The sequence below is a fragment of the Paracoccus benzoatiresistens genome (assembly GCF_026913015.1).
Classification (GTDB): Bacteria; Pseudomonadota; Alphaproteobacteria; order Rhodobacterales; family Rhodobacteraceae; genus Paracoccus; species Paracoccus benzoatiresistens.
The window spans coordinates 1-54,113 of record NZ_JAPTYD010000002.1 but is presented as its reverse complement, the minus strand read 5'-3'; the positions used below and the strand labels follow the sequence as shown (position 1 = coordinate 54,113).

The 54,113-nt window shown below is 68.4% G+C and carries 59 protein-coding genes (1 of these 59 running past the window's edge); 35 read left to right on the top strand and 24 right to left on the bottom strand.

All coding sequences use genetic code 11. The annotated features are described in order from the left end of the window. The 13 genes from OU682_RS02280 to OU682_RS02220 all read left to right on the top strand — a co-directional run. A protein-coding gene (locus tag OU682_RS02280) for a hypothetical protein (RefSeq protein WP_268940445.1) crosses the window boundary here: on the top strand, window positions 1-214 show its 3' portion. 401 nt of this gene lie to the left of the window's left edge; 214 of the gene's 615 nt are visible here — the last part of the coding sequence; its start codon lies off the left edge, out of view; the stop codon is at window positions 212-214. Further along, window positions 208-1,368, top strand: a complete 1,161-nt coding sequence (locus OU682_RS02275; protein WP_268940444.1) for a hypothetical protein — start codon at window positions 208-210, stop codon at window positions 1,366-1,368. The genes OU682_RS02280 and OU682_RS02275 overlap by 7 nt, the downstream gene beginning before the upstream one ends. Window positions 1,369-1,458: 90 nt before the next feature. Further along, window positions 1,459-3,057, top strand: a complete 1,599-nt coding sequence (locus tag OU682_RS02270; protein ID WP_268940443.1) for an ABC transporter substrate-binding protein — start codon at window positions 1,459-1,461, stop codon at window positions 3,055-3,057. A 41-nt stretch (window positions 3,058-3,098) separates the two neighbouring features. Beyond that, window positions 3,099-4,145, top strand: coding sequence for an ABC transporter permease (locus OU682_RS02265; protein ID WP_268940661.1), 1,047 nt, complete (start codon window positions 3,099-3,101; stop codon window positions 4,143-4,145). Further along, on the top strand, window positions 4,142-5,059 hold the full coding sequence (nikC, locus tag OU682_RS02260; protein WP_268940442.1) for a nickel transporter permease: 918 nt from the start codon (window positions 4,142-4,144) through the stop codon (window positions 5,057-5,059). Before OU682_RS02265 ends, nikC begins: the two co-directional genes overlap by 4 nt. Continuing rightward, window positions 5,056-5,934, top strand: coding sequence for an ABC transporter ATP-binding protein (locus OU682_RS02255; RefSeq protein ID WP_268940441.1), 879 nt, complete (start codon window positions 5,056-5,058; stop codon window positions 5,932-5,934). The genes nikC and OU682_RS02255 overlap by 4 nt, the downstream gene beginning before the upstream one ends. A 70-nt stretch (window positions 5,935-6,004) precedes the next feature. Continuing rightward, entirely contained in the window at window positions 6,005-6,757 is a 753-nt protein-coding gene (locus tag OU682_RS02250; protein WP_268940440.1) for an ABC transporter ATP-binding protein, read from the top strand. Window positions 6,758-6,817: 60 nt separating this feature from the next. Further along, entirely contained in the window at window positions 6,818-7,876 is a 1,059-nt protein-coding gene (locus tag OU682_RS02245; protein WP_268940439.1) for an aldo/keto reductase, read from the top strand. Between the two features lie 56 nt (window positions 7,877-7,932). Continuing rightward, the gene (locus OU682_RS02240; protein ID WP_268940438.1) at window positions 7,933-8,865 is read left to right on the top strand and encodes a DnaJ C-terminal domain-containing protein; all 933 of its coding nucleotides are present in this window, start codon (window positions 7,933-7,935) and stop codon (window positions 8,863-8,865) included. A gap of 3 nt (window positions 8,866-8,868) precedes the next feature. After that, window positions 8,869-9,222 (top strand): hypothetical protein, encoded by a 354-nt coding sequence (locus OU682_RS02235; protein WP_268940437.1) that lies wholly within the window; start codon window positions 8,869-8,871, stop codon window positions 9,220-9,222. Window positions 9,223-9,336: 114 nt separating this feature from the next. Continuing rightward, window positions 9,337-10,707, top strand: a complete 1,371-nt coding sequence (locus OU682_RS02230) for an MATE family efflux transporter (protein ID WP_268940660.1) — start codon at window positions 9,337-9,339, stop codon at window positions 10,705-10,707. 30 nt (window positions 10,708-10,737) lie between these two features. Continuing rightward, a complete protein-coding gene (locus OU682_RS02225) occupies window positions 10,738-10,974 on the top strand; it encodes an Lrp/AsnC ligand binding domain-containing protein (RefSeq protein WP_268940436.1) in 237 nt (78 codons plus the stop codon). Continuing rightward, window positions 10,974-12,068, top strand: coding sequence for a pyridoxal phosphate-dependent aminotransferase (locus OU682_RS02220; protein WP_268940435.1), 1,095 nt, complete (start codon window positions 10,974-10,976; stop codon window positions 12,066-12,068). Before OU682_RS02225 ends, OU682_RS02220 begins: the two co-directional genes overlap by 1 nt. Before the next feature lie 72 nt (window positions 12,069-12,140). Here the strand turns inward: OU682_RS02220 and OU682_RS02215 are convergent, their stop codons facing one another. From OU682_RS02215 to OU682_RS02200, 4 genes are all read right to left on the bottom strand, one after another. Beyond that, window positions 12,141-15,230, bottom strand: coding sequence for a valine--tRNA ligase (locus OU682_RS02215; RefSeq protein ID WP_268940434.1), 3,090 nt, complete (start codon window positions 15,228-15,230; stop codon window positions 12,141-12,143). 74 nt (window positions 15,231-15,304) lie between these two features. Continuing rightward, window positions 15,305-15,946, bottom strand: coding sequence for a glutathione S-transferase family protein (locus OU682_RS02210; protein WP_268940433.1), 642 nt, complete (start codon window positions 15,944-15,946; stop codon window positions 15,305-15,307). Next, window positions 15,943-16,731, bottom strand: coding sequence for a VOC family protein (locus OU682_RS02205; RefSeq protein WP_268940432.1), 789 nt, complete (start codon window positions 16,729-16,731; stop codon window positions 15,943-15,945). Before OU682_RS02205 ends, OU682_RS02210 begins: the two co-directional genes overlap by 4 nt. A 9-nt stretch (window positions 16,732-16,740) precedes the next feature. Further along, window positions 16,741-17,463, bottom strand: coding sequence for a DUF1428 domain-containing protein (locus OU682_RS02200; RefSeq protein ID WP_268940431.1), 723 nt, complete (start codon window positions 17,461-17,463; stop codon window positions 16,741-16,743). Between the two features lie 88 nt (window positions 17,464-17,551). Between OU682_RS02200 and OU682_RS02195 the strand changes: the two genes are divergently transcribed. Next, window positions 17,552-18,193, top strand: coding sequence for a winged helix-turn-helix transcriptional regulator (locus tag OU682_RS02195; RefSeq protein WP_268940430.1), 642 nt, complete (start codon window positions 17,552-17,554; stop codon window positions 18,191-18,193). Here the strand turns inward: OU682_RS02195 and OU682_RS02190 are convergent. After that, window positions 18,190-18,621, bottom strand: coding sequence for an Lrp/AsnC family transcriptional regulator (locus OU682_RS02190; RefSeq protein ID WP_268940429.1), 432 nt, complete (start codon window positions 18,619-18,621; stop codon window positions 18,190-18,192). The genes OU682_RS02195 and OU682_RS02190 overlap by 4 nt on opposite strands. A 173-nt stretch (window positions 18,622-18,794) precedes the next feature. Between OU682_RS02190 and OU682_RS02185 the strand changes: the two genes are divergently transcribed. Then, the gene (locus OU682_RS02185) at window positions 18,795-19,949 is read left to right on the top strand and encodes a type III PLP-dependent enzyme (RefSeq protein ID WP_268940428.1); all 1,155 of its coding nucleotides are present in this window, start codon (window positions 18,795-18,797) and stop codon (window positions 19,947-19,949) included. Window positions 19,950-19,970: 21 nt separating this feature from the next. Here OU682_RS02185 and metF read toward each other — a convergent pair whose 3' ends face one another. Next, complete coding sequence (metF, locus tag OU682_RS02180) at window positions 19,971-20,843, bottom strand: methylenetetrahydrofolate reductase [NAD(P)H] (protein ID WP_268940427.1); 873 nt, start codon at window positions 20,841-20,843, stop codon at window positions 19,971-19,973. Between the two features lie 90 nt (window positions 20,844-20,933). Between metF and OU682_RS02175 the strand changes: the two genes are divergently transcribed. The 3 genes from OU682_RS02175 (at window position 20,934) to OU682_RS02165 (ending at window position 23,729) form a co-directional block, all read left to right on the top strand. Then, a complete protein-coding gene (locus OU682_RS02175; RefSeq protein WP_268940426.1) occupies window positions 20,934-21,848 on the top strand; it encodes a LysR family transcriptional regulator in 915 nt (304 codons plus the stop codon). A 71-nt stretch (window positions 21,849-21,919) separates the two neighbouring features. Then, the gene (locus tag OU682_RS02170) at window positions 21,920-22,708 is read left to right on the top strand and encodes an inositol monophosphatase family protein (protein ID WP_268940425.1); all 789 of its coding nucleotides are present in this window, start codon (window positions 21,920-21,922) and stop codon (window positions 22,706-22,708) included. Window positions 22,709-22,787: 79 nt separating this feature from the next. Then, window positions 22,788-23,729: a DMT family transporter gene (locus OU682_RS02165; RefSeq protein WP_268940424.1), complete on the top strand. Its 942-nt coding sequence runs from the start codon at window positions 22,788-22,790 to the stop codon at window positions 23,727-23,729. Between the two features lie 57 nt (window positions 23,730-23,786). Here the strand turns inward: OU682_RS02165 and OU682_RS02160 are convergent, their stop codons facing one another. Beyond that, the gene (locus tag OU682_RS02160; protein ID WP_268940423.1) at window positions 23,787-25,841 is read right to left on the bottom strand and encodes a transglycosylase SLT domain-containing protein; all 2,055 of its coding nucleotides are present in this window, start codon (window positions 25,839-25,841) and stop codon (window positions 23,787-23,789) included. 111 nt (window positions 25,842-25,952) lie between these two features. Here OU682_RS02160 and dapA point away from each other — a divergent pair, with 111 nt between their 5' ends. Beyond that, on the top strand, window positions 25,953-26,828 hold the full coding sequence (gene dapA, locus OU682_RS02155; RefSeq protein ID WP_268940422.1) for a 4-hydroxy-tetrahydrodipicolinate synthase: 876 nt from the start codon (window positions 25,953-25,955) through the stop codon (window positions 26,826-26,828). A gap of 112 nt (window positions 26,829-26,940) precedes the next feature. After that, window positions 26,941-27,114 (top strand): hypothetical protein, encoded by a 174-nt coding sequence (locus tag OU682_RS02150; protein ID WP_268940421.1) that lies wholly within the window; start codon window positions 26,941-26,943, stop codon window positions 27,112-27,114. A 20-nt stretch (window positions 27,115-27,134) separates the two neighbouring features. Here OU682_RS02150 and OU682_RS02145 read toward each other — a convergent pair whose 3' ends face one another. Further along, entirely contained in the window at window positions 27,135-27,734 is a 600-nt protein-coding gene (locus tag OU682_RS02145) for an HNH endonuclease (protein WP_268940420.1), read from the bottom strand. 181 nt (window positions 27,735-27,915) lie between these two features. Between OU682_RS02145 and OU682_RS02140 the strand changes: the two genes are divergently transcribed. Continuing rightward, on the top strand, window positions 27,916-28,341 hold the full coding sequence (locus OU682_RS02140; protein WP_268940419.1) for a VOC family protein: 426 nt from the start codon (window positions 27,916-27,918) through the stop codon (window positions 28,339-28,341). On the opposite strand, the gene OU682_RS02135 is transcribed toward OU682_RS02140, so the two are convergent. The 3 genes from OU682_RS02135 to OU682_RS02125 are packed head-to-tail and all read right to left on the bottom strand — an operon-like array spanning window position 28,342 to window position 30,258. Further along, complete coding sequence (locus OU682_RS02135) at window positions 28,342-28,995, bottom strand: alpha/beta hydrolase (protein ID WP_268940418.1); 654 nt, start codon at window positions 28,993-28,995, stop codon at window positions 28,342-28,344. Then, on the bottom strand, window positions 28,992-29,576 hold the full coding sequence (locus OU682_RS02130; RefSeq protein ID WP_268940659.1) for a DNA-3-methyladenine glycosylase family protein: 585 nt from the start codon (window positions 29,574-29,576) through the stop codon (window positions 28,992-28,994). Before OU682_RS02130 ends, OU682_RS02135 begins: the two co-directional genes overlap by 4 nt. Window positions 29,577-29,631: 55 nt before the next feature. After that, complete coding sequence (locus OU682_RS02125) at window positions 29,632-30,258, bottom strand: GntR family transcriptional regulator (protein WP_268940417.1); 627 nt, start codon at window positions 30,256-30,258, stop codon at window positions 29,632-29,634. 66 nt (window positions 30,259-30,324) lie between these two features. Here OU682_RS02125 and OU682_RS02120 point away from each other — a divergent pair, with 66 nt between their 5' ends. The 6 genes from OU682_RS02120 (at window position 30,325) to ilvD (ending at window position 35,354) form a co-directional block, all read left to right on the top strand. Further along, window positions 30,325-31,017 carry a pyrimidine 5'-nucleotidase gene (locus tag OU682_RS02120; RefSeq protein ID WP_268940416.1) on the top strand — a complete coding sequence of 231 codons (693 nt, stop codon included), beginning with the start codon at window positions 30,325-30,327 and terminating at the stop codon, window positions 31,015-31,017. A gap of 46 nt (window positions 31,018-31,063) precedes the next feature. Next, on the top strand, window positions 31,064-31,249 hold the full coding sequence (locus OU682_RS02115) for a hypothetical protein (RefSeq protein ID WP_268940415.1): 186 nt from the start codon (window positions 31,064-31,066) through the stop codon (window positions 31,247-31,249). 25 nt (window positions 31,250-31,274) lie between these two features. Continuing rightward, window positions 31,275-32,459 carry a UbiH/UbiF family hydroxylase gene (locus tag OU682_RS02110; protein WP_268940658.1) on the top strand — a complete coding sequence of 395 codons (1,185 nt, stop codon included), beginning with the start codon at window positions 31,275-31,277 and terminating at the stop codon, window positions 32,457-32,459. A 58-nt stretch (window positions 32,460-32,517) separates the two neighbouring features. Beyond that, window positions 32,518-33,018, top strand: coding sequence for a pyridoxamine 5'-phosphate oxidase family protein (locus tag OU682_RS02105; protein ID WP_268940414.1), 501 nt, complete (start codon window positions 32,518-32,520; stop codon window positions 33,016-33,018). 91 nt (window positions 33,019-33,109) lie between these two features. Further along, window positions 33,110-33,424, top strand: coding sequence for a DMT family transporter (locus tag OU682_RS02100; RefSeq protein WP_268940413.1), 315 nt, complete (start codon window positions 33,110-33,112; stop codon window positions 33,422-33,424). 91 nt (window positions 33,425-33,515) lie between these two features. Then, window positions 33,516-35,354 (top strand): dihydroxy-acid dehydratase, encoded by a 1,839-nt coding sequence (ilvD, locus tag OU682_RS02095; RefSeq protein WP_268940412.1) that lies wholly within the window; start codon window positions 33,516-33,518, stop codon window positions 35,352-35,354. Here ilvD and nagA read toward each other — a convergent pair. Genes nagA through OU682_RS02075 form a run of 4 tightly spaced genes read right to left on the bottom strand, consistent with a single transcriptional unit; the run spans window position 35,341 to window position 39,757 of the window. Further along, window positions 35,341-36,471, bottom strand: coding sequence for an N-acetylglucosamine-6-phosphate deacetylase (nagA, locus tag OU682_RS02090; RefSeq protein WP_268940411.1), 1,131 nt, complete (start codon window positions 36,469-36,471; stop codon window positions 35,341-35,343). The genes ilvD and nagA overlap by 14 nt on opposite strands. Beyond that, on the bottom strand, window positions 36,468-37,304 hold the full coding sequence (locus OU682_RS02085) for a glucosamine kinase nucleotide-binding domain-containing protein (RefSeq protein WP_268940410.1): 837 nt from the start codon (window positions 37,302-37,304) through the stop codon (window positions 36,468-36,470). The genes nagA and OU682_RS02085 overlap by 4 nt, the downstream gene beginning before the upstream one ends. 27 nt (window positions 37,305-37,331) lie before the next feature. After that, window positions 37,332-38,393: a YcjF family protein gene (locus tag OU682_RS02080; protein ID WP_268940409.1), complete on the bottom strand. Its 1,062-nt coding sequence runs from the start codon at window positions 38,391-38,393 to the stop codon at window positions 37,332-37,334. Then, entirely contained in the window at window positions 38,390-39,757 is a 1,368-nt protein-coding gene (locus OU682_RS02075) for a YcjX family GTP-binding protein (RefSeq protein ID WP_268940408.1), read from the bottom strand. Before OU682_RS02075 ends, OU682_RS02080 begins: the two co-directional genes overlap by 4 nt. Window positions 39,758-39,869: 112 nt before the next feature. Between OU682_RS02075 and hrpB the strand changes: the two genes are divergently transcribed. Beyond that, window positions 39,870-42,326 (top strand): ATP-dependent helicase HrpB, encoded by a 2,457-nt coding sequence (hrpB, locus tag OU682_RS02070; RefSeq protein WP_268940407.1) that lies wholly within the window; start codon window positions 39,870-39,872, stop codon window positions 42,324-42,326. Here hrpB and OU682_RS02065 read toward each other — a convergent pair. The 4 genes from OU682_RS02065 to OU682_RS02050 all read right to left on the bottom strand — a co-directional run bounded on the left by OU682_RS02065 (window position 42,323) and on the right by OU682_RS02050 (window position 44,130). Next, complete coding sequence (locus OU682_RS02065) at window positions 42,323-42,655, bottom strand: DUF2794 domain-containing protein (RefSeq protein ID WP_268940657.1); 333 nt, start codon at window positions 42,653-42,655, stop codon at window positions 42,323-42,325. The genes hrpB and OU682_RS02065 overlap by 4 nt on opposite strands. A 69-nt stretch (window positions 42,656-42,724) precedes the next feature. After that, a complete protein-coding gene (locus OU682_RS02060) occupies window positions 42,725-43,009 on the bottom strand; it encodes an I78 family peptidase inhibitor (protein WP_268940406.1) in 285 nt (94 codons plus the stop codon). A gap of 5 nt (window positions 43,010-43,014) precedes the next feature. Next, window positions 43,015-43,377 carry a hypothetical protein gene (locus OU682_RS02055; RefSeq protein ID WP_268940405.1) on the bottom strand — a complete coding sequence of 121 codons (363 nt, stop codon included), beginning with the start codon at window positions 43,375-43,377 and terminating at the stop codon, window positions 43,015-43,017. A 105-nt stretch (window positions 43,378-43,482) separates the two neighbouring features. Next, window positions 43,483-44,130 (bottom strand): TetR/AcrR family transcriptional regulator, encoded by a 648-nt coding sequence (locus OU682_RS02050; protein WP_268940404.1) that lies wholly within the window; start codon window positions 44,128-44,130, stop codon window positions 43,483-43,485. A 218-nt stretch (window positions 44,131-44,348) separates the two neighbouring features. Between OU682_RS02050 and OU682_RS02045 the strand changes: the two genes are divergently transcribed. Continuing rightward, a complete protein-coding gene (locus OU682_RS02045) occupies window positions 44,349-45,776 on the top strand; it encodes a Glu/Leu/Phe/Val family dehydrogenase (RefSeq protein WP_268940403.1) in 1,428 nt (475 codons plus the stop codon). A gap of 77 nt (window positions 45,777-45,853) precedes the next feature. Here the strand turns inward: OU682_RS02045 and OU682_RS02040 are convergent, their stop codons facing one another. Further along, window positions 45,854-46,801, bottom strand: a complete 948-nt coding sequence (locus OU682_RS02040) for an L-threonylcarbamoyladenylate synthase (protein WP_268940402.1) — start codon at window positions 46,799-46,801, stop codon at window positions 45,854-45,856. A 116-nt stretch (window positions 46,802-46,917) separates the two neighbouring features. Here OU682_RS02040 and OU682_RS02035 point away from each other — a divergent pair, with 116 nt between their 5' ends. The 4 genes from OU682_RS02035 to OU682_RS02020 are packed head-to-tail and all read left to right on the top strand — an operon-like array spanning window position 46,918 to window position 50,486. Further along, the gene (locus OU682_RS02035) at window positions 46,918-48,615 is read left to right on the top strand and encodes an acyl-CoA dehydrogenase (protein WP_268940401.1); all 1,698 of its coding nucleotides are present in this window, start codon (window positions 46,918-46,920) and stop codon (window positions 48,613-48,615) included. Beyond that, entirely contained in the window at window positions 48,615-49,634 is a 1,020-nt protein-coding gene (locus OU682_RS02030) for an MBL fold metallo-hydrolase (RefSeq protein WP_268940656.1), read from the top strand. Before OU682_RS02035 ends, OU682_RS02030 begins: the two co-directional genes overlap by 1 nt. A 53-nt stretch (window positions 49,635-49,687) precedes the next feature. After that, the gene (locus OU682_RS02025; protein ID WP_268940400.1) at window positions 49,688-49,843 is read left to right on the top strand and encodes an aa3-type cytochrome c oxidase subunit IV; all 156 of its coding nucleotides are present in this window, start codon (window positions 49,688-49,690) and stop codon (window positions 49,841-49,843) included. A 19-nt stretch (window positions 49,844-49,862) separates the two neighbouring features. Further along, window positions 49,863-50,486: a type 1 periplasmic-binding domain-containing protein gene (locus tag OU682_RS02020; RefSeq protein ID WP_268940399.1), complete on the top strand. Its 624-nt coding sequence runs from the start codon at window positions 49,863-49,865 to the stop codon at window positions 50,484-50,486. Here OU682_RS02020 and OU682_RS02015 read toward each other — a convergent pair. Next, complete coding sequence (locus OU682_RS02015) at window positions 50,474-50,806, bottom strand: AzlD domain-containing protein (RefSeq protein ID WP_268940398.1); 333 nt, start codon at window positions 50,804-50,806, stop codon at window positions 50,474-50,476. The two genes, OU682_RS02020 and OU682_RS02015, sit on opposite strands and share 13 nt — an antisense overlap. Continuing rightward, the gene (locus OU682_RS02010) at window positions 50,803-51,561 is read right to left on the bottom strand and encodes an AzlC family ABC transporter permease (protein WP_268940397.1); all 759 of its coding nucleotides are present in this window, start codon (window positions 51,559-51,561) and stop codon (window positions 50,803-50,805) included. The genes OU682_RS02015 and OU682_RS02010 overlap by 4 nt, the downstream gene beginning before the upstream one ends. A gap of 75 nt (window positions 51,562-51,636) precedes the next feature. Between OU682_RS02010 and OU682_RS02005 the strand changes: the two genes are divergently transcribed. Beyond that, window positions 51,637-52,119, top strand: a complete 483-nt coding sequence (locus tag OU682_RS02005; protein ID WP_268940396.1) for a GNAT family N-acetyltransferase — start codon at window positions 51,637-51,639, stop codon at window positions 52,117-52,119. On the opposite strand, the gene OU682_RS02000 is transcribed toward OU682_RS02005, so the two are convergent. Together OU682_RS02000 and greA are read right to left on the bottom strand one after the other, a co-directional pair. Continuing rightward, on the bottom strand, window positions 52,120-53,052 hold the full coding sequence (locus tag OU682_RS02000) for a hypothetical protein (RefSeq protein ID WP_268940395.1): 933 nt from the start codon (window positions 53,050-53,052) through the stop codon (window positions 52,120-52,122). Between the two features lie 5 nt (window positions 53,053-53,057). Then, on the bottom strand, window positions 53,058-53,528 hold the full coding sequence (greA, locus tag OU682_RS01995; protein WP_268940394.1) for a transcription elongation factor GreA: 471 nt from the start codon (window positions 53,526-53,528) through the stop codon (window positions 53,058-53,060). Window positions 53,529-53,757: 229 nt separating this feature from the next. Here greA and OU682_RS01990 point away from each other — a divergent pair. Continuing rightward, the coding region (locus OU682_RS01990; protein ID WP_268940393.1) for an NAD(P)/FAD-dependent oxidoreductase at window positions 53,758-54,113 on the top strand (356 nt) is incomplete at its 3' end.

Sequence of the window (54,113 nt, the reverse complement as noted above, 5' to 3'; positions counted from 1 at the left end):
CGCGGACGAGGTGCCGATCGCCGATCTGCTGGCCAATCTTTCCGGTCCGGAATGGGAACGGCGGCTGGAGGCCAAGGGGCTGGCGGCAACCGACCAGTGGCTGGACACGATCAGCGACGATCCGGGCGAATTCCTGAAGCTGCGCATCCGCGCCGAATTCGACCGCCGCGCCCGGTTGGGCCTGATCCGCCCCGAGGAGGGCGACCCATGGTGATCCGCGCCCTTCTGATCTGGCTGTGGCTTGCGGGCGCGGCCCTGGCGCAGGGCGACACCCGGCTGATGGTGCTGCATGACCACGGCAACCCGGTCGTGTCGGAAATGGTCGAGCTGACGATCCGCGGCGAATACGACCTGACCGTGTCGCTGGAGGAGATGGAGTTCCCGAGCTCGGCCGACTACGACTGGATCCAGATCGCCCGCGACGACTGGCACAAGGAGCGCGTGCAGGGCCGGCTTCTGCAGATCTTCGAACGCAAGGTCGCGCTGTTTCCCCGGCGGGAGGGGGCAGTGACCGTCGGCCCGATCAGCCACAGGCTGACCCATGTGCAGGACGACGGGCAGCGCGCCGAAACCGTGGTGACCGCCGCCCCCATCACCCTGGGGGTGCGGCCCTTCCCGGCTGACGCGCCGCCGCTGTCGGCCCGCCAACTGACCCTGACGGACGAATTGTCGACCGATCCGGGCAAGCTGAAAAAGGACGAGATCCTGACCCGCCGCGTCACGGTCGAGGCGCTTGGCACCCTGGCCCACCAGCTGCCCGCCCGCCCCGACCTGTCCGAGCCCTGGCTGATCAGCTTCACGCAGCCCGAACGGCGCGAAAACCTGCTGACCGAACAGGGGCCCGTGGCGCGCGTGGTGTGGGAATGGCAGTTGCGCCCCAAGACTGGCGAACCCGCGATCCTTCATGCCGAGGCCTTCCCCTGGTTCGATACCGACAGCCGCCAGATCGAGGTCGCGCCGCTGAAGCCGATCCCCTTTGGCTTTGCAGGCTTCGGGTCGAACTTCGGCGCGTCCGAACAGGTGGCCTGGCGCAACTGGCCCCTTGCCGCCGGGGCCCTGGGCGCAGGCATGGCGGTTTCGCTGGCATTGATGCTGCGCGGGCAGGGGCTGCTGCCCGGGGCCGCGATGCGGCGGCGGATGCGCCGCCTGTGGCCCGGACCCCATGCGCGGGCCATGCGTCGCGCCGCCGACGCCGGCGACCTGGCCGCCCTGCGCGCCGCCGTTGACCTGCACCTGCGCTGGCGCGGCCAGCCCGCTCCGGCCCTGCTGGCCGATCTGGACCGCCAGCTTTACGCCCCCGCGCCCCCCGCCGGATTCGACGCGCCCCGCTGGCTGGCCGCGTTCAAGCGGACGTTGCGGCAGGCTTGATCATCAAAGGCTTGCAAGCCGTCCTGCCTTGGGCCACCTTTCCTCATCCAACCCCGCCAGGGCGCGGGGACGAAAGAACAGGGAAGCATCATGAAACATCTTCTGACCCCGCGCGCGATCCTGCTGGCATCCGCCCTTGCCATCGCGCCCGCGGCCTGGGCCGAAACCCCCGCGGACACGCTGGTGGTGGCCCATACGATCGACGACATCATCAGCCTGGACCCGGCGCAAAGCTTCGAGTTCTCGGGCAATGACGTGAACCAGAACACCTATGACCGGCTGGTCGATTTCGACCCGATGGACATGGACGCGGGCTTCAAGCCCTCGCTGGCCGAAAGCTGGGAGGTGAGCGAGGACGGCATGTCCATCACCTTCACCATCCGCGACGGCGTGACCTTCCATTCCGGCAACCCCGTCCGCGCCGAGGATGCGGCCTGGTCGCTGCAACGCGCGGTGATCCTGAACAAGACCCCGGCCTTCATCCTGACCCAGTTCGGCTTCACGCCCGAAAACGTCGAGGAAAAGATCACCTTCGACGACAAGACCCTGACCCTGCACATGGACAAGCCCTATGCGCCGACCTTTGTGCTGAACTGCCTGACGGCCAACGTGGCCAGCGTGGTGGACAAGGAAACCGTCATGGCCAATGTCCAGGGCGAGGATCTGGGCAACACCTGGTTGAACACCAACGCCGCGGGATCGGGCCCCTATACGCTGGCGGCCTGGCGCCCGAACGAGGCCGTGCAACTGGCCGCCTTCGAGAAATACTGGCAGGGCGCGCCCGCGATGAAGCGCGTCATCGTGCGCAACGTCGCGGAATCCAGCGCGCAGCGCCTGCTGCTGGAACAGGGCGACATCGACGTGGCCCGCAACCTGACGCCGACGGACGTGGATTCGATCCGCAAAGTCGACGGCATCACGGTGCAGGATGAACCGCGCGGCCGGATCCTCTACATGGGCCTGAACCAGAAGGACCCCGTGCTGTCGGACCCCAAGGTGATCGAGGCGATGAAGCATCTGGTCGATTACGACGGCATCGCGAACAGCTTCCTGAAGGGCGCGTTCGTGCCCCATCAGGCCTTCCTGCCCCAGGGCTATCTTGGCGCGCTGGAGGACAAGCCCTGGACCTATGACGTGGCCAAGGCCAAGGCCCTGATCGAAGAGGCCGGCATGTCCGGCAAGACCATCACCACCAAGGTCCGCGACCTGCGCGAATACGTGGACGTGGCGCAGGCCCTGCAGGCCTCGATGGCCGAGGCCGGGCTGACCCTGGAGATCGAGCAGATGACGGGGGCGCAGGTTCTGGACGCCTATCGCGCGCGCGAGGTGCCGATCTTCCTGGGCGAATGGGGGCCGGATTATTCCGATCCGAACACCAATGCCGCGACCTTCGCCTATAACCCCGACAACAGCGACGAGGCGCAGGCGACCGGCCTTCTGGCCTGGCGCAACGCCTATGCCGTCCCGCAGGAGATGAACGAGGCGACGCTGGCCGCGACCCTCGAGCAGGACGGCGAGAAGCGGGCCCAGATGTATATCGACCTTCAGAAGCAGTACCAGGCCGAGGCGCCGATCGTGCCGCTGTTCCAGCGGATCGAGCCGACGGGCCTGCGCAACAACGTGCAGAACTGGAACTCTGGCCGGGCGGTGACTTCGGTCATGTATCGGCAGGTGACGAAGGGCGAATAGGCGTGACCGCGACCGACAGCGGGGCAGGTGGACGGGGGGCCATGCCCCCCGCGCCGAATGGCCGCGCTGCCGCCCGACGCCGCCGCGCCCGCAGCATTGGCGGCACGGTCCTGTCGCTGGTCCTGACGCTGCTGGGCCTGCTTCTGGTGACCTTCATCATCGGCCGGGTCATGCCGATCGACCCGGTGCTGAAGGTGGTGGGCGACCGTGCCACGCAGGCGCAATACGACGCGGCTTATCAGGCAATGGGTCTGGACCAGCCGCTGTACATCCAGTTTGCCCGCTATCTGGGCGACGTGGTAACGGGCGATTTCGGCCGTTCCATTTCCACCGGGCAGCTTGTGGTCGATGACATCAAGCGCGTCTTCCCCGCCACGGTCGAGCTTGCGACCCTGGGCACCCTGATCGGCGTGCTGATCGGCGTGCCCCTGGGCGTGATCGCCGCCGCGCGCCGGGGCGGGGTGGTCGATCAGGTGGCCCGTGTCGTGGCGCTTGTGGGATATTCCATGCCGATCTTCTGGCTGGGGTTGATGGGGCTTCTGGTCTTCTACGGCATCCTGGGCTGGGTCGGCGGGCCGGGGCGGCAGGGGATCATCTATGACGGCATGATCCCGACCGTCACCGGGCTGATCCTGGTGGATTCGCTGATCGCGGGGGACTGGGGCGCGTTCAAGGACGCGTTTTCCCACATCATCCTGCCCGCATCGCTGCTGGGCTATTTCAGCCTGGCCTATATCAGCCGCATGACGCGCAGCTTCATGCTGGAACAGCTGTCGGCGGAATACATCACCACCGCCCGCGTGAAGGGCCTGTCCGAACGCGCGGTGATCTGGCGCCATGCCTTCCGCAACATCCGAATCCCGCTGATCACCGTGATCGCGCTGTCCTTCGGATCGCTGCTGGAAGGATCCGTCCTGACCGAGATCATCTTCAGCTGGCCCGGCCTTGGCCAATACATCACCAAGTCGCTGCTGGCAGGCGACATGAACGCCGTTCTTGGCGGCACCGTGGTCGTCGGCACCTGCTTCGTGGCTTTGAACCTTCTCAGCGACATCCTGTATCGCGTCTTGGACCCGAGGTCGAAATGAACCAGTCCCGCCAACTGTCACGGCGCGAATGGCTGCTGTCCGACGCCCCCCAGACCCGCAGGCAGGCGCGGCTTGGCGCGTTCTACCAGGGCTGGCTGACCTTTCGGGGCAACAAGCTGGCGATGCTGGGGCTGATCGTGCTGGTCCTGCTGATCGGCATGGCGATCCTGGCACCCTGGATCGCACCGCAAAGCCCCTTCACGCAAAACCTGCCGAACCGGCTGCAGCCGCCGTCGGCCGAACACTGGCTGGGCACCGACGCGCTTGGGCGGGACATCCTGTCACGGCTGATCCATGGCTCGCGCATCACGCTGTTCATCGTCGGCACCGTGGCGCTGATCGCGCCCGTCATCGGGCTGTTCATCGGCACGGTGGCGGGCTTTGCCGGTGGCTGGGTGGACCAGGTGCTGATGCGGATCACCGACATCTTCCTGGCCTTCCCCAAGCTGATCCTGGCCCTGGCCTTCGTGGCGGCCCTTGGCGCCAGCATCACCAACGCGGTCCTGGCCCTGGCCCTGACCGCCTGGCCGCCCTATGCCCGCCTTGCCCGGGCCGAGACGCTGACCATCCGCAACGCCGACTTCATCGCCGCCGCGCGCCTGCAGGGGGCGGGGCCGCTGCGGCTGCTGATCAAGCATATCTGGCCGCTGTGCATTTCCTCGCTGATCGTGCGGGTCGCGCTGGACATGGCGGGGATCATCCTGTCGGCGGCGGGTCTGGGCTTCCTGGGGCTCGGCGCGCAGCCGCCGATGCCGGAATGGGGGGCGATGATCTCGGACGGGCGGACCTATATCCTCGATTTCTGGTGGGTCGCCGCCATGCCGGGGATCGCGATCTTCATCGTCTCGATGGCCTTCAACCTGCTGGGCGACGGCTTGCGCGACGTGCTGGATCCGAAGGGGGCCAAGGAATGACGCTGCTGTCGGTCCGGAACCTGCGTGTCAGCTTTCCCACGCGCCAGGGCACTTTCGAGGCCGTGCGCGGCATCAGCTTCGACCTGGGCCGCGAACGGCTGGGCGTGGTGGGCGAATCCGGGTCGGGCAAGTCGATGACCGGCCGCGCGATCCTGGGACTTGTCCGTCCGCCCGGCATCGTGACCGCCGACCGGATGGAGCTTGAGGGCCAGCCGATCCTGAACCTGCCCGAAGGCCGGATGCGCAGGATACGCGGCCGGCGGATCAGCATGGTCATGCAGGATCCGAAGTTCAGCCTGAACCCGGTCATGACCATCGGCGACCAGATCGTCGAGGCCTATCGCCTCCATGCCGGCGGCGCGAAGCCCGCCGCCCGCCAGAAGGCGCTGGAGATGCTGCGCGCGGTCCAGATCCGCGACCCCGAACGGGTGATGGGCGCCTATCCGCACGAGGTCTCGGGCGGGATGGGCCAGCGGATCATGATCGCCATGATGCTGGCCCCCGACCCCGAGATCCTGATCGCGGATGAACCGACCTCGGCCCTGGACGTATCCGTCCGCACCGAGGTGCTGAACATCATGGACCGCCTGGTCCGCGACCGGGGCATGGGGCTGATCTTCATCAGCCACGACCTGAACCTGGTGGCGCAATTCTGCGACCGTGTGCTGATCATGTATGCGGGCCGGATCGTGGAAACGCTGGCGGCCAAGGATCTGCACCAGGCCCGTCATCCTTACACGCAGGGGCTGCTGAACAGCCTGCCGCGCCTCGACGCGCCGGTGGACCGGCTGCCGGTCCTGCAACGCCAGGACAGCTGGCGCGAGGGCGACACGATCACCCAGAGCCTCGAAACCGAATTTCCCGGAGGCTTGTGATGCTTCTTCTTCACCCAAATATCCCACGGGGGCGCGGGGGTGTGAAACCCCCGCTGCCACGGTGCCGCCCATGCTGACGGTCGAGCATCTGAACGTCTGGTTCGGCTTCGATCCCGACCGCGTGGACGCCGTGAAGGACGCCAGCTTCACCGTCGCGCAGGGCGAAAGCTTCGGCCTTGTGGGCGAATCCGGGTCGGGCAAGTCCACCATCCTGCGCGCCATCGCCGGGCTGATCGACACATGGTCCGGCACCATCGCCGTCGCGGGCCAGCCGCTGGCTGCGCGCCGCCGCGACCGCGCCTTCTACAAGACCGTGCAGATGGTCTTCCAGGACCCTTACGCAAGCCTTCATCCGCGCCATTCGGTCGATGCGGTCCTGTCGGAAACCCTGCGCCTGCAGGGCATGGGCGATATCGATCGCCGCATCACCAGCCTGCTTTCGGACGTGGGTCTGGGCCGCGGCTTCCGCTTCCGCTATCCGCACCAGCTTTCGGGCGGGCAGCGCCAGCGGGTGGCCATCGCCCGCGCGCTTGCGGCGGAACCGCGCCTGCTGCTGCTGGACGAGCCGACCAGCGCCCTGGATGTCAGCGTGCAGGCGGAAATCCTGAACCTGCTCTCGGACCTGCGTGCCGAACATGGGCTGACCTATGTGATGGTCAGCCACGACCTGGCGGTGGTGGGCCACATGTGCGACCGGCTGGCCGTCATGCAGGGCGGCCGCATCGTCGAGGTGATGGACGTGCAGGCCCTGCGCCAGGGCAACGCACGGCAGGATTATACCCGCCAGCTCATCGCGGCCTCCGAAGGCTATGCCCGCGCCTGACCGGCTTGCGTCCCCAACGGCTATCGCTAACCTGCGCGCGACAGGACGAAAGGAAACAGCATGAAGCGCGTGACACTGGGCGGCAGCCCTGTCGAGGTCAGCGAGATCTGCCTCGGCACCATGACCTTCGGCAACCAGACAGCCGAAGCCGAGGCCCATGCCCAGATCGACCGCGCCCTGGACGCCGGCATCACCTTCATCGACACGGCCGAGATGTATCCCGTGAACCCCGTCCGGCGCGAGACGATCGGCCTGACCGAAACCCTCGTCGGCAACTGGCTGGCGCGCGCCGGCAACCGCGACCGGGTCGAGATCGCGACCAAGATCACCGGCCCCAGCCAGATGGTCCGCGACGGCGCCCCCTATGACGGCGCCATCGTCCGGGCCGCCATCGACGGATCGCTGAAGCGGTTGCAGACGGACCGGATCGATCTTTACCAGCTCCACTGGCCGGTGCGGGGCAGCTATGCCTTCCGCCAGAACTGGAACTATGACCCCTCCCGGCAGTCGAGGCAGCAGACGCTGGACCACATGGCCGATGTGCTGGACGGGCTGGCCGATGCGCAAAAGGCGGGCAAGATCCGCGCCGTCGGCCTGTCGAACGAATCCGCCTGGGGCCTGGCCCGCTGGTGCGATGTCGCGGAGCGGACCGGCGCCCCGCGCATGGCGGCGATCCAGAACGAATACTCGCTGCTGTACCGCCTTTACGATACCGACCTGGCCGAGGTCGCGGTGAACGAGGACGTGACGCTGCTCTCCTATTCCCCACTGGCGGCGGGGCTGCTGACAGGCAAATATGCAGACGACGCCATGCCCGAGGGCAGCCGCGCCGCGGTCGACAAGACGACGGGCGGACCCGGAAACCTGGGCGGGCGCAAGACCCCGGCGGGCCTTGCCGCGACCGAGGCTTATGGCCGGCTGGCGGCGGAACACGGCTGGGACAGGGTCCACATGGCCATCGCCTGGCAGCAGACCCGGCCCTTCAAGGTCATCCCAATCATCGGCGCGACGCGGCTGGACCAGCTTGACCACCTGATCGCCGGACTTGGCAAGGCGCTGCCCGACGATCTGCGCCGCGCCATCGACCGGCTGCACAAGCAGTATCCGCTGCCCTATTGATGAAACCCATGCCTTTCCTATCTTCTTGATCCGAAAGCAATGATGGGGAATCGGTCATGGCAGGCGATCCGTATGCAGCCTTGGGGCTGACAAAATCGGCAACCGATGCCGAAATCAAGAAGGCCTATCGCAGGATCGCCAAGGCCGACCATCCCGACCTGAACCCCGATCCGGCGGCCATGGCGCGCTTCAAGGCGGCTTCGGCCGCCTATGACCTGCTGAAGGATCCCGAACAGCGCCGCCGCTTCGACGCGGGCGAGATCGACGCCCAAGGCCAGGAACGCCCGCAGCGCCGCGCCTGGCGCGACCATGCCGAGGCGGCGGGCAACCCCTATGCCCGCAGCTATGGCTTCGACGGCGATCCCGACCTGTCGGATGTCTTCTCGGATCTGTTCGGGCGGCGCGGCGGCTTTGGCGGCGGCTTCGGGCGCGGCGGCCACGAGGACCAGCGCGATTTCCATGCGCGCGGGCAGGATTACCGCTTCTCGCTGCAGGTCGATTTCCTGACCGCCGCCAGGGGCGGCAAGACCCGCATCACCCTGCCCGAGGGGGGCGACCTGGAAGTCACGATCCCCAAGGGCGTGCGCGAGGGCCAGACCATCCGGCTGAAGGGCAAGGGCGGGCAGGGCCTGGGCCAGGGCGGCGCGGGCGATGCCTATCTGACCATCGGCATCACGCCCCATCCCGATTTCCGGCGCGAGGGCGACGACATCCTGCTGACCCTGCCGATCAGCCTGCCCGAGGCCGTTCTGGGCGGCAAGGTCGCGGCCCCGACCATCGACGGTCCTGTCAACCTGACGATCCCCAAGGGCGCGACCACGGGGCAAAAGCTGCGCCTGCGCGGGCGCGGCATCAACGGGGGCGACCAGCAGGTCGAACTGAAGATCGTCATGCCGCCGAAGGTGGACGACGATCTGGCCCGGTTTTTCGAGGAATGGCGCAAGGATCACGGCTATGATCCCCGCGCCGGGCTGAAAGCGGGGGGATAGGCGATGGCCCGTCATTATTCCGAAGCCGAGGTCGTGGCGATCCTGGAGGATCTGGATCCCGCGCGCCTGCACTCCTTCATCGCGGCCCATGTGGTGACGCCCGTCGTCACGCCCGGCGGCCATGCCTTTACCGAGGCCGACGTGGCGCGGCTGCAACTGCTCTGCGACCTGTCGGACTTCTACGACCTGCCCCCGGATGCGTTGCACATGGTGATGTCGCTGATCGACCAGCTGAACACGGCACGCGGCGACATGCGGGCCCTGATCAAGGCCGTGGCCAGCGAACCCGACGAGGTGCGCGGCCGCATCCAGAAATCGGTTCGCCGGTTGCGCATCGTCACCCTGGGCAAGGCCTAGGGCGGATCGACATTCCCGAAGGCCGATCCGCTCCGGACGCTTTCAACGCGGCCGAGAGACTGCCTTCCGGACTTGCAGATTGTGAAGTCCCTCGCGCCGCGCTATGGCAGCCGCATGTCCCGCTATGGTCCCCATATCGCCGCGACCCTGTCGCTTGGCCTGCCGCTGATCGGCAGCCATCTGGCGCGCATGGGCATCCATGTCAGCGATACGGTGATGCTGGGGTGGTATGGGGTCGATGCGCTGGCGGCGCTGGTCATCGCGACCTCGATGATCCAAATCCTGTATTTCCTGGGCATGGGATACGGCACCGGCGTCATGGGTCTGATCGCCACCGCCGTGACGCGGGGGGACGAGGCCCAGGTCCGCCGCGCCGCGCGCATGGCGCTGTGGCTGTCGGCGATCCACTCGGCCCTGTGCCTGCCGCTGTTCTGGTTTTCCGGCCCGATCCTGCTGGCGCTTGGCCAGACGGAGCAGGTGGCCACGCTGGCGCAGGATTTCCTGCGCATCGCCGGTTGGGGCCTTCTGCCGATGCTCTGCGCGCTGGCATTGAATTCCTATCTGGCGGCGCTGGAACGGGCGCAGGTCGTCATGTGGGTGACGCTGGCGGGATTGCCCCTGAACATCGCGCTGATCTGGGTCCTGACCTTCGGCAATCTCGGCTTTCCCGAACTGGGCGTGCGGGGTGCCGCCATCTCCAGCGTGATCGTGCAGACAGCGCAGCTTGTCGTGCTGGTGGCCTATGCCCGCTGGCTGCCGGCGACGCGCAAGTATCACCTGTTCCAGCGGTTCTGGCGGCCCGACGGTCCCGCCATGCGGCAGGTGTTCCGCCTGGGTTGGCCCATCGGCCTGACCCTGGTGGCCGAGGGCGGACTGTTCGTCGGCTCCAACATCATGATGGGCTGGATCGGCACGCAGGAACTGGCCGCGCATGGCATCGCGCTGCAGATCACCTCGATCACCTTCATGGTGCATCTGGGCCTGTCGAATGCCGCGACGGTCCGCGTGGGCCAGGCCAAGGGCCACGGCGATGCCGGATGGATGCGCGACGCCGCCGTCACGGTCATCGGCATGTCGCTGGTCTTTGCCACGCTTGCGATCAGCGTCTATCTGCTGGCGGGCGACTGGCTGGTCAGGCTCTATCTCGACCCCGCCGATCCGCGCGGGCCTGCCATCGTGGCGCTTGGCGCGGCGCTGCTGGTCTATGCCGCGCTGTTCCAGCTGACCGATGCCTTCCAGGTGATCGCGCTCGGCTTCCTGCGCGGGGTCCATGACACGCGCATGCCGATGTGGATCGCGGCCTTCAGCTATTGGGTGGTGGGGATGCCCGTCGCCTGGGGGCTGGCCTTCCCGCTGGGCTTCGGCCCCGCCGGGCTGTGGCTGGGGCTTTGCGTCGGGCTGACGGTGGCAGCATGGCTGCTGATGTCCCGCTTCTGGCGCGGCCATGCGCAGGGGGTCTGGACCCGCGCCGCGCCGGCGGTCTAACGTGGCCGCGACACGATCAACGGAGGTTTCATGCGACCTGTCTTCGTCCAGTTCCGCTGCGAGCCCGGCAAGACCTATCAGGTCGCCGAGGCCATCTATGACCGCGAGGTCGTCAGCGAGCTTTACTCCACCTCCGGCGACTTCGACCTGATTGCCAAGGTGTATATCCCCGAGGACGAGGATGTCGGCCGCTTCCTGTCCGAACGCCTGTTCGACATTCCCCATATCAGCCGCACGCTGACCACCATGACCTTCCGCGCCTTCTGATGATCCGCCTTGCCCCGATCCCGGCGGGCCTGCCCGCCACCGTCCCCTTTGTCGGACCCGAAACGCTGGAACGCCAGTCGGGCCGCCCCTTCGCCGCCCGGCTCGGCGCCAACGAAAACGGCTTCGGCCCAAGTCCGCGCGCGGTTGCCGCGATGCAGGCGGCGGTGGGCGAGGTCTGGAAATACGGCGACCCGACCAGTTTCGACCTGACGCAAGCCCTGGCCGCCCATCACGGTGTGCGGCCCGAGAACATCATCGTGGGCGAGGGCATCGATGGTCTTCTGGGCCTGCTCGTGCGGCTGACGGTCGCGCCAGGGGACGTGGTCGTGACCTCGGACGGGGCCTATCCCACGTTCAACTTCCATGTGACCGGCTTCGGCGGGGCGCTGGACAAGGTGCCCTACCACAAGGATGCCGAGGATCCGCAGGCCCTGCTGGACCGCGCAAGGAAAACCGGGGCGCGACTGGTCTATCTGGCCAATCCCGACAACCCGATGGGCAGCTGGCACGAGGGCGCGGTGATCGAGGCGATGCTGGACCGGATGCCCGCAGACTGCCTTCTGGTCCTGGACGAGGCTTATGCCGAATTCGCCCCGGCGGGCGCCATCCCGACCATCGCCCCCGATGATCCCCGCGTGATCCGGATGCGGACCTTCTCCAAGGCCTATGGCATGGCGGGCGCACGCGTGGGCTATGCCATCGGTCACCCGGACCTGATCGCGGCCTTCGACCGGGTGCGCAACCATTTCGGCATGAACCGCATCAGCCAGATCGGCGCGCTGGCCGCGCTGGCCGACCGGGACTGGCTGGCTCAGATCGTAGCCAGGGTTGCCGCCGCCCGTGACCGCATCGCCGCCCTTGGCGCGGAAAACCAGCTGACCGCCCTGCCATCGGCCACCAACTTCGTGGCCTTGGATACGCATCGCGACGGCGCCTTCGCGCGTCGCCTTGTCGATGCGCTGGCGGGACAGGGCGTCTTTGTCCGCATGCCCGGCGTGGCGCCGCTCAACCGCTGCATCCGCGTCAGCTGCGCGCCCGGTGCCGAACTCGACATCCTGGCCGAGGCGCTGCCGCGCGCGCTTTCCGCGCTCTGACGGTTCTTCTTCACTTAAATATCCCCGCCGGAGGCACCTGCTCTCGCCGCAGGCGCCCCGGGCAGCGAAGGCTTACATCGCCGCCAGCTGCGCCAGCGCCGCCTTCAGGCGTGCGATGTCGTCATCAAGGGCCGCCAGCTTCTCGCGGGTTTCCTCGATCACCTCGGCTTCGGCGTTCTCGACGAACTTCGGATTGCCAAGCCGCTTGCGCAACCCGTCCGCGTCCTTCTCGGACTTCGCGGCGGATTTCTGCAGCCGCGCCGTTTCCGCCGCCACGTCGATCACGTCGCCAATGGGCAGGGCGAAGCTGGCCCCCTGCGCCGCGACCGCGATCATGCCCTTGCCCGCGACGCCGTCCACGGGCGCATTCACGCGCGCCAACCGCTCGACAAGCGGGGCATTGGCGGCCAGCGTGGCGCGCGCGGTCCCGTCCGCCTCGGTCACGATCAGGTCCAGCTTCGCGCCCGCAGGCACACCCATCTGGGCGCGGGCCGAGCGGACCGCCTCGATCAGGGCGATCACCCAGTTCATCTGGCGATCCGCCTCGGCGTCGATCAGTTCCGCCCCATAGGTCGGCCAGTCGCCGTGGACCAGCATCTTCGGGCGGTCGCCGGTAAGCCGCCACAGCTCTTCGGTCACGAAGGGCATGATCGGGTGCAGCAGCAGATAGCACTGGTCCAGAACCCAGCCCATCGTCGCGCGGGTTTCATCCGCGAACTCGCCATCAAACAGGGGCTTGGCGAATTCGACATACCAGTCGCAGACCTTGCCCCAGACAAAGGCGTAAAGCCCATTCGCGGCATCGTTGAAGCGGTATGTCGCCAGCGCCTCGTCCGTGGCCAGCCGGATCCGCGCGACCTCGCCGATGATCCAGCGGTTCACGGTATGCCGCGGCTGCGGCAGCGTCCCGCCGCCGCGAACGCCGTTCATCTCGGCAAAGCGGGTGGCGTTCCAGATCTTGGTCACGAAGTTGCGGGCGCCCTCGACATGCTTGGGCCCCAGCTTCGGATCGCGGCCCATGGCGGCCATGCCGGTCAGCGTCATGCGCAGCGCATCGGCCCCGAAATCGTCGATCAGCGTCAGCGGGTCGATGACGTTGCCCTTCGACTTCGACATCTTGGCGCCCTTTTCGTCGCGCACGAGGCCGTGGACATAAACCGTGCGGAAGGGCACGTCGCCCGCGACCTCCAGCTGCATCATCATCATCCGGGCGACCCAGAAGAAGATGATGTCGAAGCCCGTGACCAGCACGTCGGTCGGGAAATACTTGCGCATTTCCGGCGTGTCATAGGGCCAGCCCAGTGTCCCCAGCGGCCACAGCCCGCTGCTGAACCAGGTGTCCAGCACATCGGGATCGCGCCAGACGGGATAAACCAGCCGGGTCGGATCCTCGGTCAGGTTGTAATCCGCCAAGCCTCGGGCAAAGGCGTCGATGGCGGCGTTGCGCTCCGCGACCTCGACAATGCGGGCGATCTCCAGGGGCGGGGGCAGGCCCGCGATGGAATCGCGGAACTGTTCGGCCACCTGGTCGAAATTCGCGGCGGCATGGTGGATCTCGTCGCGATGGACCAGGCCTTCCTCCAGCAGCGCGAAGATTTCCACGTCGTCCAGCGCGCCATCGCCGTCGTCATCGACCTGCCCTTCCGGCGACAGGTCGAGGCCATACCAGACCGGGATCTGGTGACCCCACCAAAGCTGGCGGGAAATCGTCCAGGGCTCGATATTCTCCAGCCAGTTGAAATAAACCTTCTTGTGCTGCTCGGGCAGGATCTCGGTGCGGCCGTCTCGCACGGCATCCAGCGCAGGGCCGACGATTTGCTGGGTGTCCACGAACCACTGGTCGGTCAGCATGGGCTCGATCACCACGCCCGAGCGGTCGCCGAAGGGCTGCATGATGGGCTTGCTGTCCACCAGCGGGCGGCGCTCCAGATGCTCGGCCCCCGTGTCGCGGTCTATTTCCTTGTGCAGATAGGTGACGGCCAGACGCTCGGCATTGATCTGGTCGATGACCCGCTTGCGCGCCTCGAGGCGGTCCAGGCCGCGCAGATCCTCGGGCACCAGGTTGACGTTGGACACGTCGCCCACATCCTCGCCCCGCGCGGCGCGGGTCGCGATGGCGGCGCTTTCGGCATAGGAAAGGCCATCCGCGCGCATCGCGCCCTTTGTGTCCATCAGCGCGTAAAGCGGGATGTCGTTGCGGATCGCCACCGCATAGTCGTTGAAGTCATGCGCCCCGGTGATCTTGACCGCGCCGGATCCGAAGTTCGGGTCGGGGTATTCATCGGTGATGATCGGGATCAGCCGGCGGTGTTCCCTGGGACCCACGGGGATCTCGCACAGCTTGCCGACGATGGGGGCATAGCGCGCGTCATCCGGATGGACCGCCACCGCGCCGTCGCCCAGCATGGTCTCGGGGCGTGTCGTGGCGATGCTGATGTAATCGCGGGTCTCGCGCAGCGTGACGTTCCCGTCGGCGTCGCGTTCGACATATTCATAGGTCTCGCCGCCGGCCAGCGGGTACTTGAAATGCCACATGTGGCCGGAAACCTCGCGGTTCTCGACCTCGAGGTCGCTGATGGCGGTCTCGAAATGCGGATCCCAGTTCACCAGCCGCTTGCCGCGATAGATGATGCCCTTGTTGTAAAGGTCCAGGAAGACCCGGATCACGGCGTCGTGGAAATTCCCTTCCTCGCCCGCAGGGGCGCCCGGCGCGCCCGACATGGTGAAGGCGTTGCGCGACCAGTCGCAGGAGGCGCCGAGCCGCTTCAGCTGGTTGATGATCGTGTCGCCGGATTCCTGCTTCCAGGCCCAGACCTTCTGCAGGAAGGCGTCCCGCCCGATGGCGCGGCGGTTCGGTTCCTGGCGTTCGGCCATGCGGCGTTCCACGACCATCTGCGTGGCGATGCCCGCGTGGTCCTGGCCGGGCTGCCACAGCGTGTCGAAGCCGCGCATCCGGTGCCAGCGGACCAGGATGTCCTGCAGGGTGTTGTTGAAGGCATGGCCGATATGCAGGCTGCCGGTGACGTTCGGGGGCGGGATCATCACGGTGAATGTTTCGGACCGCGAGGCATTGGCCCCCGCGGCAAAGGCGTTCGCCCGTTCCCATTCAGCGCTGATCCGCGCTTCGGCGGCCTTGGCGTCAAAGCTTTTGTCCATGCTCATCTCGGCAGATCCCCTTCGCTTGGAAAGGGGATTAGCGAATGCAGGGGCAAAGGCCAAGAGAGACAGCGTGCAGCCTATGCAGTGGCCTGTCTTTCATCCGCCGCGCGCCAATGCGCCATCTGGTCGGCCAGGGCCTTCCTGAAGCCCGGACGGGCCGTGGCGCGTTCCGTATAGGCCGCAAGCCCGTGCAGGTCGTCCAGAAAGCCGTTCTGCGCCGGGATCCGCAGGATGTCGGCCATCAGCAGGTCGGCCACCGTGAAGCTGTCGCCCGTCAGCCAGTCGCGGTTGCCCAAAGCGGCCTGCAACTGCGCCAGCCGCTGATGCAGCAGGGGCTCGCGGCGGGCGGCGCCCGCCTCGTCCTTGTCGAAGAACTTGTTGATGGCCCAGGCCATGATGAACGGCTCGACGCTGTTGAGCGCCGCGATCAGCCATTGCTGGACCTGGGGGCGCAGATCCTCGGGCATCAGGTCCGTGCCCTCGGCCAGATGCAGCAGGATCGCGCCCGATTCGAACAGGGTCAGGTCGCCGTCGCGGATAAAGGGCACCTGCGCGAAGGGCTGGTTCGCGATGTGGTCGGGGGATTTCTCGCGCACCGGCACCGTCTCGACCTGGTAGGGCCGGCCGAGTTCTTCCAGCAGCCAGCGGACGCGGATGTCGCGCACGAAGCCGCGCGGGAACTCGGGCACCCAGTCATAGGTGGTCAGGACCAGGGTCATGGCGTCATCTCCAGCGGGCCGACCACGGCGAAGCGGGCGCCCTGGGGATCGGCGGCGACCGCGACATGGGCGCCGCCCGGAACCTCTTGCGGGCCATGCTGGACGGTGCCGCCCGCATCCCTGATGCGGCCGACGGCGGGGTTCACGCCGTTGGTTCCGAAATAGGGCAGCCAGCAGGGGTGCGGCGCGTTGCCCAAACCCATCATGCCGCCGATATCGGCGCCGTCATGGCCGAAGATCTGGTAGCTGCCCATCTTTCCCATGTCGATGGCCGTCGATTTCCGCCAACCGAACAGGCGCGCGTAGAAATCGAAGCCCGCCGCCGGGTCCGGGGACATCAGTTCCAGCCAGTTGCCATGCGCGGCCTTCTGCTGGTCGAAGGCCCGGGTTTCGCCGCCCCCCTCCATCGGGTCGGGGCGCAGGATGCCGAAGGGGGCACCCTGCGGGTCGGTGACGATGGCGAATCGCCCGGTGCCGGGGATGTCGGCCGGTTCCCGGAACACCCGGCCGCCCTCCTGGCGGATGTCGGCGGCGGCCCTGTCGGCGTCTTGGACGCCGAAATAGACCATCCATGCGGGCGGCATCCCGGCCACGTCGCCCGGCATCTCCATCAGGCCGGCCACCATGTCGCCATCGGCAGTGGCAAGGTGATAGGCGAACCCCGCCATCCCGCTGTCGCCTATCTGCCAGCCGAGAACCTGGCGATAGAAATCGCCCGCCGCTTCCAGGTCACCCTGACCCGTCGCAAGCTCGAACCAGACGGGATGTCCGTGAATCCTGGCCATGGTCGCACCCTACGCCGTCTTGCTGTCGAAGATCGGCGTGAAGCCGCCCCAGAACATGCGCATCCCGTCGAAGGGCATCTCCGGCATGTCCTGTCCGTTCATCTCGGCCTCCATCTTCCTGCCGGCCTGATCGCAGGTGGCGCGGTCGGGCCATTCGATCCAGGCAAAAACCGGCACCTCGCCATCCCGGGCATCGGCGGCGCGGTAAAAGTCGGTCTGCTTGCCATGTGGCACGTCCTCGCCCCAGCATTCGGCCTGATAGGTGGCGCCGTAACGCTGGAACATGTCGGCCGCGCTGTTGGCCAGGTCGATATAGGCCTGCTTCTTGTCGGCGGGCGCGGCCAGCACGAAACCCTGGACGTATTTGCCAGGCCGGCTTTCGCCTTCCTCGACGATCGGCGTGAAGCCGCCCCAGAACATGCGCGTCCCGTCAAAGGGCATTTCCGGCATGTCCTGCTGGCCCGAATCGCCGTCCATGGTGGACCAGGCCGCATCGCATGTGGCCTTGTCGGGCCATTCGACCCAGGAAAACAGCGGCGTTTCATCCTCCCTGGCCTGGGTCGCACGATAGAAGTCGGTCTGCTTGCCGTGGGGCACGTCCTCGCCCCAGCATTCGACCATCCGCAGCGCGCCCCGCTTCTGGAAGAACGGCCAGCCCGCCCTCGCATGGGCGACATAGGCGTCCTTCCTGGCAGTCGGAACGGCGCAAACGAAACCCGAGATATAGGTCATGATCCTTCCTCCCGTTGGGGGCATCGTGGCCCGGACTGAGACCAGCGTGGCAGTTGCAGTATGAAAAAGCAACTGATACTGTCGGGCCATGAACGAAGCACGCCAGCCTCCGCGCATCCGCTATGACGAAGGGTGCCTCGCCGCCCATGCCTTGAACATCATGGGCGACCGCTGGGCGCTGCTGATCGTGCGAGAGCTGATGCTGGCGCCCAAGCGGTTCCAGATGATCCGGCACGGCCTGCCGGGCGTCACGGCGGCGGTGCTGACGCAGCGGCTGACGCAGTTGATCGGGGCAGGGGTCGTGACGCATTCCGAGGCGGGGCTGTATGACCTGACCCCTTCGGGACGCGGCCTGCTGCCGGTCCTTCAGGCGATGTGCCGCTGGGGGGCGCTGCATCCGGGTCACGATCCGCGCCGCTTCATCAGCCCGACCGCGCTGATCCTGTCGATGACGGCGATGATCGGTCCGGCCGAGGGGCATCGGGCAACCGCCGTCATGCAGATGGGCCGGGAGAGCTTCGTGCTGCGGCTGTCGGGCGACGGCATCCTGCGGCCCGGGGCGGGGATGGATCCGGGGGCGGATTTCGTGCTGTCGGGCAGCGGCAACAGCCTGGCGCGGGCGGTCTATGGCCCTGTGCCGCTGGCCCGGCTGGCAGGGGACGACCTGATCGGTCTGTCGGGCGATGCCCGCGCGGCGCAGGATTTCGTGGACCTGTTCCGGCTGCGCTAGACCGCCCGGTCCAGCTTGGTCGTCAGGTGGATCAGGCTTTCATGGGACCGGATGCCGTCGATGGCGCCGATGCGGTCCAGGGTTTCGTCCAGTTCGGCGGTCGATCCGCTGACGATCTGCACCAGCAGGTCGACACGCCCGCTGGTCGTGTGGATGCGTTCGACCTGCGGCATGGCCTTCAGGCGCGACAGGATGGCGGGCTGGCTGCGCGGCTCGATCGCCAGCATGACGGTGGCGCGGATGCGGCCCAGCTTTGCCGCCTCGCCCAGGCGCAGCGTATAGCCCGCGATCGCGCCCGAGCTTTCCAGCCTTTCCAGCCGCGCCTGCAGCGTGGACCGCGCCACCTTCAGCCGCCGCGCCAGAACCGCGATGGAACTGCGCGCATCCTGCGACAGCAGGGCCACGATGTTGCGATCCAGTTCGTCCATCGGCCCTGTCCTGCGGTTTCGTCAAACTGACATGAAGTTCGTCATAATAACTGGCAAGGGGCGCGAATCTACCCTTTTCATCGGTGAAACTGGAACCCAAAAGCGCCATTCTGGGTTGCGGGGCTTCATGCCCTGCGCCCGCTTGCATCAAACGCGCGAAAGGATCCCGCACAATGGGGACACAGAAGACCGTCTGGGACAATCCGGCCGAGATCATCCGCCATCTTCAGCCCGACCATCCGGTGATGGCCTTCGCGCCCACAGTGTTGCAGGACCGGGCGCGGCAGTTTCTTGACGGCTTTCCGGGCCTTGTCACCTATGCGGTGAAGTCGAACCCGGACGAGGCCGTGATCCAGAACCTGGTGACCGCCGGCATCCAGGGCTTCGACGTGGCATCTCCGTTCGAGATCGACCTGATCGGCCGACTGGCCCCCCGCGCCGCCCGCCATTACCACAACCCCGTGCGGTCGCGCCGAGAGATCGCGCATGGCGTGCGCGAAGGGATCCTTGCCTGGTCGGTGGACAGCCGCAGCGAACTGGACAAGCTGTTCGAACAGGTGCCGACCGAAGTCGCCGGCAAGGGGGTCGAGATTTCGCCACGCTTCAAGCTGCCGGTGCTGGGCGCGGTCTATGACTTCGGATCGAAATTCGGGGCGACGCCCGAACTGGCGGCCGACCTGCTGCGCCTGGTGGCGGAGCGGGGCTATGTCCCCTCGCTGACCTTCCATCCCGGGACGCAATGCACCGACCCGATTGCCTGGGAAAGCTATATCCGCGTGGCGAAGGAGATCTGCGACATGGCGGGCGTCAGGGCGCAGCGGCTGAACGTCGGCGGCGGCTTCCCCTCGCACAGGGCCGTGGGCGTCGAGCCCGACCTGCAGTCGATCTTCACCGAGATCGGCGAGACGGTGACGGAGTGCTTCGGCGCCGACGCCCCCGCGCTTGTCTGCGAGCCGGGCCGGGGCCTTTGCGCCGATGCCTATGCGCTGATCACCCGCGTCAAGGGCGTGCGCGACGGGGCCAGCGTGTTCCTGAATGACGGCGTCTATGGCGCGCTGGCCGAACTGCCGATCATCGGCAATATCGACCGGATCGAGGTTCTGACGCCGCAGGGCAAGCCCCGCACCGGCGAGCGCAATGGCCGCGTCATCTTCGGGCCGACCTGCGATTCGGTGGACCGCCTGCCGGGCGAAATGGCCCTGCCCGATGACGTGGCCGAGGATGATTACGTCGTCTTCCACGGCGCGGGCGCCTATTCGGTCGTGACCAATACCCGCTTCAACGGCTTTGGCGCCATGACCCGCGCCACGGTAATGGGCTTCGAGTAAAAAAAGGGGCAACAGCCCCTTTTATGCCACCGCGCCCAGGTCGCGCACCGGCTCGACCCCAAGCGCCGAACACACCGCCAGCGTCAGTTCGGGCCGGTTCAGCGTATAGAAATGCAGCCGGTCCGCGCCGCCGTCCAGCAGCTTGCGGCACAGGGCGACGCAGACCTCTTCGGCCAGCGCGCGTTCCGCCGCGGGGCCTTCGGCTGCGGCCTTGGAAAAGGCCTCCTCGGCCCAGGCCGGCACGCTGGTGCCGCAGGTCGCGGCAAAGCGCTTGGCCCCGGCCCAACCCTGGATCGGCAGGATGCCGGGGATGATCGGCGCGTCGATGCCGGCCACCGCGCATTTGTCGCGGAAGCGGAAGAAGGTGTCCGCATCGAAGAAGAACTGCGTCATCGCACTGGTCGCGCCCGCGTCGATCTTGCGCTTCAGCCAGTAGACATCCGCATCCGGGCTGCTGCTGTCCGGGTGCGGTTCGGGATAGGCGCCGACGCGGATGGTCATGTCGCCCCGCGCGGCGATCGCCTCGATCAGCTCAACGGAATTGGCAAAGCCCTCGGGATGGGGGGTGAAGCGGTCCTGGCCCTTGGGCGCGTCGCCGCGCAGGGCCACGATTTCCCGAATCCCTGCATCGGCATAGGACTGCACGATCTCCATCGTCTCACCGCGCGTGGCCTCGACGCAGGTCAGGTGGGCGGCGACAGGGATGCCGTAATGGCGGTTGATGGTCGTCACCGCCTCGTGCGTCAGCTTGCGGGTCGTGCCGCCCGCGCCATAGGTGACGGACACGAAGTCGGGCGCCAGCGGCGCCAGCGCCCGCGCGGTTTCCCACAGCCGGAAGGACGCATCCAGCGTCTTCGGCGGAAAGAACTCGAAGCTGATCTTGGGGCGGGACATGGCGATTCCTTTGACTTTCGGCGCTTGTGCCATAGGGTCGGCCGTGAGACAAATTCATAATCTTCAAGATCAACATGAGTCACGCTCACCATGCATCTGGAACTGCGCCACCTGCGCACCGTCCGCGCCATCCACGAACAAGGCGGCCTCGCCCGCGCGGCCGAGGTTCTGAACATCACCCAGTCGGCCCTGTCCCATCAGGTCAAGGCGCTGGAGGAGCAGGCCGGGGTGGATCTGTTCGTCCGCCGCGCCAAGCCCATGCGCCTGTCGCCCGCGGGGATGCGCCTGCTGCGGCTGGCCGAGCAGGTGCTGCCGCTGGTCGCCGCCACCGAGGCCGAGTTCAAGGGCGTCGAGGCGGGCCGCATCGGGCGGCTGCATATCGCCATGGAATGCCACGCCTGCTTCGACTGGCTTTTGCCGGTCCTCGACCTCTTCCGCCGCTCCTGGCCCGAGGTGGACCTGGACATCCGCCAGCGCCTTGCCTTCGGCGCGTTGCCTGCGCTGGCGCGGCAAGAGGTCGACCTGGTCATCTCGTCCGACCCCGAGGAGATGGCGGGCGTGACCTATCAGCCGCTGTTCGACTATTCCCCGACGCTGGTGGTGCCGGCGGATCACCCCCTGGTCGCCAAGGGCTATGCCGATCCGACCGACCTGGCGGGGGAAACACTGATCACCTATCCGATGGACCGGGCGCGGCTGGATGTCTTCAGCCAGTTCCTGACGCCTGCGGGGATCGAACCCGCCCAGCAGCGAACCGTGGAACTGACCGCCGTGTCGCTGATGCTGGTCGCATCCGGGCGGGGCGTGGCGGTGATGCCCGACTGGGTGCTGCGCCGGGAATCGGCCAATGCGGAAATCGCCATGCTTCCCCTGACGCGCGGCGGCATCATCCGGCGCCTTTACGCCGCCGTGCGGGCCGAGGATCTGAACCAGCCCTACATGGCCCATGTCCTGCGCTTGTCGCGGACCGAGCCCTTGCGGATGTTGCGGGGCGCAGCAGCGTAACGCCCCTTTCGCTTCACATTCCCCCCGCTTGCCCCTATGACGCCTCCATCCCCTGTTTCCCGGAGTATTCGATGGCAAGCGCCAACCTGAACGTCATGATCAAGGCCGCCCGCAAGGCCGGGCGCAGCCTCGTCAAGGATTTCCGCGAGGTCGAGAACCTTCAGGTCAGCGTCAAGGGCGCGGGCGATTTCGTCAGCCGCGCCGACCAGGAAGCCGAGCGGATCATCAAGGAGGAACTGCGCGGCGCGCGTCCGAACTATGGCTGGCTGGGCGAGGAAACCGGCGAGGATGCGGGCGAGGATCCGACCCGTCGCTGGATCGTCGATCCCCTGGACGGCACCACCAACTTTCTCCATGGCCTGCCGCACTGGGCGGTCAGCATCGCGCTGGAGCACAAGAAGGAAATCGTCGCCGCCGTCATCTTCGACGCCGCCAAGGACGAGCTTTTCGTGGCCGAGAAGGGGGCCGGGGCCTTCATGAACGACCAGCGGCTGCGTGTTTCGGGGCGGCGCCGGCTGGACGAATCGCTGTTTGCCACGGGCATTCCCTTCGCGGGACGCGGCCCGCTGCCTGCCGCCCTGCAGGATCTGGCGCGGCTGATGCCGCTGACGGCCGGCGTTCGCAGGCTGGGTTCGGCGGCGCTGGACCTCGCCTATGTCGCCGCAGGGCGATACGACGGCTATTGGGAGCGGGGCAACAAGCCCTGGGACGTGGCGGCGGGCATCCTGATGGTGCGCGAGGCCGGCGGCTTTGTCGAAGGCATCCGCGACGGCGACGACCCGCTGGAATCGGGGCGCCTGATCGCCGCCAATACCCAGGTGTTCGAGCCCCTGGCCAAGGTCATCCGCACGCGGGACTGATTTGCAGGCCGTGCAAGGCGGGCTTGCCTTGACCTTGCGGCAGAAACAGGCGCATGGCGGAACCATCCACGGAGCCGCCATGCCGAACGACCAGAACAGCCAGCCTTATGCCGCCCCGGCGCCGCCCGCCGCTGCGCCCAGGTCCTTCGGCGGCAGGACGGACCGGACCGGGCTTGCCATCGCGCTGATGTGCGCGACCAGCTTCATCTTCGCGATGCAGGACGCGTTTTCGCGGATGCTGGGATCGGAATACCCGCCGGTGCTGGTTGTCATGCTGCGGTACTGGTTCTTTGCGCTGTTCGTGATCGCCATGGTCTCGCGCCAGCCGGGCGGGCTGCGGCGCGCCATTCGCACCAGGCGGCCCAAGACGCAGATCCTGCGCGGCGCGATCCTGGTCCTCGAGACGACGCTGATGGTCGAGGCCTTCGTGCGCCTTGGCCTGGTCGGCACCCATGCGATCTTCACCGCCTATCCGCTGCTGATAGCGGCCCTGTCCGGCCCGATCCTGGGCGAAAGGGTCGGCTGGCGGCGCTGGACGGCGATCGGCGTGGGCTTTGTCGGCATCGTGATCATCCTGCAGCCCGGCAGCGCGGTGCTGAACCTCGGCTCGGTCCTGGCCTTTGCCTCGGCCCTGCTGTTCGCGCTTTATGGCCTGTTGACGCGGCATGTGGCGCGCGACGATCCGGCGCAGGTCAGCTTTTTCTGGACAGGCATTGCGGGCGCGGCCACCGTAACCGTGCTGGGCATCGGCCAGTGGGAATGGCTGGCCCCGGCCGACTGGATCTGGATGGGGCTGCTCTGCGTCTGCGGGCTGGTGTCGCATTACCTGCTGATCCGCGCCTATGAACTGGCCGAGGCATCCGCCCTGCAACCCTTCGCCTATACGCAACTGGTCTGGGTCAGCCTCATCGGCGTGATGGTCTTCGGCGAGGCGCTGCACATGAACGTGGTCCTCGGCACGGCCATCGTCGTGGCGGCTGGACTGTTCACGTTGTGGCGGGCTCGGGTGAAGGGCACGTAGGGTGCCTGCGGGCAGGCACCAAGGGCCGCACGCCTTCGGTGCGTGCCAGCACGCACCCTACCGGATGGCCGACGCTTCCACCGCCACCGGCTTCCAGCCTTCGGGCAGCATCGGCCCGATGAAGGGCTTTGCCAGGGGCCGGGCCGACAGCGCCAGCGTCAGCCGCGCCACGGGGGGCGGCATCAGCCCGCCTCCGGTCAGGTCCCAGGTGGGGACGATGGGGGCGGGACGGCCCAGGATGCGGGCGCGATAGACCGGCATCGCCTCGGTGACGCGCATGACATAGTTGCGGGTTTCGTCGAAGGGGATCAGCTCGACCCATTCCACCGGGTCGGCACCGCGGCGCAGGTCGCCGAAATCGCGCAGCCAGCGCGCCGGACGCCCCGGTCCCGCGTTATAGCCTGACGCCGTCAGCGCCGTGGACGCCCCGAAGCGGTTGCGCAGTCCCGCCAGATAGGCCGCGCCGAGCCGGGCGTTATAGGCCCCGTCGGTCGTCAGCCGGGCGACATCGAAAGGCTCGCGGATCTCGCGCGCCATCTGCCTGGCCGTTTCTGGCATCACCTGCATCAGCCCGCGCGCGCCCACGGGGCTGCGGGCGGCAGGGTTGAATTCGGATTCCTGCCGGGCGATCGACAGCGCCAGTTCCGGCGGCACCACAAGGTCGGCATCCTGAAGCCCGTTCAGCGGGAAATGCGCGCCGGGGTGGATGAGCCCCTTGTCGGCGGCGCGCTTGGACAGCCGCAGCGAGTGCCAAGGCATCTCCGCCTCGGCCATCAGGCGGGCCATGCGCAGCGTGTCCTGCGGGTGGGCGGTTTCCGACAGGTGCAGCAGGAACCGCTGCGCCTCGTCCGGACGGCCGGTGGCCAGAAGCCACAGGCCGGCCTGGAAGACGCTGCTTTCGCTTATGGGCGAGCGGCGCCAGTCGGGCAGGGGGGCAGGGGTGGCATAATCGGCGGGCATCGTCGCGCCGATCCGTTCGGCGGCAAGCTGGCCGTAATAGGTGCCGGGCATCAGCGCCGCCTGCGCATGGGCCGCATCCGCCGCCCGCCCGTCGCCAAGCGCCTGATGGGCGCGGCCCTGCCAGTAGAAGGCGCGCGACTTGCTGATCTGGCTGCCGACCACCGTTTCCAGATGCCGGAAATGCGCCAGTGCCCGATCCGCCGCCCCCTGCTTCAGCGCGGCAAAGCCCGCCAGCCATTCCAGGTCCGCGTAGTGGCGGTTGTCGGGCGGCAGGAAATGCGACCGGGCCAGGGCCTCGGCCCGCTGCCAGTCGCCGTTGCGCATCGCCATGCGGGCGTAGTCCACGCGCATCGAGGCCCAAGTTGCCGGATCGCGCAACGCCTTTGCGGTGGTCGAGACCTCCAGCATCAGCGCCTGCGCGCCCTCGTGCTGCTTGGCGCGGACCCGCCACAGGAAGCGGTCCATGGCCAGGCCCGGATCGTTGCGGAGGGCAGCGGGCAGGGCCAGGATCAGGTCATCCACGCCGGCCCGCCCGGCCTGCAGCGCGATGCGCGCGGCCAGCAGGGGGCGGTCGGGTTCGGGCAGCCGGGGCAGCAGGCGTTCGGCCTGTGCCCATTCCTGCCGGTCCAGCATCGCCACGGCGCGCGTGGTCATCAGGGGTGCCAGTTCGGCGCCGTGCTCTGCCAGGAAGGCCGCTTCCTCGGGCGCCGTCAGGGGCGTCTCGGTCCAGAACCGCGCGCGTTCGGCCTGCGCCGCCTTGGCATCCAGCGTCGCCAGAAAGGCGCGCTCGGCCACCAAGGTCTCGGGCAAACGGTCGCCGAACCAGTCGCGGATGTCCTGCGCGGGCAGGTCGGGGCGCAGCTTCGCGTCGCCCCGTTCGCGCAGCAGGGCCAGCCCCGGCCAGTCGCCATAGGCCCGCGCAAAGTCGATGTAATCGCCAATGGCGCCGTGACCGGCGCGCAGCGCCTGCCAGCCGACCAGGGCCTCGGCCATGGGGCCCGACCGGCGGGCGGCATCGCGCGCGGTGACCCAATCGCGCGCATCCGCCGCCGACAAGGCCAGCGCCATCGCGCCCGCATCCTCGGCCCGGGCGGGGGCAAGAGGGGCAAGCACCAGAAGCCCAACGGTCAGCATGTCGCGCAGAAGTCGCATCACCACCCTGTGTCGCCGCCATGCACCGATGACGCAATTCACAACCTTGGCAAGTTCCGCTTGCCCCGCTAATCAGGCGCGCAATCCATATCACCTGCAAGGAAGCGTGTCATGTTCAAGGGATCCCTGCCCGCACTGGTCACGCCGTTCACGTCGGACGGCGAACTGGATCTGGACACGCTGAAGAAACTGGTCGACTGGCATATCGACCAGGGCAGCCACGGGCTGGTGCCGGTGGGCACCACCGGCGAAAGCCCGACGCTCACCCATGACGAGCACCGCATGGTGATCGAGGAGGTCGTCAAGGCCGTCGCAGGCCGCATTCCGGTCATCGCGGGGGCGGGGTCGAACTCGACCCGCGAAGGGATCGGCCTGATCCGCCACGCGGCCGAGGTCGGCGCCGACGCCGCGCTGGTCGTCACGCCCTATTACAACAAGCCGACGCAGGCGGGTCTGATCGCCCATTACACGGCCCTGGCCGAGGCCTCGGACCTGCCGATCATCATCTACAACATTCCGGGCCGGTCGGTCATCGACATGACGCCGGAAACGATGGGCGAACTGGCCAAGCTGCCCACGATCATCGGCGTCAAGGACGCGACCGGCAAGCTGGAGCGCGTCAGCCAGCAGCGCATCACCTGCGGGACGGATTTCGTGCAGCTGTCGGGCGAGGACGCGACCGCCCTTGGCTTCAACGCGCATGGCGGCGTGGGCTGCATCAGCGTCACGGCCAATGTCGCGCCGAAGCTCTGCGCCGAGTTCCAGGAGGCGACGCTGGCCGGCGATTATGCCAAGGCGCTGGAATACCAGGACCGGCTGATGCCCCTGCATGTCGCGATCTTCTGCGAACCGGGCCTGGTCGGCGCCAAATACGCCATGTCGCGCCTTGGCCTGTGCGACGAACGCGTCCGCCTGCCGCTGGTGCCGCTGACCGATCCGACCCGCCGCCTGATCGACGCCGCGCTGGAACATGCGGGCCTGATCTGAGGGCTTTCCGCCGGCCGTGACGTGACCGCGCGGCAATTTCGCGCGCATTTTCCGCATTGTCTTTTCAAAGCGGCTTCTTCGTCCCATATTGAAGTCGAGGAGACGCCATGCCATGCCCCTGCCGCACTTCCTGGTCCTGATCGTCGCAGTCATCCTTGTCGCCGCCCTGACGCTGTGGGCGGCCTTTTCGGCCACTGCGCCGATGGTGATCCTGGCGATGGTCGCGCTGTCGGCCGCCGCTGCCCTGCACCTGTCCCAGGGCGACCGGCACGACCACGACACCTGACGGTCAGCCTTGTCTGACGCTCAGCTTTCCAGTTCGGCATCCCAGTAAAGGAAATCCATCCAGCTGTCGTGCAGGTGATTCGGGGGGAAGCGCCGCCCCGCCGCGTGCATTTCCTCGGGACTGGGCTGGCGCGGCTTGCGGCGCAGGCTCATGCCGGAATGGCGCAGGCTGCGGTTGGCCTTGCGCAGGTTGCAGGGCGAACAGGCGGCCACGACATTGTCCCAGCTGGTGACGCCGCCGCGCGACCGGGGCACCACATGGTCAAAGGTCAGGTCGCCCTTGGCCCCGCAATACTGGCAGCAGAATTCGTCCCGCAGAAAAAGATTGAAGCGCGTGAATGCCACGCGCTTCTGGGGTTTGACATAATCTTTCAGAACGACGACCGAGGGCAGCTTGAACGCCTGTCGCTGACTTCGGACGACCTCGTCGTATTCGGCGATGATGTCCACCCGGGCCAGGAAGGCCGCCTTTATCGCCTCTTGCCAGGGCCAGAGCGACAGCGGGTAGTAGGACAAGGGCCGGTAATCCGCGTTCAGCACCAGCGCGGGATAGTGTCGCAGGCTTGCAGGCTCGCGCACGAACTGGGTCCGAAAGTCCGTCTGATGTCGGTTGTCAAGCATGCAGCCTTCCCGTCTGCCCCCATGGGGTGGTCGGGGGCGCCCGTCAGATCCATGACTGCGACTATATATCGCGTCGGGGATCTGGCAAGCCCCCAATCTGTCCGATAACCCATGGATAACCCGTGACCGTGACTTTGGCGTGACGATTGCGCCTGGACCCTGGCGGTGGCAAGCTGGGCTGATGACCGGCCATACGCCCCCTGTGCTTGGCACGCTGGAATCCGCGCTTTACGCGGATGATCTTGACGCGGCCACGATCTTCTGGCGCGACGTGATGGGATTGCAGCCATTCCAGAGCGTGCCGGGCCGGCATGTGTTCTTTCGCGTGACGCCTTCGCAGGTGCTGCTGGTCTTCAACCCCGCCGCTACCGAACAGCCGCCCCGGCCGGATGCAAGGCTGCCCGTGCCCCCGCATGGCGCGCGCGGCCCCGGCCATTTCTGCCTGGCCGTGGCCGCCGACCGGCTGGATGCCTGGCGCGACCACCTGACCGCCCAAGGCATCGCCATCGAGGCGGATTTCCATTGGCCGAACGGCGCCCGCTCGGTCTATGTCCGCGATCCGGCGGGCAATTCGATCGAACTGGCCGACCCCGCGATTTGGGGCTGACTATTTCCCCAGGCGGTCCTTGGCAAAGCTCAGCGCGACGGACAGCCCGTCGGGCGAGATCCCGTGCCCGGTGCCCTTCATCACATGGCCATAGACGGTGAAGCCCGCGCGCTCCAGCGCCTCGCCCGCCAGGGTCATGTCCTGGAACGGCACCATCGGGTCCTGGTCGCCATGCAGAAGCAAGACCGGAGGCTTGACCCTCGCCTCGGCCGCAAGCAGGTCCGGCGCCAGCAAGCGGCCCGAAAAGCCGACGATCCCGGCGACCGGTTCATTGCGGCGGGGCAGGACATGCAGCGCCATCATCGTGCCCTGGGAAAAGCCCACGACCAGCATCCGGTCCGCCGTCAGCCCCTCGTCCGCCAGCACCTGGTCCAGCCAGGCATTCAGCAGGCCGATAGAGCGGCCCATGGCCTCCTTCGCCTGCGCCTCGGTCGAGCCGTCCAGCCAGGGGATCGGAAACCACTGGTATCCGAAGGGATTGTTGATGCTGCGTTCCGGCGCGTCGGGGGCATGGAAGGCCACGCCCGGCAGATGCGGCGCCAGGGGATCGGCCAAGCCCAGCAGGTCGGCCCCGTCCGCGCCATAGCCGTGCAGGAAGACCACGACCGCATCGGCCTTAGCGGGACCCTTGCGGGCGGATTTCAGAACGCTCATGTCACTCCCTCGCGGCCTTTGGCCAGGCGGTAATAGGCCCACAGCCCCCGCGCCGCAACCGCGCGCCAGGGCCGCCAGGGCTCGGCCATCTCGCGCAGGGCGGCGGGGCCGGGGCGGGCGTCCAGCCCATACATGATCCGCGCCGCCTCCTGCAGGGCCAGGTCGCCGGCGGCAAGGACATCCGCCCGGCCAAGCGCAAATTTCAGATAGATCTCGGCAGTCCACAGGCCGATGCCGGGCAGCGCCACCAGGGCCGCGATCACATCCGCGTCGGGCAGGGCGCGCAAACCCTGCCAGTCCAGCCCCGCCGCCGCGATCCCCTTCAGATAGCGCGCCTTGGGCCGCGACAAGCCCGCCGCGCGCAAGGCATCCTCCTCCGCCGCCGCGATGGCGGCTTCCGTCACCAGACCCGCCGCCGCCATCCGCGCCCAGATCGAATCCGCCGCCGCGACCGAAATCTGTTGCGCGACGATGGCGCTGGCGATGGCTTCGAACCCGTCCGCCCGCCGCCGCAGGGGCAGGGGGCCGATCTGCGGCGCGACGCGGGCCCAGACCGGGCAGACCGCAACCAGATGCGCCATGCCCTCGGCCAGGTCGGCCTCGGTCCGGATCAGGCGCGGCCCGGGGCGGGGATCGTCAGTCACGATCCACCGCGGCCTCCAGCTTCAGCCGCGTTTCCCAAGCCATCGAGATATGCTGCCGCAGCGCCTTGTCCGCCGCCGCCCCGTCGCCCGCGGCAATCGCGTCGACGATGCGCTTGTGTTCGGCAAGCGCCGTTTCGCCCCGCCCTTCGGCGGCAAGCGAGGTCTTGGCCATCAGCGCCATCGTCCGGTGGACCAGGTCAAGCTGCTGGACCAGGTAGCGGTTGTGGGACGCCAGGTGGATCTGGTGATGGAAGCGCCGGTTGGCGCGGGCCAGCGCCTCGGGGTCGCGCACCGCGCGCTGGTCGTCGGCGACCATCTGGGCCAGGACGCGCACCTCCTCGGGGGTGGCGTGGCGGGCGGCAAGGCGGGCGGCCAGGGCCTCAAGCTCGGCCCGGACGGTGTAAAGCTCGGCCAACTGGTTGTGGTCCAGCGAGGCCACGATCAGGCTGCGCCCGTCGCGGACCAGCATCGCCTGGGTTTCCAGCCGTTGCAGGGCCTCGCGCACGGGGGTGCGGGATACGCCGAAACGCTCGGCCAGTTCCGATTCGACCAGCCGGTCGCCGGGGCGATAGGTGCCGGATTCGATCGCGGCCAGGATCAGGGAATATGCGTCCTTCATGGCGGGCACGATTGGCCGGGCTTCGCGCGATTGCAAGCATGCTGTTGAAGGGCTAGGCAGGCGGGCATGGATTTCGCGCATGTCGATACCTGGATCTTCGATCTGGACAACACGCTCTATCCGCCGGAAATGGCGCTGTTCCCGCAGATCGAAGCGCGGATGACGGACTATGTCATGCGCATGCTGGCGGTCGAACGGGATGCCGCAGACCAGATGCGGCGCGACTGGTGGATGCGGCACGGGACCACGCTGGCGGGGCTGATGGCGGAACATGCCGTCGACCCGATCGCCTATCTCGAGGAAGTCCACAACATCGACTTCGCGCCCCTGCTGCCCGCGCCCGATCTGGCCCAGGCCATCGCCGCCCTGCCGGGGCGCAAGCTGGTCCACACGAATGCCGATGCCGGTTATGCGGCGAAGGTGCTGCGGGCGCGCGGCCTGGGGCTGGTGGATGACGATGTGCCCGCCCCGGTCTTCGAGGCGATCTATGGCATCGCCGAGACGCATTTCCATCCCAAGCCTGCGCGAGAGGCCTTCGAGGCCGTCATCGGCCATGCCGGCATCGACCCGGCGCGCGCCGCCTTCTTCGAGGATGATCCGCGCAACCTGGCCGTTCCCCACGACCTGGGGATGCGCACGATCCTGGTCGGGCCGGGGCGGCACGGGCCGGATGCGATGGCGGGCGCCGTGCCCGCCCACGTCGATCACCACATCCACGACCTGACCGCATTCCTGCGCCAGATTGCCCTTGCTGGCTGATTGCGCCACAATATGGGCGGACGCGCGCCCATCCCATAGGTTTCCCATGACCCATAATGCCGACAAAAGCGGAAATCGCCTTACTTTCCGCATCCTTGCCCTGCTGCTGGTCGTCGTTGCCATCGCCATTCTGGCCGTCGTTCAGTTCGGCCTGCCCGCCCTTGGCCTGCTGGGCCTGGTTCTGACCCTGGTCGTTTTTGCGGTCATGCTGCTGTTCGCGGCCGGGAACTAGGCCGCGGCATATGGGCGCAGGCGACATCCAACGCATCGACATCCTGGTCTCGGGCGGCGGCATCGCCGGGCTGATCGCGGCGGCGGCTTTCGGGGCCGAGGGCTTTTCGGTCCTTTGCGTCGATCCGGCGCCGCCGGTGACCGACGAGGCGGCGACGGGCGCGGATCTGCGCACCACCGCCTTTCTGACGCCTTCGGTCGCGCGGCTGGCGCGGATCGGGCTGTGGGACCGCCTGCTGCCCTATGCCACGCCCCTGCAGGTCATGCGCATCGTCGATGCGGGCGGGGCCACGCCCGCCGCGCGCCTGATCCGCGACTTCGACGCGGCCGAGATCGGCGACCAGCCCTTTGGCTGGAACCTGCCCAACTGGCTTTTGCGGCGCGAGATCTCGGCCCGGCTGGCGGGAATGGAGAATGTCCGCTTCCAGCCCGGCACCGGCACGGCGGGCGTCCTGCCCCGCGACACGGGGGCCATTGTCACGCTGACCGATGGCGGCCGCGTCCAGGCGCGGCTGCTGGTCGGCGCCGACGGGCGCGATTCGCCCGTGCGTCAGGCGCTTGGCATCGGGGTGCGTACCTTCCGCTATGGCCAGAAGGCGCTGGCCTTTGCCGTCACGCATGAACAGCCGCACAGGAATGTCTCGACCGAAATCCACCGTTCGGGCGGGCCCTTCACGCTGGTGCCCTTGCCGGACCGCGACGGCAAGGCCTGTTCCGCCGTGGTCTGGATGGAAAGCGGGCCCGAGGTCGCGCGCCTGGCCACCCTGCCGCTGGATGCCTTCGAGGCGGAGCTGAACGCCCGCTCGGCCGGGGTGCTGGGCCAGCTGTCGCTGGTCACGCGGCTGACCCAATGGCCGATCATCAGCCAGATCGCCGACCGCTTTTCCGGCCCCCGCACGGCGCTCATCGCCGAGGCGGCGCATGTCGTTCCTCCCATCGGCGCCCAGGGGCTGAACATGAGCCTGGCCGACCTGTCGGCCCTGCTGGACCTGTCCCGCGACAATCCGGGCGATGCCGCCAGCCTTGATGCCTATAACCGCGCCCGCCGCCCCGAGGCTTATGCCCGGCTGCTGGGCATCGACGCGCTGAACCGCGCCAGCCAGGCCGGCGCCCGTCCCCTGCGCGACCTGCGGGCGGCGGCGCTTGGCGGGCTGTATGGCATCGCCCCCGTGCGCCGGCTGATGATGCGCGCGGGGTTGGGAATGCGCTGACCGGGAACATCGCCCAGTCCCCACGCGTTCTTCCGTCATTCCAGAGCCGGAGGAAGCCATGTCCGACCCCGACGTGCCCGATCCAGACGTAATCGACCGCATCTGGACCATTGCCGACAGGCTGGACCCCTGCATGTTCGTCACCTGCGACGGCGAGGGGCAGCGGGTCCGCCCCGTTTATGCCCGCGTCCGCCGGGACGAAGGCGCCATCTATGTCCTGTCCGACACCCAAGGCTGCAAGCTGGACCAGATCGAAACGAACCCCCATGTCTCACTGGCCTTTTCGGACGAACGCGCGAACGACTATGTCGTGATCAACGGCACCGCGCAGGTGAGTCATGATCCCGCAAAGGCGCGCGAGGTCTGGCGCCTGACGGACGAAACCTTCTTCAAGTCCCCCGACAACCCCGACCTGCGGGTGATCACCGTCCGCCCCGTCTCGGCCGAACTGTGGGACGGCAGCAACATGCTGATCAGCGGCGCGAAGATGCTGGCCGAGCGCCTGCTGGGCGCCAAGACCGAACTGGTCGAGAATGCCAAGGTCGACCGGCTTGAATGACGCAGCTGGCGCCCGTATCTAGGGGGCCAGAGGACGACCTCCCCATCATGGGCGGATGCGCCGGGACGACCCGGCCTCGATGAGGTTCGTCATGGCCTGGTTCTATCTCATTCTCGCCGGTCTTCTGGAAATCGTCTGGGCAACGGCGATGAAGCAGTCGCAGGGCTTTACCCGCATCCTGCCCACCGGGGTGATGGTGGTCGGGATGCTGGCCTCGTTCTGGCTGCTGGCCGTGGCGATGCGGACGCTGCCCCTGGGCACCGCCTATACGGTCTGGGTGGGCATCGGCGCCGTCGGCGCCTTCCTTCTGGGCATCGTGATGTTCGGGGAACCGGTGACCGCCACCCGCCTGATCGCGGCGGGGCTGATCGTGGCGGGCATCATCACGATGAAACTGGCTTCGTGATGGCCGAAACGATCCGAAAACCCACGAATTCGGCAATTTCCTTCCGCTGCCAAGGGTGGTAAACCACCCGGCAGCCACAGGAGTACACGCCATGCCCGCCTATCGTTCCCGCACCACCACCCACGGCCGCAACATGGCGGGCGCGCGCGGCCTGTGGCGGGCGACCGGGGTGAAGGACAGCGACTTCGGCAAGCCAATCATCGCCATCGTCAACAGCTTCACCCAGTTCGTGCCCGGTCATGTCCACCTCAAGGATCTGGGCCAGCTTGTCGCGCGCGAAGTCGAAGCCGCCGGCGGCATTGCCAAGGAATTCAACACCATCGCCGTCGATGACGGCATCGCCATGGGCCATGACGGGATGCTCTATTCCCTGCCCTCGCGCGAGATCATCGCGGATTCGGTCGAATACATGGTCAACGCCCATTGCGCCGATGCGATGGTCTGCATTTCCAACTGCGACAAGATCACGCCGGGGATGCTGATGGCCGCGCTGCGGCTGAACATCCCGGTGGTCTTCGTGTCCGGCGGCCCGATGGAGGCCGGCAAGGTCGTGCTGCAGGACGGCAAGGTCAAGGCGCTGGATCTGGTCGATGCCATGGTCGCCGCCGCCGACGACACCGTGTCGGACGCCGATGTCGAGGTGATCGAACGCTCGGCCTGCCCGACCTGCGGGTCGTGCTCGGGCATGTTCACGGCCAACTCGATGAACTGCCTGACCGAGGCGCTTGGCCTCGCGCTGCCGGGCAACGGATCGACGCTGGCGACCCATGCCGACCGCAAGCGCCTGTTCGTCGAGGCGGGCCACCTGATCGTCGACCTGGCGCGGCGTTACTACGAAGGCGACGATGCCTCGGTCCTGCCGCGCTCCATCGCCAGCTTCGAGGCCTTCGAGAATGCGATGACGCTGGACATCGCGATGGGCGGGTCCACCAACACGGTGCTGCACCTGCTGGCCGCCGCGCATGAGGGCGGCATCGACTTCACCATGTCCGACATCGACCGCCTGTCGCGCCGCGTGCCGGTGCTGTGCAAGGTGGCACCCGCCAAGGACGACGTCCACATGGAGGATGTCCACCGCGCGGGCGGCATCATGGGCATCCTGGGCGAACTGGACCGCGCGGGCCTGCTGCACACCGATGTCGGCAGCGTCCATGCCGGGTCGCTGGCCGAGGCGCTGGACCGCTGGGACGTGATGCGCACCGACGCGGCCTCCGTCCACGATTTCTACCGCGCCGCGCCGGGGGGCGTGCCCACGCAGGTCGCGTTCTCTCAGGATCGCCGCTATGATACGGTGGATACGGACCGCGAGGCGGGGGTGATCCGCACGGCCGAGCATGCCTTCTCGCAGGATGGCGGGTTGGCGGTGCTTTACGGCAACCTGGCCGAGGACGGCTGCATCGTGAAGACCGCGGGCGTGGACGAATCTATCCTGACCTTCACCGGCACCGCGCATATCTTCGAAAGCCAGGACGACGCAGTGTCCGGCATCCTGACCGGCAAGGTCGTTCCCGGAGAAATCGTGCTGATCCGCTACGAAGGTCCGCGCGGGGGTCCGGGAATGCAGGAAATGCTGTATCCGACCAGCTACCTGAAATCGAAGGGCCTGGGGAAGGCCTGCGCGCTGGTCACGGACGGGCGCTTCTCGGGCGGCTCGTCGGGGCTGTCGATCGGCCATGTCTCGCCCGAGGCCGCCGAGGGCGGCACCATCGGCCTTGTCGAGCAGGGCGACACGATCCGCATCGACATCCCGAATCGGGTGATCCACCTAGAGGTGGACGACGCCACGCTGGCCGCGCGCCGCGCCGCGCGCGAGGCCGAGGGCTGGAAGCCCGCCAAGCCCCGCCAGCGCAAGGTTTCGACCGCGCTGCGGGCCTATGCCGCGCTGACCACCAGCGCCGCGCGCGGCGCGGTCCGCGTCATCCCCGAGTGACCGGCTGGCCCGCGATCCAGGCGGATTGCAGGGCCCAGTCATCGTTCAGAAGCACCAGATCGGCGCGCCTGCCTGCCCGCAGCGCGCCGTATTCATCCGACAGCCCGGCAACGCGGGCCGGTTCCGACGAAGCCATCGCCAGGGCACGTTCGGGCGCGATGCCGACCTGATCGACCAGCACCCGGATCGCCCGGTCCATGCGCAGGTCCGCCCCGGCCAGCGTGCCGTCCGCCAGCGTCAGCCGCCCCTCGCGGCGCAGGATCCTGCGGCCCTGCAAGTCCATCTGGCTCAGACCGGTGCCTGCGAAGGCCATGCAGTCCGTGACCAGGAAGATTCCTTGGGGCCGCGCCGCAAGGGCCGCGCGCATGGCTGCGGGGTGGACGTGGACGGCGTCCGCGATCAGCCCGGCAGGCGTGTCGCCCGACAGCACCGCGCCGACCAGCCCCGGTGTGCGGTGGCCCATCTGGCTCATGGCGTTGAACAGATGCGTGACGCAACGCGCCCCTGCGGCAAAGGCGGCGCGGGCGGTGTCGTAATCGCAATCGGTGTGGCCCAGGCTGACGATGGCGCCCGCGCACGATAGCGTGGCGATCTGGTCCGGCGTTGCGGATTCGGGCGCCAGCGTCACCATCAGCACCGGCAGGGCGCGGGCGGCATCGCAAAGCCGCGCCAGATCCTCGGGGGTCATGGGCCGGATCAGGGCCGGATCATGGGCGCCGTGGCGGAGGGGGTCCAGATGCGGGCCTTCCAGATGCAGGCCCAGGAAGCCCGGCACCTGCGCGCGCGCGGCCTCGATGCCCGCCGCGATCACGGCGGCGGTCGCCTGGGGCGTGTCGGTGATGAGCGTCGGCAGAACCCCCGCGCAGCCGAGGGCCTGATGCGTGGCGCAGATATGGCGCAGCGCCGCAAGGTCGGTATCGCCGCCCACCATCAGCCCGCCGCCGCCATTCACCTGCAGGTCCAGGAAGGCGGGGGCAAGCGTGCCGTCCAGCCGCGTGACCGGGCCGGCCCCGCCCTCGGGAAGGATGGCGGCAATGCGGTCGCCCTCGATCACCACGGCATGGCCGGTCAGGAAGCGCTGGCCGTCGAAGATGCGGCTCGCCGCGATGACGGTCATGCCGCACCGCCCATCTGCCGCGCCATCAGCAGCGCGCCATCGACGCCGGACCCGAGCGCCGGGCGCTGCGGCCAGTCCGTCAGCCGCGCCGCATAGGCGGGGCCAAGCCCGCCCACGAAGACCACCGGCAGCGGCGCATCGCCCTGCAGCACCGCCAGGATATGGCGCACGTCGGCCACCGCCGCGTCGAAGACCTGCCGCGCCGCCGGATCGTCCGACCTGACGATGCGCCGGGCCAGTTCGGCAAAGTCGGCGGGACGGGCATGGTTGCCGAAACGGATGATGCCCTCGATCCCGCCGAACTCCTCCAGAAGCTGCTGCAGCAGGGGGGTTAGGTCTGCAAAGCCATCGGCCGCGCGCATGGCCAGCGACAGAAGCGCCCGGCCCAGCACCGCGCCCGATCCTTCGTCGCCCATCAGGAAGCCCCGTCCGCCGACCTGGCGCAGGTCGCCGCCGCGCTGCACGGCAAAGACCGAACCCGTGCCCAGTGCGGCCAGGATGCCGTCCTGGGTGCCCAGGGCACCCCGTGCCGCCGTCACGCCGTCATTGACGATCTGCATCCGGGCAAAGGGCAGCAGTCCCGCCAGCCGTTCGGACGCGGCGGTGATCGTGCCACCGGCAAGGCCCAGGGTGGCGATCAGATCGTGGGGATCGGCGCCGGTGCCCTCGAGCGCCTGGGCGGTGGCGGCCAGGATATTGGCCGCCGCGCCCTCGACATCGGTGTTGATGTTGGCAGGCCCGCCCTGGCCCTGGCCGATGATCCGGCCATCCGCATCCGCCAATGCCGCCCGGCATCCGGTGCCGCCGCCGTCTATTCCCAGAAAGAATGCCATCCGCCGTCCCCCTTTTCAGGGAAAGGTCTAGCCGCGTTCGTCGCTGCCGAACAGCCCGCGAAGCCCGCGCGTGACCAGGTTGCCGACCTTGGGGCGGGGCTGGGCGATGAAGGGCAAGGGGCGGCAGACCTCCATCGCGGCGATGCCGACGCGGGCGGTCAGGGCGCCGTTCACCACGCCCTCGCCGAACCGCTTGCTGACCCTGGCCAGAACGCCGCCGCCCGCCACGGTGTGGATCAGGTCGTCGCCCGCCGCGACCGCCCCAGTCGCCACCAGATGCGTCATCACCGTGCGCGCCAGCCGCCAGCCGCCCACGGCGCCTGCGCGGCCGCCATAGATCTCGGCCATCCGCCGGATCATCCGCAGGTTTGCGGCGAGGGCAGCGGCGACATCGGCCAGCGCCAGCGGGATCAGCGCGGTGGCGGCGGCGACGGTGCGGGCGGCGGCCTCGATCTCGCGCCGGGCGTCCTGGTCAAGCTGCGCCAGCAATTCCGTTTCGGCCATGGTCAGCAGCGTGCGGGCGTCAAAGACGTCACCGCGATTGTCGGCCAGCCGCTTGCGGTGCCAGTCCAGTTCCGGCCGCTTGGCATAGATCGCCAGAAGCTGGTCGGTGACCGCCCGCGCGCCGTCCATGCTGTCATCGGCCAGCGCCGCGCCCGCCCGCCGCTGGATCGCGTCAATGCGCGCAAACCGCGCCCAGGCCCGGTATTCGCGCCAGGCCATGCCAAGCGCCGCCAGCGTGAACAGCGCGAACAGCGCGACCCCGATCCAGCCCAGCACCGGATAGCGGGTTAGCAGGTCGTTGATGAAGTTCAGCGCGGCGATGGACAACAGGAAGGTGAACAGCGCCACCCCCGAATTGATGAAGAAGCGCGTCAGCCTGGAAGGCGGGCGCCCGACAAGCCGCGTCACCATCTCCATCGTGCGGGGGCGGGGCAGCAGGGGGCTGGCCTCGTCGATGGGGGGTGCGTCGGCGGGGTTCGGTGCGTCGGTCCGCGCCTCCTCGGCGGGGGCGGGGCCGGGATCGGCGGCTTCAGGCGGGTCGAGTTCGATCAGCACCGGGCCGCGCCGGGGGGGTGTGTCGCTCACAGCCGGTCTCCGATCAGGAATTCGGCGGCGCGGTCCAGCCGGATATGCGGCGGGCCGTCGCCGGGGCGGGCGGTCATGGGGGCGGGGGCGAAGTTCATGATGGCGTAATCGGCCTCCAGCCAGTCCTGCGCTCCGTCTCGCGCCGGATGCAGCAGGGCTGCGGGATCGGCGGGCAGTTCGCCCGGATAGAAGGCCGCCTGACGCCCGTCCAGCAGCCGGCCGCGCACGGCGGGCAGTTCCTGGTCGTCCTGGCGGATCACATCCTCGGTCGTGGCGCGCAGGGCTGCGATGGACATGGCCTCGGTCCGGGCGCCCGAGAAATCGGCGCGGTCGCGCGCCTCTCGCAGCATGGCGGACAGGATCGCGGTCAGGCGGTTGTGCTGGACATGGTGCAGGTGGTCGGCCTTGGTCGCGGCGAACAGGATGCGTTCCACGCGCCGCGTGCCCAGCAACTGCGCCAGCCAGCCCGCGCGACCGGGGCGGAAGGCGGTCAGCACGTCGGCCATGGCGCGGCGCATGTCCTCGACCGCGCGGGGGCCCTGGTGGATCGCGCCCAGCACGTCGACCAGCACCACCTGCCGGTCGATGCGGGCGAAGTGGTCGCGGAAGAACGGCTTGACCACGCGCGACTTGTAGGCGTCGAAGCGGCGGCGGAGTTCCTTGTGCAGCCGCCCTCCGGCCAGCGAGGCGGGCAGGGGGGCAAAGGTCAGGGCGGGCGAACCCTCCATCTCTCCGGGGATCAGGAAGCGGCCGGGGGTGCAGTCGGACCAGCCGGCCTCGCGCGCGGCGTGCAGGTGGGCGGTATAGACCTGCGCCAAGGATTGCGCGGTCGGCTCGTCGAAGCGGTCGCCGTTCAGGCCGTTCAGGGCGGCCTGGTATTCGTCGGCGCCGGGGCGGCCTTGCATCCGGTCCAGGACCTCGGCCGACCACTCGGAAAAATCCTTTTCCATCAGCCGCAGGTCCAGCAGCCATTCGCCGGGATAGTCGACGATGTCCAGGTGCAGGGTGCGCGGCCCGGTCAGGCCCCCGAACAGGCCCTTGCCGTCCAGGCGCAGGGACAGGCGCAACTGACTGACATGGCGCGTCCCTTCGGGCCAGTGCGGCGAGGGGCCGGTCAGGGCGGCCAGGTGCCGTTCGAAGTCGAAGCGGGGGACGGTATCGTCGGGCTGGGGTTGCAGCCAGGCGGCCTTCAGGCTGCCATCGGCGGCGGCGCGCAAGGCGTGCATCCGCCCCCGGTCCATCAGGTTCGCCACCAGCGAGGTGATGAACACCGTCTTGCCGGCCCGCGACAGGCCCGTGACGCCCAGCCGGATCACCGGATCGCCCAAGCCGATGCCTGCCAGAAGATTGCTGCCGATACCCATTCCGCCTGCCGTTTTTCCAGTGTCTTTGCCGGAAGATAGGCTCCGGGTATGGGTTTGAATAGGGCGGCGGGCCGGGGTTCCGCTTGGCCCGCCGTTGCGACATAACGCGGCCATGCCCGATCGGTTGCCTATCGACGATGTTCTGCCCGCCCTGTGCGATGCCCTGGCCGCGCATGGCCGCGCCGTGCTTGTCGCCCCGCCGGGGGCAGGCAAGACGACCCGCGTGCCCCTGGCGCTGCTGGACCGGGTCGGGGGCCGGATCGTGATGCTGGAGCCCCGGCGCCTTGCCGCCCGCGCGGCCGCCGAGCGTCTGGCCGAGCAGTTGGGCGAGGCCGTGGGCGGGCGCGTCGGATACCGGATGCGCGGCGAATCGGTGCCGGGCAGCCGGATCGAGGTCGTGACCGAGGGCATCCTGACGCGGATGATCCAGTCCGATCCCTCGCTGGAGGGGATCGGCTGCGTGATCTTCGACGAATTCCACGAACGCAGCCTGAATGCCGATCTGGGTCTGGCCCTGGTGTGGGAGGCCAGGGGGGCGCTGCGCGAGGATATGGCGGTGCTGGTGATGTCGGCCACGCTGGAGGCCGGACCCGTGGCGGCGCTGCTGGACGACGCGCCGGTGATCCGGTCCGAAGGCCGCGCCTTTCCGGTCGAGACCCGCTGGCTGCCCCGCCCGCTGCCCGCCAGCGCGCGTCTGGTGGACGAGGCCGCCCGCCTGATCGCAACCGCCGAGGCGGAGACGCGCGACAGCGGCGGCACGATCCTGGCCTTCCTGCCGGGCGAGGGCGAGATCCGGCGGGTCATGGCCCGGCTTGGCGACGGGTGCGAGGTGCTGCCGCTCTATGGGGCCTTGAAACCTGCCGAGCAGCGCGCGGCGCTGGCGCCGCCGGGCGCGCGGCGGCGGATCGTGCTGGCGACGGCGATTGCCGAGACCTCCTTGACCATTCCGGCGGTGCGGGTGGTAGTCGATGCGGGCCGGGCGCGGCGGGCGCGGTTCGATCCGGGGTCCGGCATGTCGCGGCTGGTCACCGAGCGTGTCAGCCGGGCCGAGGCCGACCAGCGCCGCGGCCGCGCGGGCCGTGTGGCGCCGGGCATCTGCTATCGCATGTGGGCGCGGGCCGAGGAGGGCGCGCTGCCCTCCTTTGCCCCGCCCGAGATCGCCGTGGCCGATCTGGCCGGACTGGCGCTGGAACTGGCGGCCTGGGGGTCGGATCCGGGCGAGCTGGCCTTCCTGACGCCCCCGCCCGAGGGTGCCCTGGCCGAGGCGCGCGTCCTGCTGCGGGGCCTGGAGGCGATGGACGCTGCCGGCCGCATCACCGATCACGGCCGGGCCCTGGCGCGCCTGCCGCTGCACCCCCGGCTGGCGCATATGGTGATGGTGACGGGCGCCGGGGCTGCCGATGTCGCGGCGCTGCTGTCCAACCGCGATCCGCTGCGCGGCGCGCCGGTGGATCTGGCGCTGCGGCTTGCGGCGGTGCGCGATCCGAAGGGGTTTGCGGCGCGACATCCCTTCGAGGCGAACCGGGCGGTCGTGCAGCAGATCCGCGATGAGGCCGCGCGGCTGCGGCGGCTGGTTGCGTCCCGCGACGGCCGGGGGGCCAGCCCCCCGGGCCCCACGGGATATTTGGGTGAAGAAGAAATCGGCGGCATGGTCTCGCTGGCCTATCCCGACCGGATCGGCTTGCGGCGGAAGGGCGATGAGCCGCGCTTCGTGCTGTCGGGCGGGAATGGCGCGGCGATGGAGGCAGGCGACCCCATGGCCGGGCAGCGGCTGGTCGTCGCGGTCGATCTGGACGGTGACGGGCGCGAGGCGCGAATCCGCATGGCCGCCCGCCTGGACGAGGCCGATCTGCGTGCGCTCCACGGCAGCCGGATCGAGGCGGTCGAGATCTGCGAATGGTCCAGGCGCGAGGGGCGGGTGCTGGCGCGCGTGCAGGAACGGCTGGGCGCGCTGGTCCTGTCGGATCGCCCCTGGCCGGATGTGCCCGCCGAGGCCATTGCGCGTGCCGCGCTGGAGGGCCTGCGACTGGACGGGCTGACCTGGACGCCGGCGGCGGCCCGGCTGCGGGCGCGGATCGCGCTGTTGCCGGACCTGGGGCCGGTGGATGACGCAAGCCTGCTGGAGGATGCAGATTGGCTGCTGCCCTGGCTGGGCCGCGCCCGGACGCTGGCCGACCTGCGCGGGCTGGATCTGTCCGAGCCGCTGAAGGCCCGGATCGGCTGGGACGGCCAGCAGCGGCTGGACCGGGAGGCTCCGCCGCATTTCGTCACGCCCCTGGGCCGCAAGGTGCCGATCGACTATGACCACGAGCAGCCCTCGATCGAGGTCCGGTTACAGGAACTGTTCGGCGTGACGCGCCATCCGGTCGTGGGCGGGCGGCCGCTGCGGATCAGCCTGCTGTCGCCCGGCGGCAAGCCCGTGCAGGTGACGACGGACCTGCCGGGGTTCTGGGCGTCATCCTATGCCGATGTCAGGAAGGACATGCGCGGCCGTTATCCCCGCCACCCCTGGCCCGAGGACCCGCGCGAGGCCGATCCCACCACCCGGGCCAAGCCACGCGGCACCTAGTCGATGGCGCGGATCAGCGCCTTGTCCAGGACGCGCAGCACCTGCGCCAGGTCATGCCCGCGCTTCAGGATCCGCCCGTCCATGGCGATTACGGAATAGGCCCCCTGGGCCGTGCGCAGCCGGGGGCGTTTCTCGATGCGGTAGAGCGGATGTTCGGTCGCGCGGCGAAAGACGCTGAAGACGGCGGCGTCGCGCAGAAAGGACATGGCGTAGTCGCGCCATTCCCCGGCTGCGACGAAGCGGCCGTAAACGGACAGGATCAGCGACAATTCGGTTCGGTCAAAAACGACGCGATCGGGGTGGGCGTGAAACGGCGGGCCGGCATCCATCATGTCAGGATGGTGACAGTCCGCCGCCTGCAAGGCAATGCCGAAAACGGGCGGCCCGCCGTTGTTGGCCTAGTAGCAGCTGACCTTCTCGATCCGGCCCGTGCTGCCGTATTCGATGTTCAGCCGTTCGGGCCGGAAGTCCGAGGTGACGGCGTCGTCCGGGCCAATCCGGCGGGTGCCGATGGGGAAGGTCATGGCCGCCAGGACCTCGATCGGCTGGCCGACCAGCCCCTGATAGGCCGAGGCGCGGCAGGTATCCGGCGCCGCATCGGGCAGGGGTTCGGCCGGCATCGGCTCGCAGGCGGCAAGAACGGCCGTGGCGGCCAGTCCAATGAAAAGCGTTCTGGCGTTCATGGCGATCATCCGCAATCGACGTTGGTGATGGTGCCTGCCGCGTCCAGGCGGAAGACGATCCGGTTGGGGTCATAGTCCTGCGGCTCGATCCCGCGATATTCGACGACCCGGTAGTCCTTGGTGATGCCCAGGGTCGGGATCACGCTGCCGGGCTGGCCGACGCTCGATGCATAGTTCTTGCTGGCACCGCACAGGTCGGGCTTGCGCTCGGTCAGGCCGGACACGCCAAGCGCGGGTTCCGGGGCGGGAGGCATGACCGCCACGGGGGCGGGTTGCGGTACCGGTGCGGGCGCGGGGGCTGGCGCCATGCAGCCCGAAACCAGGGCAGAGGCCGCCAGCAAGGGCAGCAGAAGCTTGGTGGTCGTCATGATCGTCGGTCTTTCCCTCGTCGGCGCCCGTCTGTCGCGGGCTCGGATGCGGATGATACAGGCCGCGCCGGGTCTTGAGAAGGCGCGGCGATTTTCACGTTTGCATCAGCGCCTGCCGGCGCTGCGCCGCAGGCCATGGCGCTGGGCCGGAGCGAAGGCCCGCAGGAACAGGGCAGCGGCTTCGGACGCGTTGGCCTGGATGGTCGCACCGGAGGCTTCCGGCTTGCCCAGCAGCCAGAAGGGGCCATTCGCCGCCGACAGGCCGATCAGCTGCCTGGCGGCGGCATCCGTGTCCTCGATCGCCAGAAGCCCGGCATCGGCCCACCGGTCCAGGTGCGCCCGCACGGGGTCGCGCAGCATCCGCGTCAGGCTGGCCTGGAGATCGTCGGCAAGTTCGGCAAGGCGCGGCGTTTCGGCCAGAAGGACGCGGCACAGGCTGATCCTGTGCGGATTGGCCAGCCATTCCGCGATCCGCGCCGCGATCTGCGGAATGGCGCGCTCCGGCGGCAGGCCCGGGTCGATGTCCAGGGTGAAGCTGCCTTCAAGGCGTTCAAGCTCGACCCGCATGGCCTCGCGGAACATCAGCGTCTTGTCGGGGAAATAGCTGTAGATCGTCGCCTTCGACACTTGCGCGGCCGATGCGATGTCATCGACGCTGGCCCCGACAAAGCCGTCGCGCAGGAAAATGTCGGCGGCACCCCTGACCACCTGTCCGAATTTGCGTCCTGGGGTAACCGACTGAGTTTTCGTCACGATAAATTTCCGATCTGATCGTTGGTAACATCCTGATCCGCGACTTCAATGCTTTATTGCACCCGCAGGTTGCCGTCCGGCGCGCAGGTTTCAGGGTGCGTCTGCCGTGGGGCCAGGCGGGTTGCCTTGTTTTTGTTCAGATCGGCCTTGGCACCTGCCGCCCGGCTGGCATAGCGTCGCTGTCGTCACCAACCTGCGATCATGTTCAGGAGCTGCCGATGACGATCCATCAGATGTCCTTTCGCGACTCGGTTGAACGCATGTTCAGCCATGCGGCCAGCCTCATGGAGCTGCGGCCCGGGCTCGAGGAAAAGATCCGGGTCTGCAACTCGACCTATGTGGTGCGCTTCGGGGTGCGTCTGCGCGGGCAGATCCATACCTTTACTGGCTATCGCTCGGTCCATTCGGAACACATGGAGCCTGTGAAGGGCGGCATCCGCTATTCCCTGGACGTGACCCAGGACGAGGTCGAGGCGCTGGCCGCGCTGATGACCTACAAATGCGCCCTGGTCGAGGTTCCCTTCGGCGGCTCGAAGGGCGGTCTTTGCATCGACCCGCGCGCTTGGGACGAGGACGAGCTGGAGCGCGTCACCCGCCGCTTCACCTATGAGCTTTCGCGCCGGAACCTGATCTCGCCCAGCCAGAACGTGCCCGCGCCTGACATGGGCACGGGCGAACGCGAGATGGCCTGGATGGCCGATGCCTACAAGCGGCTGCATCCCGACGACATCAACGCCAAGGCCTGCGTCACCGGAAAGCCGCGCCACGCGGGCGGCATCGAGGGCCGGGTCGAGGCGACGGGCCGCGGCGTGCAATATGCGCTGCGCGAGTTCTTCCGGCACGCGGACATGATGAAGAGGGCCGGGCTGGAAGGGGGGCTGGCGGGCAAGCGGGTGGTCGTGCAGGGCCTGGGCAACGTGGGCTATCACGCGGCGCAGTTCCTGTCGGTCGAGGACAAGGCCCTGGTCACCTGCGTGATCGAACGCGACGGGGCGATCCGCAACCCGCAGGGCATCAACATCGACGCGCTGCGCGGCCATATCCGCGCGACCGGCGGCATCAAGGGCTTCGCCGGCGGCGATTACCAGGAAAACGGGCTGGCCGCGCTGGAGGATGACTGCGACATCCTGGTTCCGGCAGCCATCGAAAGCGTGATCCATGCCGGAAATGCCGACCGCATCCGCGCCAGGCTGATCATCGAGGCCGCGAACGGTCCCGTCACCGCTGACGCCGACGAGGTGCTGAAGCGTAAGGGCGTGGTCATCATTCCCGACATGTATGCCAACGCGGGCGGCGTCACGGTCAGCTATTTCGAATGGGTCAAGAACCTTTCGCAGATCAGTCTGGGCCGCCTGGAGCGCCGCCACGAGGAAGCCCGGTCCCGGATGCTGGTCGAGGAGCTGGAGCGGATTTCGGCCGATACGGGCACGAACTTCAAGCTGGCGACGGGTTTCAAGGACGCGTTCCTGCATGGCGCGGACGAACTGGATCTGGTGCGGTCCGGCCTGGACGACACCATGCGCGAGGCATTCAAGAAGATGAAGGATGTCTGGATGTCCAATCCGAAGGTCGATGACATGCGGACCGCGGGATATGTCGTGGCGATCCGGCGGATTGCCAATGTCTATGGGTCGCTGGGGTTGTGATGTGGCTGGGGGGCGCTGCCCCCCGTCGCCGTCCCCGCGCCTCCCCCCGGGATATTTTCGCCAAGGCGAAGAGGCAATCAGCCCCGGGGTGCGGCGGCGCGGCGCAATCGGTCGTTGATGGCGGCGCCAAGACCGTGGTCGGGAATCGGCGCGACCGAGATCGGGCGCCCCTCGCGGTCGGCGCGGCGCAGGGTGTCGAACAGGCGCGCCGCGGCCTGCGCCAGGTCGCCGGTTTCGGACAGCGTGAAGGGGCCGGGGGCAGCAAAGGCGATATGGGTTTCGCCGGGACCGGGATCGGACACGTTCAGGCGCAGCGCGGCCTTCGGGGCATAGTGGCTGGTAAGCTGCCCCGGCGCGTTCGGGGCGGCGGGGTCGGCCTGATGGTCCGCCAGCGGGTGTCCAAGGCATCTGGCGATCGCTTCGGTCGGGATGCCGCCGGGGCGCAGCAGGGTGGCGCGGCCCTGCGGCCAGCCGATGATGGTGGATTCGAGGCCGACGGGGCAGGGGCCTGCGTCCAGCACGGCGGCGATGCGGCCGTCCAGCCCGCCGTCGGGGTCGAGGACGTGATCCGCGCTGGTCGGGCTGATCCGCCCCGAGGCATTGGCCGAGGGCGCGGCAAGCGGGCCGGTCAGCCGCAGCAGGGCCTGCGCGACCGGATGGCCTGGCACGCGGATGGCGACCGTCGAAAGCCCCGCCGTGACAAGGGACGCGATGCCGGCATCCGCGCGCAGCGGCAGCACCAGGGTCAGGGCGCCCGGCCAGAAGGCCTTGGCCAGCGTCTCGGCCTCGGCCGTGACGTCGGCAATTGCGCGGGCGGCCTCCAGATCGGGGACATGCACGATCAGCGGGTTGAAGGACGGGCGGCCCTTTGCCTCGTAGATCCGCGCGACGGCCTGGCCGTTGCGCGCGTCGCCCGCCAGGCCATAGACCGTCTCGGTCGGGATCGCCACCACGTGGCCGCCCGCCAGCAGGATCGCCGCGCGGGCCATGCCCATCTGGTCTGGCAACAGTCTTTCGGTCTGCATCCGTGACGCCGGGTTTCGGTTGAGCCTTGTCCCCGGCCCCCTAAGATGGTCCGGAACAGCAGTTCTGATAGTCGCGCCCGGCCCGATTGCCAAGGCGCCAGCGGAGGGGGGACCAGATGAGCTACAAGGCGCCGGTCGCGCAGATCGACTTCATCCTGAACCATGTCGTGCCGTTTTCCGATCTGGCCCGGACCGACCGCTTTGCCGAGGCGACGCCCGAGACCGCATCCGCGATCCTGGCCGAGGCCGGCAAGCTGGCGACCAACGTTCTGGCGCCCCTGAACCGCAATGGCGACGAAAGCCCGGCGGTTCTTGAGAATGGCCGAGTGCGGACCTCGCCCGGCTTTGCCCAAGGCTTCCGCGCCATCGCCGAGGGCGGCTGGATCGGTCTTTCGGCCGACCCCGAGCACGGCGGCATGGGCCTGCCGCAGGCGCTGAACATGGCCGTGGCCGAGATGATGTCGGGCGCCTGCCTGGCCTTGCAACTGAACCCGCTGCTGACCCAGGGCCAGATCGAGGCGCTGGAGCATCACGCCAGCGACGATCTGAAGGCGCTTTATCTGCCGAAGCTGGTTTCCGGCGAATGGTCGGGGACGATGAACCTGACCGAACCGGGCGCGGGCAGCGACGTCGGCGCGCTGGTCACCAGGGCCGAGCCGAACGGCGACGGCACCTATCGGATCACGGGTCAGAAGATCTTCATCACCTGGGGCGACAGCGACGTGACCGAAAACGTCTGCCATGCCGTGCTGGCCCGCCTGCCGGATGGCGCCAAGGGCACCCGGGGCATCAGCCTGTTCATGGTCCCGAAGCTCATCCCCGACGCCGATGGCAGGCCGGGGGTGGCCAACAGCCTCAAGGTCGTCAGCCTGGAAGAAAAGATGGGCATCCACGGCAGCCCCACCTGCGTTCTCAGCTTCGAGGGCGCGACCGGCTGGCTGATCGGCGAGCAGCACAAGGGCATGGCCGCGATGTTCACCATGATGAACTGCGCCAGGCTGGGCGTCGGGATGCAGGGTGTCGGCGTGGCCGAGGCGGCGCTGCAGCAGGCCGTCGCCTATGCCCGGGATCGCAACCAGATGGGACCGATCATCCAGCACCCCGACGTGCGCCGGATGCTGGCCACCGCCCGGGCCGAGGTCTTTGCCGCCCGCGCCATCGGGCTGGCCTGCGCCACGGCCATCGACCTGGAACGGGCGACGAACGATCCCGTCCATGCGGCGCGCGCGGCCTTCCTGACGCCGATCGCCAAGACCTATGGCACGGATGTCGGTTGCCGCGTGGCCGATATCGGCGTGCAGGTCCATGGCGGCATGGGCTATATCGAGGAAACGGGCGCCGCCCAGTATCTGCGCGACGTGCGCATCACCCCCATCTATGAAGGCACCAACGGCATCCAGGCGATGGATCTGGTCGGGCGCAAGCTGTCGGACGGGGGCGACGCCGCCCTGCGCCTGCTGGACGAGATCGCGGACGGCGCCAAGGTCGCGCAGGCCGATCATCCGCAGTTGGCGAACCAGCTGTGGCAGGCGTCCGAAACGCTGCGCGAGGCGACCCAAACGCTGCTGGAGCGCGATCTGCCCCTGCGCTTCGCGGGCGCGGTGCCCTATCTGACCGGCTTCGCGCGGGTGCTGGGGGGGCTTTATCACCTGCGCGCCGCTCAGGCCGGGGGCGAATCGCATCTGGCCTTGGCCCGCGTCTTCAATGCCCGCGTGCTGCCGCGCCATGCCGCCGACCTGGTCGAGGCCGTGGCGGGTCTGGACGATCTGACGGGCGTCAGCGACGCGGCCCTTGCCGGGGATTTCGCCGCGTGATCGCCTATCCGTTCGCAGCCCCGCCCGAGGCGGGGCAGGCGACAGCGGTCGCGCCCGGCGTGCTGTGGATGCGGCTGCCCCTGCCGATGGCGCTGGATCACGTCAATGTCTACGCGCTGGAGGATGGCGAGGGCTGGACGCTGGTCGATACCGGCTTCGACACGCCGGCCTCGCGCGGGGCATGGGATGCGCTGCTGGCCGGACCCCTGGCGGGGCGGCCGGTCCGGCGCGTGATCGGCACCCATCACCACCCCGACCATATCGGGCTGGCGGGCTGGTTCATGGCGCGTGACGGGGCCGAGCTGCTGATGAGCCGCACGGCCTGGCTGACCGCGCGGATGCTGGTGCTGGACCGGCAGGACCGCGCATCCCCCGAGGCGCTGGCCTTCTGGCGCCGCGCCGGGATGCCCGCCGACCTGCTGGAACAGCGCGCGACGGAACGGCCCTTCAACTTTGCCGATGTGGTTCATCCCCTGCCGCTTGGGTTCACGCGGCTGATCGATGGCCAGCAGGTCAGCTTCGGCAGCCGCCGCTGGCGCGTCGCCATGGGCCATGGCCATGCGCCCTGCCACGCGACCTTCTGGTCCCTGGATGACGATCTGGTGATCGGGGGCGACCAGCTGCTGCCCTCGATCTCGCCGAACCTGGGGGTCTATCCCACCGAACCCGAGGCCGATCCGGTCGGCGAATGGCTGGACAGCTGCAAGCGGATGGCGGAACTGGCCGAAGCGCGGCATCTGGTCCTGCCCGGCCACAAGCTGCCCTTCACGGGCCTGCCTACCCGGTTGCGCCAGCTGATCGACAATCACGGCAACGCGCTGGACCGGATGGTCGCCGCGCTGCGGGAAGGCCCGCGCACCGCTGTCGACTGTTTCGACATCCTGTTCAAGCGCCGCATCGGCGCGGGCGAATTCGGCCTGGCCCTGGTCGAGGCGGTCGCCCATGTGAACCACCTGCGCGGGAAAGGCATCGTGTCGGTTGCGGGACACCAGGGCGACGCCGTGCTGTGGGGGGCGTGACAGGGCAGGCGCTTTCGGCTATCGCAATGACAAAGCGGACAGGAGGCAGGCGAATGGCCACGCATCATCACGAGAGCACCGAACACAAGGTCGGCACCATGGACATCACCGAACAGCAGCGGACCTTTGCGGGCTTCATCAAGTTCGCCACCTGGACCGCGATCCTGTCGATCCTGGTGCTGATCTTCCTGGCGCTGTCCAACAGCTGATCCGGCGGGCAAGGTTACAATGAAAAGACGAGTTTTCGTGGCGGCGGCCCTGCCCGCTGCCCTTGCGGCTTGCGGCGCAAAAAGTGTCTGGGATTCGGACGAGGAACTGCGCGCCGCGTATTTCGTGTCGAACGAGCCTCCCTCGGTCACGCTGCTGACGGTGATCGGCATTCCGCGCGGCGAAGGCGGGCATTCGGGGCTGATGATCAACGGCAGCCAGCGGGTGATCTATGACCCCGCGGGAAGCTGGCAGCATCCGCGCATCCCCGAACGCAACGACGTGCTGTACGGCATCAACGACAACTTCAAGCGCTTCTACCTCGACTACCACGCCCGCAAGACCTACTGGGTGGCCGAGGACACCGTCTTCGTCAGCCGCGAGGTCGCCGATGCCGCCATCCGCGCGGTCGAGGCGCAGGGCGCATCGCCGAAAAGCTATTGCGCGGTGAACAGCGGACAGGCGCTGCGCAAGGTGCCGGGGTTCGAGGGCGCGCCGACCGGCTTCAGCCCGCTGAGGCTGCGCCGCTGGTTCCTGACGCTGCCGAACGTGCAGTCCAAGCGCCACATGGACGGCGATCCGGCCAACAACCACGATGTGCTGCTGCGCCAGAAGGACGGGCAGATCGTCGGCTACAACAGGTAAAGCAGGCCGAACAGCGTGATGGCGCCCGCAAGGATCGCCAGGATCATGTTCTTCGTCCAAAGGCCGACTGCCACCGTCGCGGTGGCGGCGGCCATCCGCGCCGGATCGGGCTGCCCGCCCGTCGCGGCGGGCCAGACCACCAGCGGCGCGACCAGCGCGGGCAGCACAGCTACCGGCGTATAGCGCAGCATCCGCAGAACCCAGTCCGGCAGCTTGCGATTGCCCAGCGTGCCCAGGAAGGACCAGCGGATCAGGAAGGTGCCGATCCCAAGAACCACGATCACCACCCAGATCGTCAGGTCCGAGATGCCGTTCGTCATGCCTGTGCTCTCCGCTGCGACCAGACCTCGACCAGCGCACCGGTCGCCATTCCCAGGGGCGAGGCGATCAGCAGCCCCAGCCCCGAGGGCAGCCCCGCGAAGGCCAGCGATCCCGCAACGGCGACAAAGCAGGCGGCCAGATGCGCGGGCGTGCGCAGCATGGGCGCGATCATCGCCAGAAAGGTGATCGGCATGGCGAAATCCAGCGCGATGTCCTGGGGGATCGCCCGCCCGACCGTCGCCCCGAGCCAGGAAAAGACCATCCAGGGCAGGCACACCACCGACACCACGCCCGCGAAGAAGGCAAGCCTGTGGCGCAGGTCCATCCGGGGGTTCGCCTCGTATTCCTGGATCGCCAGGGCATAGCTCTGGTCCACGAGGGCATAGGCCACCCAGGCCTTCTGCTGCGCTGTCGCATCGCGCAGCCAGGGCACCAGCGAGGCCGAATACATCGCCATGCGCAGGTTCACCGCCAGGCAGGACAGGATCACGATGATCACCGGCGCGTTGTCGGACAGAAGCTGGACCGCCGTGAACTGCGACGCCCCCGCCAGCACCAGGACCGAGAAGCCCAGCACCTGGGCCACGTCCATCCCTGCCTCCAGGGCCACGACGCCGAACAGCAGCGCGAAGGGGATCATGACGACCAGGAAGGGCAGCGACTTGATGGCGCCGCGCCGGAACGCCTGGCCTGCCGTGAAGGGGGCGCCATCATCGGCAAGGGACTGCCGGCCGGCGGTGCGGGGTTGGGGCATGGGCGAGATGGCTTTCGCTTCGGATCGGAATGCGGCACCTTCGTTGCACGACGCGCAAGCATAAGGCAAGGCTGGGTGCAGATCACGAGTCCCATTCCCGACCGGCACCTGCGCGACGCCGCCCGGCTGTGGTGGAGCGCCTTCGCGCCCCCCGCCGCGGGCCGGGCGCCACCGATCCGTGCCTGCCACGGCATTGCCGCCATCGGGCCGGCGGGCGGCCTGGACGGCGTGGCGGGCTTTCGCGACCATGACGGCGGCTTTCTGGCGGATCAGCCGATGCTGGCCCGGCTGATGTTCCGGGCCGCGCCGGCGACCCTTGATCTGGTGATCGACGGGATCGTCGTGGACCGCCTTCGCCATGGCGCCGGCCGGGCGCTTCTGGACGCGGCGTCCGACATCGCGCGCCGGACCGGCCACCCCGGGTTGCGGGCGGAAGTGGAACTGAGGAACCGCCGGGCGATGGCCTTCTATGCCGCGACCGGGTTCACCGAAACCGGCCGGGGCCGCTTTGGCTGGCCCTGGTCGGGGCCGGTCGTGATCCTGCGGCGGGCTGTCTGATCAGCCGAAGACCCCGGCCAGCCGGCCCAGCAGCATGAAGGCGCGGGCAGATCGCGTCTCGGCCAGGACCGCGATCTGTGCGTCGTCCATCTGCGGTACCTGCCGCGTCAGCATCGCGTCGAAATGGCGCAGGAAATGGTGTGCGGTGTCGCGGAAGATCTCGTCCCGGTCCAGCAGCGCGGCGGCGATGTCCAGGGCCTCCTGGTCGCGGATGCCGCCAAGCGCCGCCACCGCGCTGCCGCGCGCGCCTTCGGCAAAGCGGCGCCAGAGGGCAGGGGGCACGGGCTCGGGCGGCAGGTCGTCCATGTAAAGATCCTGGCCTGCCAGCAGCGTCACCACATCCTGCGCCGCGCGCAGCACACGGGCGTGGTCCCCGTCCTGCAACGCATGGCGCAGCGCGGCAATGGCCAGCGAATCATCAGGGCCGTCGGGAAAGTTCAGCGCCCGGATCAGCGTATCGGCATCCACGTGGACCGGGGCCGGGCTCTCGGCTCGCGCCGGTTGCGGGCGGGCATCCGTCGCGGGGCGCGGGGCGGGGCGGGGCGCCGCGGGGGCAGGTGCAGGGACGGGCGCGGGCGCGCGCGGTTGCAGGTCCGCATCGTCGAGGATCTCGGGAACCGGGCGGGGCGGGGGCACGCCGCGGGTCGCGGTCACCTGCCGCAACTGGCTCAGGCGCTGGCGCAACTCGTCGGCCTCGGCCCGCAGCAGGGCGATGGCGCGGGCCGTCCGGACCGCCAGCCAGATCAGCACCAGGGGCAGGATCGTTCCCATGACGACCGCAAGGCGCGCAAGGCCGCCCGGCGCACCCTCGCCCCCCGGGGCCAGCAGCCAGAACAGCGCCACCAGGAAAAGCCAGACACCGCTGAGCGCGATGCCCGTGGCGGTGATCGCGTCCCGCTGCGCCAGCGTAGTGATCCGTGCAACCAATGACATCGTTCCTACTCGTAGCGGATCGCGAGGATCTCGTAGCTGCGCTGGCCGCCCGGCGTCGTGACCTCGACACTGTCGCCGACATCCTTGCCGATCAGGGCCTTGGCCAGGGGCGAGCGGATGTTCAGAAGCCCGCGTTCGATGTCGGCCTCGGCCTCGCCCACGATCTGGTAGGTGCGCTCCTCGTCGGTATCCTCGTCCACCAGGTTGACGACGGCGCCGAACTTGACCGATCCGTTCAGCTTGGAGGTATCGATCACCTCGGCGCGCGACAGGATCGACTCCAGTTCCTTGATGCGGCCCTCGATGAAGCCCTGCTTTTCGCGGGCGGCATGGTATTCGGCGTTCTCGGACAGGTCGCCATGTTCGCGCGCCTCGGCGATCTGCCGGATGATGGCGGGGCGCTCCTTGGATTTCAGGTCGCCCAGTTCGCGTTCAAGCGCGGCATAGCCGCTGCGGGTCATCGGAATCTTGTCCATCGCTGCCCTGTCCTTCCGGGATGCGGTTGCCGTCCAAGTGCTAAGGCAACGCCCCCGCCATTCGGATGGCAGGGGCGCAAACCTTGTTGTCGGCAACGTGCCCCGAACTGCCGCGTCTTTGCAAGCCCGCGCGCGGTCTTGCTGGCAGTTTTTGGCCGTCGCGTCAGCATTGCCGCGATGCGGCAAAGAGATTACATCGGGCAGCAGCCAAGCAGGGGGAAGCCGAGCCATGACCGACGCGACGCAGATCGAACGCGAGTCGATGGAGTATGACGTTGTGATCGTGGGGGCGGGTCCTTCGGGGTTGTCGGCGGCGATCCGGCTGAAGCAGGTGGACCCGGATCTGTCGGTGGTGGTGCTGGAAAAGGGCTCGGAGGTGGGCGCGCATATCCTGTCGGGGGCGGTGCTGGACCCGATCGGGCTGAACCGGCTGATCCCCGACTGGAAGGAGCGCGGCGCGCCGGTCCGGACCGCGGTCGCGGAGGACAACTTCTACGTGCTGGGCGCTGCGGGGCAGGTGCGGGTGCCGAACTGGCCGATGCCGCGGCTGATGAACAATCACGGCAACTACATCGTCTCGATGGG

Excerpts from the sequence above, each read along its gene's own strand:
- OU682_RS02275 (WP_268940444.1), top strand. The coding sequence starts at position 208 with ATGGTGATCCGCGCCCTTCTGATCTGGCTGTGGCTTGCGGGCGCGGCC.
- OU682_RS02270 (WP_268940443.1), top strand. The coding sequence starts at position 1,459 with ATGAAACATCTTCTGACCCCGCGCGCGATCCTGCTGGCATCCGCCCTT.
- OU682_RS02265 (WP_268940661.1), top strand. The coding sequence starts at position 3,099 with ATGCCCCCCGCGCCGAATGGCCGCGCTGCCGCCCGACGCCGCCGCGCC.
- nikC (WP_268940442.1), top strand. The coding sequence starts at position 4,142 with ATGAACCAGTCCCGCCAACTGTCACGGCGCGAATGGCTGCTGTCCGAC.
- OU682_RS02255 (WP_268940441.1), top strand. The coding sequence starts at position 5,056 with ATGACGCTGCTGTCGGTCCGGAACCTGCGTGTCAGCTTTCCCACGCGC.
- OU682_RS02250 (WP_268940440.1), top strand. The coding sequence starts at position 6,005 with ATGCTGACGGTCGAGCATCTGAACGTCTGGTTCGGCTTCGATCCCGAC.
- OU682_RS02245 (WP_268940439.1), top strand. The coding sequence starts at position 6,818 with ATGAAGCGCGTGACACTGGGCGGCAGCCCTGTCGAGGTCAGCGAGATC.
- OU682_RS02240 (WP_268940438.1), top strand. The coding sequence starts at position 7,933 with ATGGCAGGCGATCCGTATGCAGCCTTGGGGCTGACAAAATCGGCAACC.
- OU682_RS02235 (WP_268940437.1), top strand. The coding sequence starts at position 8,869 with ATGGCCCGTCATTATTCCGAAGCCGAGGTCGTGGCGATCCTGGAGGAT.
- OU682_RS02230 (WP_268940660.1), top strand. The coding sequence starts at position 9,337 with ATGTCCCGCTATGGTCCCCATATCGCCGCGACCCTGTCGCTTGGCCTG.
- OU682_RS02225 (WP_268940436.1), top strand. The coding sequence starts at position 10,738 with ATGCGACCTGTCTTCGTCCAGTTCCGCTGCGAGCCCGGCAAGACCTAT.
- OU682_RS02220 (WP_268940435.1), top strand. The coding sequence starts at position 10,974 with ATGATCCGCCTTGCCCCGATCCCGGCGGGCCTGCCCGCCACCGTCCCC.
- OU682_RS02215 (WP_268940434.1), bottom strand. The coding sequence starts at position 15,230 with ATGAGCATGGACAAAAGCTTTGACGCCAAGGCCGCCGAAGCGCGGATC.
- OU682_RS02210 (WP_268940433.1), bottom strand. The coding sequence starts at position 15,946 with ATGACCCTGGTCCTGACCACCTATGACTGGGTGCCCGAGTTCCCGCGC.
- OU682_RS02205 (WP_268940432.1), bottom strand. The coding sequence starts at position 16,731 with ATGGCCAGGATTCACGGACATCCCGTCTGGTTCGAGCTTGCGACGGGT.
- OU682_RS02200 (WP_268940431.1), bottom strand. The coding sequence starts at position 17,463 with ATGACCTATATCTCGGGTTTCGTTTGCGCCGTTCCGACTGCCAGGAAG.
- OU682_RS02195 (WP_268940430.1), top strand. The coding sequence starts at position 17,552 with ATGAACGAAGCACGCCAGCCTCCGCGCATCCGCTATGACGAAGGGTGC.
- OU682_RS02190 (WP_268940429.1), bottom strand. The coding sequence starts at position 18,621 with ATGGACGAACTGGATCGCAACATCGTGGCCCTGCTGTCGCAGGATGCG.
- OU682_RS02185 (WP_268940428.1), top strand. The coding sequence starts at position 18,795 with ATGGGGACACAGAAGACCGTCTGGGACAATCCGGCCGAGATCATCCGC.
- metF (WP_268940427.1), bottom strand. The coding sequence starts at position 20,843 with ATGTCCCGCCCCAAGATCAGCTTCGAGTTCTTTCCGCCGAAGACGCTG.
- OU682_RS02175 (WP_268940426.1), top strand. The coding sequence starts at position 20,934 with ATGCATCTGGAACTGCGCCACCTGCGCACCGTCCGCGCCATCCACGAA.
- OU682_RS02170 (WP_268940425.1), top strand. The coding sequence starts at position 21,920 with ATGGCAAGCGCCAACCTGAACGTCATGATCAAGGCCGCCCGCAAGGCC.
- OU682_RS02165 (WP_268940424.1), top strand. The coding sequence starts at position 22,788 with ATGCCGAACGACCAGAACAGCCAGCCTTATGCCGCCCCGGCGCCGCCC.
- OU682_RS02160 (WP_268940423.1), bottom strand. The coding sequence starts at position 25,841 with ATGCGACTTCTGCGCGACATGCTGACCGTTGGGCTTCTGGTGCTTGCC.
- dapA (WP_268940422.1), top strand. The coding sequence starts at position 25,953 with ATGTTCAAGGGATCCCTGCCCGCACTGGTCACGCCGTTCACGTCGGAC.
- OU682_RS02150 (WP_268940421.1), top strand. The coding sequence starts at position 26,941 with ATGCCCCTGCCGCACTTCCTGGTCCTGATCGTCGCAGTCATCCTTGTC.
- OU682_RS02145 (WP_268940420.1), bottom strand. The coding sequence starts at position 27,734 with ATGCTTGACAACCGACATCAGACGGACTTTCGGACCCAGTTCGTGCGC.
- OU682_RS02140 (WP_268940419.1), top strand. The coding sequence starts at position 27,916 with ATGACCGGCCATACGCCCCCTGTGCTTGGCACGCTGGAATCCGCGCTT.
- OU682_RS02135 (WP_268940418.1), bottom strand. The coding sequence starts at position 28,995 with ATGAGCGTTCTGAAATCCGCCCGCAAGGGTCCCGCTAAGGCCGATGCG.
- OU682_RS02130 (WP_268940659.1), bottom strand. The coding sequence starts at position 29,576 with ATGGCGCATCTGGTTGCGGTCTGCCCGGTCTGGGCCCGCGTCGCGCCG.
- OU682_RS02125 (WP_268940417.1), bottom strand. The coding sequence starts at position 30,258 with ATGAAGGACGCATATTCCCTGATCCTGGCCGCGATCGAATCCGGCACC.
- OU682_RS02120 (WP_268940416.1), top strand. The coding sequence starts at position 30,325 with ATGGATTTCGCGCATGTCGATACCTGGATCTTCGATCTGGACAACACG.
- OU682_RS02115 (WP_268940415.1), top strand. The coding sequence starts at position 31,064 with ATGACCCATAATGCCGACAAAAGCGGAAATCGCCTTACTTTCCGCATC.
- OU682_RS02105 (WP_268940414.1), top strand. The coding sequence starts at position 32,518 with ATGTCCGACCCCGACGTGCCCGATCCAGACGTAATCGACCGCATCTGG.
- OU682_RS02100 (WP_268940413.1), top strand. The coding sequence starts at position 33,110 with ATGGCCTGGTTCTATCTCATTCTCGCCGGTCTTCTGGAAATCGTCTGG.
- ilvD (WP_268940412.1), top strand. The coding sequence starts at position 33,516 with ATGCCCGCCTATCGTTCCCGCACCACCACCCACGGCCGCAACATGGCG.
- nagA (WP_268940411.1), bottom strand. The coding sequence starts at position 36,471 with ATGACCGTCATCGCGGCGAGCCGCATCTTCGACGGCCAGCGCTTCCTG.
- OU682_RS02085 (WP_268940410.1), bottom strand. The coding sequence starts at position 37,304 with ATGGCATTCTTTCTGGGAATAGACGGCGGCGGCACCGGATGCCGGGCG.
- OU682_RS02075 (WP_268940408.1), bottom strand. The coding sequence starts at position 39,757 with ATGGGTATCGGCAGCAATCTTCTGGCAGGCATCGGCTTGGGCGATCCG.
- hrpB (WP_268940407.1), top strand. The coding sequence starts at position 39,870 with ATGCCCGATCGGTTGCCTATCGACGATGTTCTGCCCGCCCTGTGCGAT.
- OU682_RS02065 (WP_268940657.1), bottom strand. The coding sequence starts at position 42,655 with ATGGATGCCGGCCCGCCGTTTCACGCCCACCCCGATCGCGTCGTTTTT.
- OU682_RS02060 (WP_268940406.1), bottom strand. The coding sequence starts at position 43,009 with ATGAACGCCAGAACGCTTTTCATTGGACTGGCCGCCACGGCCGTTCTT.
- OU682_RS02055 (WP_268940405.1), bottom strand. The coding sequence starts at position 43,377 with ATGACGACCACCAAGCTTCTGCTGCCCTTGCTGGCGGCCTCTGCCCTG.
- OU682_RS02045 (WP_268940403.1), top strand. The coding sequence starts at position 44,349 with ATGACGATCCATCAGATGTCCTTTCGCGACTCGGTTGAACGCATGTTC.
- OU682_RS02040 (WP_268940402.1), bottom strand. The coding sequence starts at position 46,801 with ATGCAGACCGAAAGACTGTTGCCAGACCAGATGGGCATGGCCCGCGCG.
- OU682_RS02035 (WP_268940401.1), top strand. The coding sequence starts at position 46,918 with ATGAGCTACAAGGCGCCGGTCGCGCAGATCGACTTCATCCTGAACCAT.
- OU682_RS02025 (WP_268940400.1), top strand. The coding sequence starts at position 49,688 with ATGGCCACGCATCATCACGAGAGCACCGAACACAAGGTCGGCACCATG.
- OU682_RS02020 (WP_268940399.1), top strand. The coding sequence starts at position 49,863 with ATGAAAAGACGAGTTTTCGTGGCGGCGGCCCTGCCCGCTGCCCTTGCG.
- OU682_RS02015 (WP_268940398.1), bottom strand. The coding sequence starts at position 50,806 with ATGACGAACGGCATCTCGGACCTGACGATCTGGGTGGTGATCGTGGTT.
- OU682_RS02010 (WP_268940397.1), bottom strand. The coding sequence starts at position 51,561 with ATGCCCCAACCCCGCACCGCCGGCCGGCAGTCCCTTGCCGATGATGGC.
- OU682_RS02000 (WP_268940395.1), bottom strand. The coding sequence starts at position 53,052 with ATGTCATTGGTTGCACGGATCACTACGCTGGCGCAGCGGGACGCGATC.
- greA (WP_268940394.1), bottom strand. The coding sequence starts at position 53,528 with ATGGACAAGATTCCGATGACCCGCAGCGGCTATGCCGCGCTTGAACGC.